Source organism: Hominenteromicrobium sp. (genome assembly GCF_046974225.1).
In the GTDB taxonomy this organism is placed as follows: Bacteria; Bacillota; Clostridia; order Oscillospirales; family Acutalibacteraceae; genus Hominenteromicrobium; species Hominenteromicrobium mulieris.
Window position 1 is genome coordinate 57,672 of sequence record NZ_JBKWAE010000001.1, and the last position, 57,671, is coordinate 115,342.

Below are 57,671 nucleotides of genomic sequence, written 5' to 3' on the forward strand. Positions count from 1 at the left end.
CATTGAAAGCGACGAGCTTGGCGAAAACGTCATTTCGGCGGTGTTCCAGAAGGGCTACATGCTGGGCGATAAGGTCGTAAGACACGCCATGGTACAGGTAGCAAACTAAATCAGCAAATATCCATTTATATAGTAATTCAGAATTCACACACTCATTTGAGTTAAAGGAAGGTAATTGATATGGCAAAGACAATTGGTATTGACCTTGGTACAACAAACTCTTGCGTAGCGGTTATTGAAGGCGGCGAGCCGGTCGTTATCGCAAACGCAGAAGGCGCAAGAACCACCCCGTCTGTCGTGGCATTCTCCAAGACAGGCGAGCGCATGGTCGGTCAGGTCGCAAAGCGTCAGGCGATTACGAACCCGGACCGCACGATCTCCTCTATTAAGAGAGAGATGGGCACAGATCACAAGGTGACGATCGACGGTAAGAGCTACACCCCGCAGGAAATCTCCGCAATGATCCTCCAGAAGCTGAAGGGCGACGCGGAAGCTTACCTCGGCGAGAGCGTTACGAGCGCAGTTATCACCGTTCCGGCGTACTTCACGGACGCACAGCGTCAGGCAACGAAGGACGCAGGCAAGATCGCGGGCCTCGATGTAAAGCGTATCATCAACGAGCCGACGGCAGCAGCACTGTCCTACGGTATCGATAAGGAAGACGACCAGAAGATCATGGTTTATGACCTCGGCGGCGGTACGTTCGATGTTTCCATCATTGAGATGGGCGACGGCGTACAGGAGGTTCTGGCTACGGCCGGCAATAACCGCCTTGGCGGCGACGACTTTGATAAGCGCGTCATGGATTGGATCATCAACAGCTTCAAGGTTTCCGACGGCATCGACCTTTCCGGCGATAAGATGGCTATGCAGCGTATTAAGGAAGCGGCAGAGAAGGCAAAAATCGAGCTTTCCGGCATGACGAGCGCTTCCATCAACCTGCCGTTCATCACGGCGGATGCGACCGGCCCGAAGCACCTTGACCTCACGCTCTCCAGAGCAAAGTTCAACGAGCTCACCGCAGACCTCGTTGAGAAGACCATGGGCCCGGTTCGTCAAGCACTGAGCGACTCCGGCCTCTCCATCGGTGAGATCAACAAGGTTCTCATGGTCGGCGGTTCCTCCAGAATTCCGGCTGTTCAGGAAGCAGTTAAGAAGCTTATCGGCAAAGAGCCGTTCAAGGGCATCAACCCGGACGAATGCGTTGCAATCGGCGCCGCACTTCAGGCAGGCGTTCTCGGCGGCGAAGTTCAGGGCTTGCTGTTGCTTGACGTTACTCCGCTTTCTCTCGGTGTTGAGACCATGGGCGGTGTGATGACGAAGATCATCGACAGAAACACCACTATCCCGACCAAGAAGAGCCAGATTTTCTCCACGGCGGCTGATGGTCAGACGCAGGTTGAGGTCAACGTTCTGCAGGGCGAGCGTGAATTTGCACGCGATAACAAGCAGCTGGGTCTCTTTAAGCTCGACGGCATCGCTCCGGCTCCGCGCGGCATCCCCCAGATTGAAGTTACATTTGACATCGACGCAAACGGCATCGTAAATGTTTCCGCTAAGGATCTCGGTACCGGTAAGGAACAGCACATCACGATTTCTTCTTCCTCCAACATGAGCAAGGAAGACATCGATAAGGCTGTTAAGGCGGCTGAGCAGTTTGCAGAGGAAGACAAGAAGCGCCGTGAAGAGGTTGAGACGAAGAACAACGCAGAGAACCTCTGCTACCAGGCGGAGAAGCTCGTAAACGAGAGCGGCGACAAGCTGGAAGAGGCGGACAAGACCGAAGTGAACAACAAGGTTGCAGCTCTGAAGACCACCATGCAGAACGGCACGGTCGAGGAGATCAAGTCCGGCATGGATGAGCTGCAGAAGGCGATTTACGCGGTTAGTGAGAAGCTGTATAAGGCAAGTGCACCGCAGCAGGGCGAGCAGGCAGCCCCGGGCGCAAACCCGCAGCAGGGCGGCCAGAACCCGAACGGTGACGTTTACGACGCAGACTACAAGGACGTCGATTAAGTTTTATAAATGACACGTTCAAAAGTGCAAGGGGAGCCGAAAGGCGTCCCTTGCCTTTTGGAGTTTGCGAGGAGATGACAGCGGATGGCGGACAACAAAAGAGATTATTATGAAGTGCTTGGGGTCGATAAGAGCGCATCAGACGATGTGATTAAAAAGGCGTACCGCAAGCTTGCAAAGCAATACCACCCGGACTTGAATCCCGGAGATAAAAATGCGGAAGCGAAGTTTAAGGAAGTCAACGAAGCGTATGAGGTACTTTCTGATAAAGACAAGAAGGTGCGCTACGACCAGTTCGGCTTTGCGGGCGTAGACCCGAACTTCGGCGGCGGCGCGGGCGGCGGAAATCCGTATGCCGGCGGCGCAGGCGGTTTTGATTTTACCGATATTTTCGACAGCTTCTTCGGTGGCGGTTTCGGGGGCGGCGGACGCCGTGCGAACCCGAACGCACCGCGCCGCGGCAGTGACGTAGAGGCAAGCGTCACCCTTTCGTTTGAGGAAGCGGCAAAGGGCTGCAAGAAAAATGTGACCTACCACCAGATCGAAAATTGCCCGGATTGCAACGGCTCCGGCGCGGCTAAGGGCACAAGCCCCAAGACCTGCCCGAACTGCGGCGGCTCCGGCCAGGTGCGCATCAACCAGCGCACACCGTTCGGCGTGGTGCAGTCCACAAGCACGTGCGACCGCTGCCACGGCAGAGGCCAGATTGTCGATACCCCGTGCAAAACGTGCGACGGCAAGGGTAAGATCCGCCGCCAGAAGACGATCGAGATTTCCGTTCCGGCGGGTATCGATGACGATCAGATTCTGAATGTCGGCGGCAAGGGCAATGCCGGTTCCAACGGCGGTCCGAACGGCGACCTGCACGTATACATTACAGTTCGTCCGCATGCCATTTTCACGCGCCGCGGCAACGACGTTTGGTGCGATATGCCAATCACGTTCACGCAGGCTGCACTCGGCGCGGAAGTCACGGTGCCGACGCTCGACGGTAAGGTGAGCTACACCGTACACGAGGGCACGCAGCCGGGCGACGTGTTCAAGCTCAAGGGCAAGGGTATTCAGAGCATCAACGGCAGAGGACGCGGCGACCAGTACGTGCGCGTAACCGTTGAAGTGCCGAAAAACCTGAGCAAGCGCCAAAAAGAGCTTTTGCAGGAATTTGAACAGAATGCCGACGAAAAGAACTATCAGAAGCGTAAAAGCTTCTTCGGCAAGATCAAAGACCTGTTTGAAGACTAAACACATGAAAGTTTAAAGTATCCTCCGTTCTGTACAGAGCGGGGGATATTTTGCTATATAAGCTCTTTACATTTTCAACTTTGCGCTCGTTGTACAGCTTGGTATCGACATTTTGGCGCTGCCTGACAATTTTCGTGCATTTTTTGTTGCAATCCGGTGCGCTTTGGACTATAATAAATAGCAGAAATCAACAAATGGAGGTTGATAAAATTGAAAAAGAGAATATTTGCGCTGTGCAGCGCCTTGCTGCTCAGCCTGACTGTGTTCGCGGGCTGCGGATCAAAACCGACGGAGGAGAGCGCCGCAAGCGAGCCGGAAGCGACTGCCACGGCTGCTCCGACGGCAGAGGCGGAATCTTCCGCAGCAGAGAGCACCGCAGCACCCACGGAAGCACCTTCCGCGGAACCGGCGAATGTGAACCTGCTCACCGGCCTGCCGACCTTGACGGACGGCGCCATCGGCAAACGTCCTGTCGCCGTAATGGTGAATAACGTAGACGCTGCCCTGCCGCAATATGGCATCTCCGCCGCAGATCTTGTTTTTGAGTTACCGGTGGAATACGACCTGACCCGTTTGATGGCCGTTTATGGGGATTATACCCAAATTCCCGAGGTTTGTTCCATTCGCAGCTGCCGATACTATTATCCGATTTTGGCAGTTGGTTTTGATGCAATTTATGTAAACTGGGGCATGAATGAGTCTGTTGCGCGCCCTACAGTCAACAGCATGGATATCGATCAGTATGACGGCGATGAATATGGCCTCGGTGATTGCTTCGGCAGAGATAAGGCGCGTTATGAAAGCGGTTATGCGTGGGAACACACCGGTGTATTTCATGGGCCGAATTTCCCGAGTGTTTTGGAAAAAGATAAAGTGCGCACCGATTTAAAAGAGGACAAAACAGGTACAGCTTTTAATTTTGTTGAAATGGATAAAAATGCCGTACCGAACGGCGAAGATGCCCAAAAGGTGCGTGTGGATTTCGGTGCAAATTACAGTGTTTTTACTTATGATGAAGAAAATCATGAATACCTCAAGAACTTTAAAGATAGCCCGCATATGGACGGCATTTCCAAAGAACAGCTCAAGTTTGAAAATGTGATCGTTCTTGAGACGGAGATCAAGCCATATCCCGGTGACGAAGTGATCAAGTATGTGGATTGGGAAGGCGGCGAAAATGCAAAGGGCTACTATATTTCCGAGGGCAAAATGGTGCCGATTACTTGGTCTAAGGCCGGTATGTATGACCCGCTGAAGTTCTTTGATGCGAACGGCAACGAGTTGCAGCTCAATCGCGGTAAGTCCTACATTGCGTTCACCTATGCGGGAAACTGCAAGGTTGAAGGGTAAAAGTTAAGAAAACAGACAAAAAGAGCTATCTGACTTCTCTAACAGAAATCAGATAGCTCTTTATTCTTGGATAATCTAAAATGTTGCCATTTTGTTGTCACGGAGCAATTCCCGGGCACAAAAGTCCAGCTTTTTCAAGGCTTTTTGACCTTTCGGGTATTACTCAAATTCGATCGTTGCCGGGGGTTTGCCGGTGCAGTCGTAGAGGACGCGGTTGACGTGCTGGACCTCGTTGACGATGCGGCTGGTGACGGTTTGGAGCAGGCTCCACGGAATCTCGGCGGCTTCGGCCGTCATGAAATCGGTGGTGGTCACGGCGCGCAAGGCCACGGCATAGTCGTAGGTGCGCTCATCGCCCATAACGCCCACACTGCGCATGTTGGTCAGCGCGGCGTAGTACTGGCTGATGCTCTTATCGAGACCGGCTTTTGCGATCTCCTCGCGCCAGATGGCGTCGGCTTCCTGCACCATCTTGACCTTATCCGGCGTGACTTCGCCGATGATGCGGATGGCAAGGCCGGGGCCGGGGAACGGCTGGCGGCTGACGAGGTATTCCGGCAGACCCAGCTCACGTCCGGCCTGGCGTGTCTCGTCCTTAAAGAGGTCACGCAGCGGCTCGACGATCTCCTTGAAATCGACGTAATCCGGCAGACCGCCTACATTGTGGTGCGACTTGATGACGGTGCTTTCGCCGCCGAGGCCGCTTTCCACGACGTCGGGGTAGATGGTGCCCTGCGCGAGGAAATCGACGGTGCCAATCTTCTTTGCTTCTTCTTCAAAGACGCGGATGAACTCTTCGCCGATGATCTTGCGCTTTTTCTCCGGTTCGGATACGCCGGCGAGCTTATCGTAGAAGCGCTGGCGAGCGTTGACGCAGACGAAATTGAGCTCGAACTGGCCGTTCGGGCCGAAGACCTCGCAGACTTCTTCCATCTCGTTCTTGCGCAGCAGGCCGTGGTCGACGAATACGCAGGTGAGCTGCTTGCCGACGGCTTTAGAGAGCATGGCTGCCGCAACGGAGGAATCAACACCGCCGGAAAGGGCGCACAGCACTTTGCCGTCGCCAATCTTCTCACGCAGCGCCTTGACGCTCGTCTCGACGAAGGAGCCCATTTTCCAGTCGCCCTTGCAGCCGCAGACGTTGTAGACAAAGTTGTGCAGCATCGTCTTGCCTTCCGGCGTGTGGAGCACTTCCGGATGGAACTGGAAGCCGTAGAGGTTCTTTTCCGGCAGCTCGATGGCGGCGACCGGACAGTTATCGGTATACGCGGAGATTGTGAAGCCTGTGGGCGCGGTCTCGGCGTAGTCGTTGTGGCTCATCCAGCAAATGGTCTCCGGGCTGACGTTCTCAAAGACCTTGGACTTGGTATCGACGTGAACCAGCGTTTTGCCGTATTCACGCTCCGGCGCCTTGCAGACATGACCGCCGAGCAGATGCGTCATGAGCTGGAAGCCGTAGCAAAGTCCGAGCACGGGGATACCGAGATCGAAAATCGCGGGATCAATGGTCGGCGCACCGTCGACGTAAACGCTGTTCGGGCCGCCGGTGAAGATGATGCCCTTGGGGTTCTGTGCGCGAATGGCGTCAAGACCCACGCGGTAGGACACGATCTCGCAGTATACATTGCACTCGCGGACGCGGCGTGCGACCAGCTGGTTATACTGTCCGCCGAAGTCCACTACGAGCACTTTTTCGTTTTGTGGCATATTACACCCTGCCTTCCTGAATTTAAAACGTTGGTTCAACGATTGAATACAATTCTATTTTACTCCACTGTGACAGATTTTGCAAGATTGCGCGGCTTATCAATATCGCAGCCCTTCATGGAGGCGACATAGTACGCAAACAGCTGCATTGGGATGACTGAGAGGGAGGGGAGCATAAACGATGCGGTCTTCGGAATGTAGAACACCATATCCGTCTGCCCGGCAATCTCTTTTTTGTCTTCCGTCGCAACACCCAGCACGACAGCGCCGCGCGCCTTAACCTCTTTGATATTCGACATCATTTTATCAAAGAGGCGGGCGTCGGTCGCAAGCGCGATGACAAGCGTGCCGTCTTCGATGAGGGAGATCGGGCCGTGCTTGAGCTCGCCCGCGGCGTAGGCCTCGGAGTGAATGTAGGAAATCTCCTTGAGTTTGAGGGAAGCCTCCAGAGACGCGGCGTAATCGACATTGCGGCCGATGAAGTACATGTCGCTCGCGTTGAAATACTTGGAGGCAAAGAACTGAATATTCTCCTTGTGCTTCAGCATTTCGTCAATCTGCTCCGGCAGCTTTTCGAGCGCCGCGATGTATGCACTGAGCTGCTCCTGCGTGAATTTGCCGAGCTGCTCGCCGATGTACAGCGCCAGAAGATAAATGACCGCAAGCTGCGTGCTGTATGCTTTTGTGGACGCGACGGAGATTTCCGGGCCTGCCCACGTATACAGCACGTCGTCCGATTCGGTTGCAATGGTGCTGCCGACAACGTTCACGACGGAGAGCACACGACAGCCCGCACGCTTCGCTTCGCGCAGCGCCGCCAGCGTATCGGCGGTCTCGCCGGACTGGCTGATGATGATCATGAGCGTGTTTTCGTTGAGGATCGGGTCGCGGTAACGGAACTCAGATGCAACATCCACTTCGACCGGGATGCGCAGCAGTTCTTCAAACGCGTACTTTGCCACGACGCCCACGTGGTACGCCGTGCCGCACGCCACGATGTTGATTTTTGTGAAGCGGCGCAGCTCCTCAGCGGTCAAGGTGATGTCATCAAGCACGATGTGCCCGTTGCGGATACGCGGTGTAATGGTATCACGCACGGCTTTCGGCTGCTCGAAGATCTCCTTCATCATGAAATGCTCAAAGCCGCCCTTTTCGGCCGCTTCAATATCCCACTCGATGTGCTCAATCTCTTTTTCGACCGGCTCACCGTCTGCGTTATAGAACTTCACGCCGTCGCGGGTGAGCTCTGCAATTTCGTTATCTTTTAAGCGGCAGATCTCACGCGTCTTTGATAAGATCGCGGGAATGTCGGACGCGATGAAATTTTCGCCCTGCCCGATGCCGATGATGAGCGGGCTGTCCTTGCGTACCGCGTAGATGCAGTCCGGGTGGTCGGCACTGATGATGCCGAGCGCATAGCTGCCCTCCACCTTGGAGATGACCTTTTCAATCGTCTCCAGAATGTCGCCCTTATCGTAGTATTCGAGCATCTGCGCGACAACCTCCGTATCGGTTTCCGATACGAACTGTATGCCGCGGCGCATGAGGTGCTGCTTGAGGTAGAGATAATTCTCGATGATGCCGTTATGCACAACGGCAAAACGACCGCCCTCGCTCACCTGCGGGTGCGAGTTCACATCGCTCGGTGCGCCGTGCGTCGCCCAGCGCGTGTGGCCGATGCCGAGCGTACCGGTCAGTGCTTTGCCGCCGTCCAACAGGTCGCTCAGCACGCGCAGCCGGCCTTTCGATTTTACAACTTTCAATCCGACTTCCGTGAAGACTGCTACACCTGCGGAGTCATATCCGCGGTATTCCAACTTTTCCAACCCCTGCAAGAGAACGGGTACTGCTTGATCGTTACCGATATAACCGACGATTCCGCACATATCCTAAACCATCCTTTCAGAATTTACAACTCAAAATTGGTTATTCTTTGTACAGTGAAAATATAACTGTATTTAATGATTTGCATGCAAAGTAGGGGAAAGCAGGCGGCTTGGGGCTGCCTGCTTTCTTAGAATGTTTTAAATTAGCGATACATGATGTCTTCGCGGGCAGGGCCGTTCGAAACCATGCAGACCGGAACACCGAGGTGCTTTTCGGCAAACTCGACGTAATGACGTGCGTTCTCCGGGAGATCCTCGAACTTCTTGATGCCGCGGATGTCGCATTTCCAACCCGGGAGCTTCTCGAAAATCGGCTTGCAGCGCTTGAGCTCCGTAGTGGTCGGGAAGTAATCAATCTGCTTGCCGTCGAGCTCGTAGCCGACGCAGACCGGAATCTCATCGAGATAGCCGAGTGCATCAAGTACGGTCATGGCAACGCCGGTTGCGCCCTGCACCTGGCACCCATAGCGGGCTGCAACGAGGTCGAGCCAGCCAACACGACGCGGACGGCCGGTGGTAGCACCGTACTCGCCCTTATCGCCGCCGCGCTTTCTCAGCTCTTCCGCTTCATCGCCGAAAATCTCGGAAACGAATTCGCCTGCGCCGACAGCGCTGGAATACGCCTTAACGACCGTGTAAATCTCTTTGATCTCATACGGCGGGATGCCGCCTGCGCCGACAGCGCCGAAGCCGGCGACCGGGGAGGAGGAGGTGACCATCGGATAAATGCCGAGGTCCGGGTCCTTCAGGGAGCCGAGCTGACCCTCGAGCAGAATGGTTTTGCCTTCCTTAACGGCGTTGTGGAGAATGGTGAATGTATCGGCCACATACGGCGCGATGAGTTCCTTGTACTCCATGAGCTTTGCGTAAATCTCTTCGCGGTCGAGCGGCTCTACCTTATAAAGGTTGGTGTAGAGTACATTCTTGAGATCGAGCACATGGTCAATCTTCTCCATCAGGTCCTCTTTGCTGCCGAACAGCTCACTGACCTGAAAGCCGATCTTTGCGTACTTATCGGAATAGAACGGTGCGATGCCGCTCTTGGTGGAACCAAAGGACTTAGAAGCCAGACGAGCTTCTTCCATGCCATCCAGTGCTTTGTGGTACGGCATAACGATCTGGCAGCGGTTGGAGATGAGGATGTTCGGCATCGGAACGCCCTGTTCCGTTACAGCCTTGAGCTCGTCGATGAAGTTTTCAACGGAGAGCGCAACGCCGTTGCCAATGATATTGAGGATGTTCTTTCTAAAAATACCGGAGGGCAGCTGATGCAGAGCAAAGCGACCGTAATTGGTGATGATCGTGTGGCCGGCGTTGCTGCCGCCCTGGAAACGAACAACGATATCGGAATCTTCTGCCAGAATATCGGTGATTTTGCCTTTTCCTTCGTCGCCCCAGCAGGCGCCGACAATTGCTTTTACCATAATAGTTCAAGCCTTTCTAATATATTATATATATTTATTTCCTCCCAAAGCCGTTTAAAACGGCGGGGTGAATTACAGATTGATCTCTGCGGTTTCTGTTTCGGTGTCTGCATAGCGATCGAGGATCGGCTTTACGACATCGTGAAGGAAAATTTCGGTCTGGCGCGGTGCGCGGCCGACATACTTGTGCGGGTCTACGATGCCCTTGAGCTCGTCGAGTGTGACGCCGAAGATCGGGTCGTTTGCGATGCGCTCCAGAAGGTCGTTTTCACCGCCCTCTTCCTTAATGACCTTAGAGGCTGCCATGGAGTGCACGCGCACGTGCTCGTGCAGCTCCTGACGGTCTGCGCCGCGCTTTGCGGCGTCCATCATGATGTTTTCCGTCGCCATGAACGGCAGCTCGCGGCGGAGGTGCTGCTCGATGACCTTCGGGTAAACCACAAGGCCGTCCGCAACGTTCATTACAAGGTTCAGGATCGCGTCGGTCGCAAGGAAAGCTTCCGGCACGCTGATGCGCTTGTTCGCGGAGTCGTCCAGCGTGCGCTCAAACCACTGCGTAGAAGCGGTAATCGCCGGGTTCAGCGCGTCTACGACAATGTAGCGTGCAAGGGAGGCGATACGCTCGCTGCGCATCGGGTTGCGCTTATACGCCATGGCGGAGGAACCGATCTGGTTCTTCTCAAACGGCTCTTCCACTTCCTTCAGATGCTGCAGAAGACGGATGTCGTTCGAGAATTTTGCGGCGCTCTGCGCGATGCAGCTCAAAACGTTCAGCATCTGGCTGTCAAGCTTACGCGGGTAGGTCTGGCCGGAGACGGCAAAGCAGCTCTCATAGCCCATTTTCTCGGCGATTTTCGCGTCGATCTTTGCGGCCATTTCATCGTTGCCGTCGAAAAGCTCAAGGAAGCTTGCCTGTGTGCCCGTGGTGCCCTTGGAGCCGAGCAGCTTCGCTTTGCTGAGCTGATACTCTACGTCTTCAAGGTCCATCAGAAACTCCTGCATCCACAGCGTGGCGCGCTTGCCCACGGTGGTCGGCTGTGCCGGCTGGAAGTGGGTGAAGGCGAGCGTGGGCAGGTCTTTATATTCTTCCGCAAAATGGGAAAGAATGCGGATGACATTGACGAGCTTCTTCCTAACAATCTTCATGGCTTCCGTCATGATGATGATGTCGGTGTTGTCGCCGACATAGCAGCTTGTTGCGCCGAGGTGGATGATGCCGGCAGCCTTCGGGCACTGCTGTCCGTAGGCATACACATGGCTCATCACGTCGTGGCGCACAAGGCGCTCGCGCTCTTCGGCGACTTCATAGTTGATGTCCTCGGCGTGTGCCTTCAGCTCATCGACCTGTTCCTGCGTGACCGGCAGACCGAGCTCCATTTCGCTCTCTGCAAGCGCGATCCAAAGGCGGCGCCAGGTCTTGAACTTCATGTCCGGCGAAAACAGGTACTTCATCTCTTTGTCGGCATAGCGGGAGGACAAGGGGGATTCATACGTATCTTTCATGTTTATCTTTTCCTTTAATCAAATAAATAACAAACGGAGAATGCGGCAATAAACCGCGTAAACGGAGCCTCCGCGTTTTCGGGGACTCCGTTTCGTTATATGCTCTACAGTCAGTTCAGGCCGATGCGCTTCATCATTTCGGCATAAGCCTCTTCCACACCGCCCATGTCGCGGCGGAAACGGTCCTTATCGAGCTTTTCATGGGTGTTGATGTCCCAGAAGCGGCAGGTATCCGGGGAAATCTCGTCTGCGAGGATAATCTCGCCGTCGGAGGTCTTGCCGAATTCGATCTTGAAGTCGATGAGGTCAACGCCGATGCTCTTGAAGAACTCCAGCATGAGCTCGTTGACCTTCAGAGCCATCGAGCTGATCTTATCAATCTCCTCCTGCGTTGCAAAGCCGGCAGCGAGGATATGGTAATTGTTGACCATCGGGTCGCCGAGATCGTCGTTCTTGTAGCAGAACTCCAGGACCGGTACGCGCATGGGGGTGCCTTCCTCAAGGCCGAGGCGCTTAGAGAGACTGCCGGCTGCCTTGTTGCGGACGATGACTTCGAGCGGAACGATGCTGACCTTGCGCACGACGGTGTCGCGGTCGGAAAGCTCTTCTACAAAGTGGGTCTTGATGCCGTGCTTTTCAAGCAGCTGGAACATGAAGTTGGACATACGGTTGTTGACAACGCCTTTGCCGACGATGGTGCCCTTCTTGAGGCCGTTGAACGCGGTCGCGTCATCTTTATAGGAAACGATGCAATAATCCGGGTTCTCCGTTGCGTAAACTTTCTTTGCTTTGCCCTCGTAGAGTAATTCGGTCTTCTGCATAATACATTACCATACCTTTCTTCATTGAGCGTTTGGCGCGGGCGAAAAGCCGAAAACGGCAAAATTTTCTCCCGTGCATTATCATACACTTTAATTCTATAGAAAAGTGCACCGAATGTCAATCTTTTTCCGAAAACCGCCGTGCAAGAATTCGTACAATTTCAGGGTGTGAGACGAAAGAATACTGGTGCTTTTACAACAAAAGAAAGTGAACTTGCAGAATTGAAACGGGTTTCCTTCAAAATTCATCGCTTTGCGGTGCTGAAACTTTTTTGAAATTTTTCGCAAAAACATATTGAAAACACGAAAAACCTGTGGTAAAATGTAAATGTTTTCAGGAAACGGGCAAAAAGGCCCAAAAGACCGAAGGGAGATCTTTTTGCAGGATTTAAAGGTAAAAACTGCGTTTCCTGTGCTTTTCTTATTTTTCAATCTATTTTCTAAGGAGCGATCGTTATGTCTTATGTAAGCGAACAGCTGGAACACCTTAAAAAGCTTAATTCCAATGAGCCGGAATTCATTCAGGCTGCAACGGAAGTTCTCACCACTTTGGAGCCGGTCATTGAAGCAAACCCGCAGTATGAGGCTGCCGGTATCTTGGAGCGTCTCACCGAGCCGGAGCGCCAGATCATGTTCCGTGTGCCGTGGGTCGACGATAACGGCAAGGTTCATGTGAACCGCGGCTACCGCGTACAGTTCAACTCTGCGATCGGTCCGTATAAGGGCGGTCTGCGTCTGCACCCGTCCGTTAACCTTGGCATCATCAAGTTCCTCGGCTTCGAGCAGATTCTCAAGAACTCCCTGACCGGTCTGCCCATCGGCGGCGGTAAGGGCGGCTCCGATTTCGACCCGAAGGGCAAGAGTGACCGCGAGATTATGGTGTTCTGCCAGAGCTTCATGACTGAGCTTTACAGACACATCGGCGCTGATACGGATGTACCGGCGGGCGATATCGGCGTAGGCGGCAGAGAAATCGGCTACCTCTACGGCCAGTATAAGAGAATCCGTAACTGCTATGAGGGCGTTCTCACCGGCAAGGGTCTCACCTACGGCGGCTCCCTCGCCCGTACGGAAGCGACGGGCTATGGCCTGCTGTACTTCACCGATGCGATGATGAAGAAGAACGGCATGGATATTAAGGGCAAGACGGTTGTTATCTCCGGCGCCGGCAACGTTGCAATTTATGCAACCGAAAAGGCACAGCAGCTTGGCGCTAAGGTTGTTACCATGTCTGATTCCACCGGCTGGATCTACGACGCGGAGGGCATCGACCTCGCAGCTGTCAAGGAGATCAAGGAGGTTAAGCGCGCACGTCTCACCGAGTACAAGAAGTACAGACCGAACAGCGAGTACCACGAGGGTAAGGGCGTTTGGACGGTTCCGTGCGATGTGGCTCTGCCGTGCGCAACGCAGAACGAACTGAACGAAGAAGACGCGAAGACGCTCGTCAAGAACGGCGTACAGGTCGTTGCCGAGGGCGCGAACATGCCGTCCACCATTGAGGCTACGAATGTCTTCCAGCAGGCCGGCATTCTGTTTGCACCGGGCAAGGCTGCAAACGCAGGCGGCGTTGCGACTTCTGCTCTTGAGATGAGCCAGAACAGCGAGCGTCTCTCCTGGAGCTTTGAAGAAGTTGACGCAAAGCTGAAGGGCATCATGGAGAACATCTTTGCGAACGTAGACGCGGCTGCCGAGAAGTACGGCCACCCGAAGAACTACGTCATGGGCGCAAACATCGCGGGCTTCGTGAAGGTCGCAGATGCTATGCTCGCACAGGGCATTGTCTGATCCTGATTTGATTTAGAACTGAATAAAGCTTAAAAGGCGCTGTGTGGTTTAAAACCTGCACGGCGCCTTTTGCTTATTAAGAAAGTCATTCTAAACGATGGAGGATGGAATAACACAAACAAAATTTTTCACAGCGGGATGAAAAAGTAAATACGGAAAATAAAAAAATGGACACCGAAACGATGTCCATAATTTTATTGACCAGCTCTTTTATACTGCTCTTGTAACCTTGCCGGAACGCAAGCAGCGGGTGCAGGCGTATACACGCTTCGGTGTACCGTTAACAAGTGCCTTTACTCGTCTGATATTCGGTTTCCAAGTTCTGTTGGAACGTCTGTGGGAGTGGGAAACCTTGATGCCGAAGGATACGTCCTTTCCGCAAATTTCACATTTAGCCATCTATCTGCACCTCCTTAAAGTGCCTAATTCTTCATTGCAACGTTAGTATTGTAGCAGAAACGAATGCAAAATGCAAGATTTATTTTTAAAAATGGGAACTAAATTTTGAAAAAACTCGCTTTTCGCATCTTTTGCTAAAACGAAAAGTTGTTCACAGAATGTTTTTACGGAAAAGAATTGTTTTTTCGTCCTCTATGCTTTATAATTCTATAAGGTATATCCGAAACCGTTTTCGGGTGCACCCCACAGAAAGAGGTGTTATATTTGCTTTTTAATTCGATCATGACCTTGCTGCGCGGCGGCGCTGTTGATCCGCTCAGTGTTATCATTCAGATTTTAGCCACGCTCGTCATCGTTTTCCTTGCGCTGCCGCTGCACGAGCTTGCGCACGGTTGGGTGGCGTACAAACTCGGTGACCCTACCGCAAAGTATGAGGGCCGCTTGACGCTGAACCCGCTTGCAAGCATTGACCCGATGGGTGCGATGTTCCTTTTGCTTTTCGGCATCGGTTGGGCAAAGCCCGTGCCGATCGACAGCCGGTATTTTAAAAATCCGCGCTCCGGCGTGGCACTCACGTCTCTTGCGGGCCCGGCGGCGAACCTGCTTGCATCTTATGTCGGCTGCGTTATTTATTATGCTATTGCGGCTTTTGCGCCGTACAACGCGTTTGTGCATTACATTTTACTGTTCTTCAGCTATTTTTCGTTTATCAACGCGGTGCTGGCGGTCTTCAACCTTGTGCCGCTGCCGCCGCTTGACGGCTCCAAAATTCTGGCGGCGCTGCTCAGCGACCGCGCACGCTACAAGTTCTACCAGTACCAGAACATGCTCTCCATGATCGGCATGCTGCTCATTGTTTCCGGTGCGCTCACGGGTCCGCTAAATGTGCTTGAAAACGCCGTATACGGCGGTGTGAGCTGGCTTGCGGCGTTGCCGTTCCGTCTGGCCGGCGTATTGTGATCGTGTATGAACATGGAAAAAACGGAAACACTTTCCTATAAGCTCGATGTGTTTGAGGGTCCGCTCGACCTGCTGCTCAACCTCATCGCAAAAAACAAACTCAATATCTACGATATTCCCATCGCAGAGCTTTTAGAGCAGTACATGGCGCAGATTCACGAGATGCAGGCGGCAGATATGGACGTTGCGAGCGAATTTCTTGAGATGGCGGCGCGTCTTGTGCACATCAAAAGTGTTTCGCTGCTGCCGAAAAAGGAAGAGGAAGCGGCATTGAAGCAAGAGCTGACCGGTCAGCTGCTTGAATACCAGCAGTGCAAGGAAGCGGCCATGCGTCTGCGCGAGCGGTTTTCGCTCGACAGCATCGTGCGTGCGCAGGCGGATATTCCCGCAGATCTCACCTATAAGCGCCATCATAAGCCGCAGGAGCTGCTTTCGGCGTATTTGTCGATGCTCGGAAAAAAGAAGCCGCCGGAGCCGCAGAAGCCGGAGGACACCATCTCAAAGCTCATCACGCGCCGTGTGGTCTCCGTGGCTTCGCAAATTGTTTTCGTGCTGCGCAGCCTGTGGAAAAAGCGGCATGTGTCGTTAAAAGAGTTGTTCCGCGGCAAAAACGACCCCTCGGAGCGCGTGGCGGCGTTCCTCGCCGTTTTGGAGCTTGTCAAGGACAAGCGATTGCGCGTGGACGGTGACGGCGAAGACTGCGAGATCAAACTGACGAACGGAGGCGAGTAAGCTGAATAAAAAGAAAATGCTCGGCATGATGGAGGCAATCTTATTCGCGTGCGGCGACCCGATCGACATCGATAAGCTGGCGCAGGCGCTTAATACCGAGGAAGAGAACGTTCTGGAGCTCAGCCGAACGCTTCAGGCGAAATATAACAAGGAAGAAAGCGGCATCTATTTGCTGCAATTAGACCACACATTGCAGTTTGCCGTGAATCCCGCGTTTTTGGCACCGGTGCGCACAGCGTTAGACCTCAGAAGCAGCGCGCCGCTCTCGCAGGCGGCCATGGAGGTGCTGGCGGTCATCGCATATAATCAGCCTGTCACGAAAGCGTTTGTGGAGCAGGTGCGCGGCGTGGATTGCTCGGGCGTCATCGGCAGCCTGGTGCAGAAAGCGCTCATTGAAGAGCGCGGGCGACTCGACCTTCCCGGTAAGCCGCTATTATACGGCACGACGGAAAATTTCCTGCGCTGCATGGGCATCCGCTCGCTTTTGGAGCTGCCGCCTTTGCCGCAGGAGGAAGAAACCGAAAACGCACCTCAAAACGACGGGGCAGACAAAGCATGATCGTTTTATGGATTCTGCTCGGGCTCATCGCGCTGATCTTTCTTCTGCTGTGCATCCCTGTGCGGTTCGATCTGAACTATAACGGAGAGGCGACCGTTTTTATACGGTATCTCTTTTTAAAATACCGCGTGCTTCCCGCACCGGAGAAAAAACCGGAGCCGAAAAAAGAGAAGAAACCGAGCGAAAAAAAGTCTGAAGAACAAGCCAAGGAGAAAAAACCGAACCCGCTTTTGCGGCAGGTGAAAAAATATAAGGAAGCCGAGGGACTTACGGGGCTTTTAACGCTCGCGAAAGATTTGTTAAAGGCCACCGGCACGCGCTTTGGAAAGCTTTTAAAGCACATAAAGCTGAAAGATTTCGACCTATACGTGCTCGTCGGCGGCGGGGAAGATGCCGCCGAAATGGCTGTCCTGTACGGAGAGGTGTGTGCGGGCGTGTATCCGGCTGTGTCGGTCTTGCTCGGCTTAACAAACTGCAAGTCGCCGCATGGACGTGTTTCCGTCGATCTCGATTACAGCGTAAAGGAACCGAAGGTTTTATGTACGGCAAGCGGTGCGGTACGTCCGCTGTTCGTCGTGCACCACGGGGTGCAGTTTATACTGCGCACGATATTGCCGTTTTACAATAAATTTCAAAGTGCCGGAAAGCCTGCCGTAAAATCCGCAGCACCGGCAGCAAATAAAAAGGAGAGAACAACATGAGTGAAAATAAGGTCAACAACCTGCTCGGCGTTTCCATGGATAAAATCAAGGAAATGGTGGACGTGAACACCGTTATCGGCGATCCCATCACCACGCCGGACGGCACCACGGTCATCCCGGTTTCGCGTGTGAGCTACGGCTTTGCAGGCGGCGGCTCCGACCTGCCTTCTAAAGCGCAGCCGGAAAAGGGCCTCTTTGCCGGCGGCAGCGGCGCGGGCATTACCATTCAGCCTATTGCGTTTTTGGTAATCTCGAACGGCAATGTGCGCATTTTGCAGATTGAGCCGTATGTTTCGTCTGTCGATCGCGTTGTGGCGAGTGTGCCGGACGTAGTGGACAAGATCGCCGGACTTTTCAACAAGGATAAGAAAGACAAAGAGGACGAGGATATTTCCCTGCCCCCGCAGTATTGATTGTATAATCCAGCCGCCTGCCGCGTATACATGCCGTGGCAGGTGGTGATTTTTGCGAAAGATACTTTGTGTTTTGCTGGCGGTCGTTTTTGTGTGGGGCAGTCTGCCGGTTTCGGCAGAGACGGCGGAGTCCGTAAGCGTTTCGGCGTATGCCGCCGTACTGTATGAGCCCGTGAGCGGCACGGTCTTATTTGAAAAGAACAGCCGCGAGGTACTGCCCGTTGCGAGCACGACGAAGATCATGACGGCGCTGTTGGCGTTTGAAAGTGAGCATAGGGGTGATCCCGTGACGATCACGCCGGAAATGATAAGCGTGGAGGGTTCCTCTATGGGGCTGCGCGCCGGGGAGGTGCTTGCACTCGGCGACATCGCCCGCGGCATGATGATGGCCTCCGGCAACGATGGTGCGAATGCGATAGCGCTGTATCTGTCCGATTCGACGGAAGCATTTTCCGAGAAGATGAACGCGCGCGCCGCAGAGCTTCATATGATGCAGACGCGTTTCGTCACGCCCTCGGGGCTCGATGCCGAGGGGCACGGCTCCACGGCGTATGACATGGCGCTGCTTGCCGCAGAAGCGATGCAAAATGAAGAGTTTGCCGCGGCGGTGGGGCGGACGACGCTTTCCGTGCCGTTTATTTCGCCCGAAAAAACCGTGCGGTATGAAAATCACAATCGTTTACTAAAGCTGTACCCGGACTGCACGGGCATCAAAACGGGCTTTACGAAAAAGGCCGGGCGCTGCCTTGTGTCTTCCGCAGAGCGGGACGGCGCACGGCTCATTTGTGTGACATTAAATGCCCCGGACGACTGGAACGACCACATGAATTTGTACGATTACGGCTTTGTACAGCTTGCAGAGCGAACATATACGGCGGGTTTTCAGCCGATTTCGCTTCCCGTTGTCGGTGGTGAAAAAGAGTGCATAAGTCTTACGCTCCAAACGCAGGAAAGCGCCGTTTTGCCGAAAAATGTGACGGTCATGGCGGAGTACATTCTGCCGCAATTTGTGTATGCGCCGGTAGAAAAAGGCGACGTAATCGGCTGCGTGCGATACAGCGTGAACGGCAAGGTTCTAAAGGAAACACCGCTTGTTTCAAGCGAAGATTGTGCTTTGCAAAAGGACGAACGCACGTGGCTTCATAAGTGGTTCGCCCGCTTTTTGAGAAGCACAAGATTTATAAATTGAGAGATACAGAGAAAGGTTTTGAACTATGGCTAAAGATACAAGACTGCAAAAGATGCTTGCGGAGTGCGGCATCGCTTCGCGCCGCAAGGCAGAGGAGATGATCGCGGCGGGGCGCGTTGCGGTCAACGGCGTCCGCGCGCAGATCGGCGACAAGGTGGACGTGAAGAAAGACAAGGTTACCGTAGACGGTCAGCGCGTGCAGACCGTGGACGAAAAGGTGTACATAATGGTGCATAAGCCGCGCGGCTATTTGACCTCCATGTCCGACGACCGCGGCAGAAAGTGCGTCAGCGAGCTTGTGGAGGAGCTGCCTGTGAGATTATTCCCCATCGGCCGTCTCGATAAGGACTCCGAGGGCTTGCTGCTCATGACGAACGACGGCGATTTTGCAAATCTCATCGCGCACCCGTCTACACATGTGCCGAAGGTGTACCGTGTTACGGTGCGCCCCGGCGTAACGGAAGAACAGCTGACGCGTCTTGCGGTCGGTGTGGAAATCGACGGCAGAATGACCGCCCCGGCTTCCGTGCGTGTTTTGGAGCAGCAGCCCGGCCGCGTGGTGCTGGAATTCGTGCTGCATGAGGGCCGCAACCGCCAGATCCGCAACATGTGTGAAGCAGTGGGCCTTGAAGTGGCCAGACTGAAGCGCACGGCCATCGGCGCGGTGAAGCTCGGCATGCTGCCGCAGGGGCGCTTCCGTGATCTGACCCCGGACGAAGTGCGCAGATTACGCGCCGCCGCACAGAAAAAAGGAAACGCGCAGAACACACAGCGCGAGGAGGAAAAACAAAATGCTGCAAATCGTACCAATGGCGGAAAAAACAGAAGAAGCCGCCCTGCTGGCAAAAACAGAGGGCGCACCCGATAACGGCCGTGTGCTTGTGATGACGGATGGCGAAGAAACGCTCGGCTATGTCGTCGTCGCGCTTGAAGACGACACGCTTGTGTTCTACGGCTTTTCCGTCTCCGGGCAGACCGATTTCACAAAAGCAAAGCCCGACCCCATGACGACTTTTGTGCTCGATACACTTATGCGCTCTGCCGCGTCGTTCGGCGAGACGAACGGCATGAATCACATTCGCACCGCGTTCCCGGATTTTTTGATTTCTTCAAGCAGCGCGGGTTTACGGTTGCGGAAGATCACCCCGAAGCGCCGATGAGCCTCATCGTGCATTACGAATAAACCCCAAAAATGCCGCAAAGCGAAACCTCTTTATGCGGTATTGTCTCAAAATTGCCGCGGGCTGCTGCCTGCGGTGTTTTGTTTTTCCGAAAATTCCGATTTTCGCCCGCGATAGGTTGCATTTTCCGGCTTAAAATGGTAAAATATCTTGATAGAATTAAAGTCGGGTACTATGTCCTCTGTGAGGAACACAAAATATCCCGAAAAACATAGACAGAATTTTAGAAAAGAGATGATCCTATGCTGAAAAGCATGACCGGGTACGGCCGCTGCGAAGAAACCGTCAACGGCAGACACATTACGGCGGAGCTGAAATCGGTCAACCACAAGTATTTTGAGTTTTCTCCCCGTGTGACGCGCGGCTACGGATTCCTTGAGGATAAGCTGAAAACCTACGTGCAGAGCCGTGTGGCACGCGGCAAGATCGATTTTTATTTGAGCATTGAGACACTGGAGGACACGGATGTCGTCGTCAGTGTGAACCACTCGCTTGCCGCGGGTTATATTGCGGCGTTCCGCGAGCTTTCCGAGCGCTACCATCTGCCGGACACCGTTACCGTCAATTCTCTTTCGCGCTACCCCGATATTTTTTCCGTGCACAAGGCGCCGGAGGATGAGGAAGCCATTTGGGCAGACGTGAAGCAGGTTGCTGAAAAAGCGGTGGACGCGTTTATTCAAATGCGCGAGACGGAGGGACAGCGTCTTTACGAGGACGTCATGTCTCGTGCTGAGACGATTTTAAACATCGTCGGGCAGATTGAAGAGCGCTCCCCGGAGACCGTCACGGAATACCGCGAGCGTCTGGAAGCAAAGCTGCGCGAGGTACTGAATGACACCACGATTGACGAGCAGCGCATTTTGACCGAAGCCGCCATTTTTGCGGATAAGGTCGCCGTGGCGGAAGAAACCGTGCGTCTGCGCAGCCATTTCGATCAGCTTAAGGCGTTCTTGAGCGCCGAAGAGCCCTCCGGTCGAAAAATGGATTTTCTTGTACAGGAAATGAACCGCGAAGCGAATACGATCGGCTCGAAGGCCAGCGATTCCAAGATCGCCTACATGGTGGTGGATATCAAGGCCGAGATTGAAAAGATCCGCGAGCAGATTCAGAACATCGAGTAAGGAGCGTTTATTATGCAGCTTGTGAACATCGGCTTTGGCAACATGATTTCCGCAGAGCGCATGATCGCCATTGTCAGCCCGGAATCCGCGCCGATTAAGCGCATCGTGCAGGATTCAAGGGAACGCGGCGCCTTGATCGATGCCACGTGCGGCAGAAAAACGCGCACCGTCATCATCATGGACAGTGACCATGTGGTGCTTTCCGCTTTGCAGCTGGAGACCGTTGCAAACCGCTTTAACACCGGCGAAAAAGCAGAAGACCCCGTTGAAGCGGAAGCCCCGAATGTATAAATAACGGAAAAGAAAGGAATGTTTCCGATGAAAAGAAGAGGACTGCTTGTTGTCGTTTCATCGCCCTCCGGCGGCGGCAAGGGGACCATTTTAAAAGAATTGTTCCGCCGTAATGAGAATCTTAAAATGTCCGTTTCCGCTACCACGCGCGCCCCGCGCCCGGGGGAGGAACACGGCGTGCACTATTACTTCATCACAAAAGACGAGTTCAAAACGAACATCGAAAACCATGCGATGCTCGAATACGCAGAATATTGCGACAACTTCTACGGCACGCCGAAAGCGCCGGTTGAAAAGTGGCTTGAGGAAGGGCACGATGTCGTGCTTGAGATTGAGGTGCAGGGCGGCAGACAGATTAAAAAAGTCGCGCCGGACTGCGTGAGCCTTTTCATCCTGCCGCCGTCCTTAAAGGTGCTTGAAAAGCGTCTGCGCGGCAGAGGCACCGAAACAGAAGAAGTTATAGAGAAGCGCCTCGCTGCCGCGGCAGACGAGATTCGCTGCGTAAAAGATTACGATTACGCCGTCATCAACGACACGGTCGAACAGGCCGTGCTTGATATAGAAGCCATTTTAGCCGCGGAGAAGCTGCGTGTTTCCCGCGAAAAAGATATAGCAGAAAGGATCCTGAACCATGCTTAAACCGTCCTGTAACATCATTAAAACCCCGCACAAGAGCTATTATTCCGTTGTCATCGCCGTTGCAAAGCGCGCAAGAGAAATTACACAGGAAGCGGAAGACAACAATGAAATCATCGTTGAAAAGCCGGTTGATCTGGCCGTGCAGGACTTCGTCGATGAGAAGTATAAGATCATCGAGCCGGACGAGATTGACGGCTAATTTACCGTAAAGGGAGTTTTTGCTTTGCTGGCGCAGTTGGCCTTGGAGAATACCACATATCGGTTTGATAAGCCGTTTACGTATAGTGTGCCGCAGGCATTGGAAACGGCGGTACGTCCGGGTGTACGCGTTACTGTGCCGTTCGGCGCAGGCAACCGCACGCGCGTTGCCATGGTGCTCTCTACGTCGTATGAAAGCGGCGCAGGGCAAAAGCTGAAAGCCATTGCGTCTGTTTTGGACAAAGAGCCACTCTTGGATGACGAAATGCTGGCGCTCATCCCATGGATGAAAAGCCGCTGCTTCTGCACACTGTACGATGCCGTAAAGGTCATGATTCCCGCCGGCATCGGCTATAAGCTCGTAAACCGCTATCGCATGAATGCCGCGTTCAAAAACTATGACCGCGAAGCGTTCACGGATACCGCGTGGCAGATTATCGTGGCGCTGACGGCGGCAAAAAACGGACTTACCGGCGCAGAACTCACCGAAAGGCTCGGCATAGAAGAAAAAAGCAGCGATCTGCTTTCGCTGCTCGAAAACGGCACGGTCATACGCGAAAACGCGGCGTCCCGCAATGCGGCGGATGCCACTACGCGCATGGTCTGTGCCGTGCCGGATTTTTCCGGCAAGCTGACTCCGAAGCAGCAAAGCGCGTTCGATACGCTGTGCGCCATCGGCACTGTAACCGTGCGCGAGCTGAGCTACTATACCGGCGTGAGTGTGGGTATCATCCGCACGCTTGCCGATAAGGGCGCAGCGGAGATTTTTGAAGTCGAGCGCTTCCGACGCCCAAAGCAGGAAATGGCAGACATCAGACTGCCGCAGACGCTTTCGGCAGAGCAGATGAATGTGGCAAAGGACATTCTGCGCGAATGCGATGCGGCAGAACCGATGGTCGGTCTGCTCTACGGTGTGACGGGCTCCGGTAAAACCGCCGTGTTCCTGCATGTCATTCGCCATGTGCTTACGGTTGGCAAGGGCGTCATCGTCACGGTGCCGGAGATTTCTCTTACCCCGCAGACGCTTGCCGTGTTTACGGCGGCGTTCGGCGATACCGTTGCGGTTTTCCACAGCGGGCTTTCCGTTGGCGAGCGCATGGATGAGTGGAAGCGCGTGCGCACCGGCAGGGCGAAAATTGTCGTCGGCACGCGTTCTGCCGTGTTCGCGCCTGTGCAGAATCTCGGGCTCATCGTCATGGACGAGGAGCAGGAGAGTACGTATAAATCGGAGAGCACGCCGCGCTACCACGCACGGGATATCGCGAAGTTTCGCGTAAATTATAACCGCGCTTACTGCCTTTTGTGCTCCGCTACACCGTCTGTTGAGTCTTACTACATGGCGCAAAGCGGCAAGTACCGCTACCACGCGCTGCACCACCGCTACGGCGATGCTGTTGTGCCCACGGTGCAGCTTGTCGATATGAACAACGAAGATCTCTACCGCGGCAAGCCGATGATCAGTATGGCGCTGGCGCGTGCGGTCTCCGAAAATATCCGCGCGGGCAGGCAGTCCATTTTGCTGCTCAACCGCCGCGGCTACCATACGTATGCCGTGTGCAAGGACTGCAAAACGGTCGCCGCGTGCCCGAACTGCTCCATTTCCATGACATACCACGCGGCGAATAACCGCCTGATGTGCCACTACTGCGGCCATTCCGAACCTGCTTACGTGCGCTGTAAGGCGTGCGGCGGTGAGCTGACCTTTTCCGGCGGCGGCACGCAGAAGGCGGAGGATCAGCTGCGGGAGGCGTTCCCGGAGGCGCGCATTCTGCGCGTGGATACCGATACCACTGCGAACAAATACGCACTTGAAAAGAAGCTCAACGCATTTGCAAACGGCGAGTATGACATCATGATCGGCACGCAGATGGTTGCAAAGGGGCTTGATTTCGAGAACGTCACGCTTGTCGGCGTACTTTCGGCAGATCAGTCCTTATACAGCGATGATTACCGCAGCAACGAGCGCACATTCGACTTGCTTACACAGGTCGTGGGGCGTGCGGGGCGCGGGCGCTACCGCGGCATGGCGCTCATTCAAACGCATGTGCCGGAAAACCCGTACCTGCACCTTGCCGCCGCGCAGGATTACGAAAGCTTTTTTGAAACGGAAATTCGTTTCAGAAGGGCCATGCTGTACCCGCCGTTTGCGGATCTTTTGCAAATCGGCTTTGTGGGCGAAAAGGAAGACACCGTGCGTGCGGCAGCGGAGCATTTCTCCGCGCTGCTTGCAGAGACGTTCCGCCGGGACTATCCCAACTTGCCGCTGCGTTTATTACGCGCCTCTGCGGCATCCGTGTCGCGTATGGGCGGCAAATACCGATATAAGATTATCATGAAATACAAGAATTCCAAGGCATTTCGGGATGCCATCGCGTCTCTTTTAGGCGTTTTTTCAAGCGATAAGCGCTTTTTGAGCGTCACCGCGTATGCAGACCCGAACCCCGACGCGATTTTGTAACAGAAATTTGAATTCACAGGAAAGGAGTGCCGCAAATGGCGCTTAGAAATATTGTGAAAAAGGGCGACGACGTGCTGACCAAAATGTGCCGCCCGGTCGAAAAATTCGACGAGAAGCTTTGTACGCTGCTTGACGATATGTACGAGACGATGGAGGACGCAAACGGCGTCGGCCTTGCTGCACCGCAGGTCGGTTTGCTGCGCCGTATCGTCGTTATCGATGTCGGCGAGGGCCGCATTGAGCTTATCAACCCGGAAATCATCAAAACCTCCGGCGAGCAGGACGGCGCAGAGGGCTGCCTCTCGTTCCCGGGTGAGTTTGGCATGGTCAAGCGCCCTATGAACGTCACCGTCCGCGCACAGGACAGAAACGGTAAAACGTTTGAAATCAGCGGCACAGAGCTGCTGGCCCGCGCGTTCTGCCATGAAATTGACCACCTGAACGGCGTATGCTTTGTCACGCGCGCCAGCCGCATGCTGGAGCCGGACGAGTTGGAAAGCTAAGACAGAATTTAGAGAAAAAGGAGGAATTTCCATGCGCATCGTATTCATGGGCACACCGGATTTTGCCGTACCGAGCCTCAACGCGCTTCTGGAGCGCGGCCATGAGATTTTGGCGGTCTATACCCAGCCGGATAAGCCGAAGGGCAGGGGGCACAAGCTGCTGCCGCCGCCCGTAAAAGAAACGGCAATGGCACACAACATTGAAGTGCGTCAGCCGACGACATTTAAAAATAATGAAGACGAAATAGCGTATTTGAAGGCGCTTGCGCCGGAGCTCATCGTTGTTGCGGCGTATGGAAAGATTCTGCCGCCGCGTGTGCTGAACATCCCGCCGCGCGGGTGCATCAACGTGCACGGCTCTTTGCTGCCGAAGTACCGCGGCGCCGCGCCGATCCAGTGGGCGGTGCTGAACGGCGATAAAATCACCGGTGTGACCATCATGCAGATGGCAGATGGCATAGACACCGGCGACATGCTGGCGAAAGCGGAAACGCCTATTGGTGAAGACGAGACTGCAGGCGAGCTTTTCGACCGCCTGATGGTGCTCGGTGCTGAGCTACTCGTCGATACCATTGATAAGCTCGACACCATCACCCCGCAGCCGCAGAACGATGCGGAAGCAATCCACGCGCCGATGATCCGTAAGGAGATGGGCGCAATCGATTGGACACAGCCCGCCGAGCGCGTTCACGACCTTGTGCGCGGTTTGAACCCGTGGCCGTCCGCGTTTTTCACGATAGAGGGCAAGCGCATGAAGCTGCACAGGACGAAAGTCGTTGTCGGCAAAGGCGAACCGGGAGAAATTGCGGTGATCGGCGGCGAAATGGCTGTTTGCTGCGGCGAAAATGCCGTGCAGCTCATGGAAATTCAGCCGGAAAACGGTAAGCGTATGCGCGGCAGCGATTATCTGCGCGGTCACGCGATAGAAGCAAAGGCGAAGGTTCAATAATATGGCGACTTCTTCCCGAAAAACGGCGCTTACGGCGCTTTCCGAGGTGACGGAAAACGAGGGCTACTCGAACATCGTCATCGATAAAGCCATTCGCGCGGCGGAGCTTTCTCCGCGCGACGCGGCGCTGACCTCCACCATTTTCTATGGCGTTTTGGAAAAGCGTCTGACGCTCGATTTTTATATTCGCAAGTTCCTCGCAAAACCGAAGCAGAAGCTGGACGGCACGGTGCTCAACATCTTGCGTATCGCCGTGTACCAAATGATGTACCTTGACCGTGTGCCGGATTCCGCCGCCGTGAACGAAGCCGTTTTGTGCGCGGCAGAATATCGGCGCGGGCAGTATAAAAACTTCGTGAACGGTGTGCTGCGCAGCTTTGCGCGCGGTTGGCATGAGGTAATAATTCCCGAAGATGACCTCAGCGTTCGCTATAACATTCCGCAGCCGATCATCGAGAGCTTTAAAAAGGATTACGGCGAGACCGTTTGCATAGATTTGTTAAAGGCTATGTCCGAACGGGCGGAAACGTATATCCGCATAAATCCGCTAAAGACCACGGCGGACGATTTGATACAATCGCTGCCGGAAAACACCGCGGAGAAAGCGGTGCTCCAAAACGCCCTTTGCGTGCACGGCACGGGCGATGTTACCGGTTTGCCGGGCTTTGCGGAAGGCAAATTCCATGTGCAGGATCTTTCTTCGCAGCTTTTGTGTGCGTTTGTTTCACCGCAACCCGGAGAGCGGCTTGCGGATGTCTGTGCAGCGCCGGGCGGCAAGAGCTTCACGCTTGCGGAATACATGGAAAACACAGGCGTGCTCGATGCGTTCGATTTATACAAAGGTCGCGTGAACCTCATCAAAAAAGGCGCGGAGAGATTAGGCTTGAGCATCATTCACGCCGCCGTGCGCGATGCCGCGACCGGTGTGTGTGAAAAGCAGTACGACCGCGTGCTGTGCGATGTGCCATGCTCCGGACTCGGGGTTATTCGACGCAAGCCGGAAATCCGCTACAAAAAGCAGGAGAGCTTTAAAGAGTTGCCTGCGTTGCAGCTCAAAATTTTGGAGCATTCCGCACAGCTTGTACGTCCGGGCGGTATACTGTTTTATTCCACGTGCACGTTGCGCAATGCGGAAAACGGCGCGGTGGTGACCGAATTTTTAAAGTGCCATCCGGAGTTTGAACCGTATGATCTGCCCGAAACGGAGGGCATATCCCACACGGTGAACGAACCGAAATTCATGCGTACCATGATGCCCATGGACCACGGCGGAGACGGCTTTTTCGCCGCTGCCATGCGCAGAAAAACAGAAACAGGGAAGGAGACGAAGCGTTGACCGATATAAAATCCATGCTGCTTTCGGAGCTGCAGGAGGACTTTGCCTTGCGCGGCTTGCAAAAATTCCGCGCAGCGCAGGTATACCGCTGGCTGCATCAGCGCGGCGCGACCTCGTTTGACGAGATGACGGACCTTTCCAAAGACCTGCGCGTTGCTTTAAAAGAAAGCTTTGAAATACGAAATACGGAGATCGCCATTCGGCGCGTTTCCAAAATAGACGGCACCAAAAAGTATCTTTTCCGCTTGAACGACGGTGAGATGATTGAATCCGTCCTCATGAAATATAAACACGGCTACTCCATTTGCATTTCCACACAGGTGGGCTGCAAGATGGGCTGCACGTTCTGTGCCACGGGCAAAAGCGGCTTTTCGCGCGATCTTTTGCCGAGCGAGATGATTTCGGAAATCCAAACGGCGCAGAAGGACATCGGCGAGCGCATCTCGAATGTCGTTTTGATGGGTATGGGCGAGCCGCTCGACAATTATAAGAATGTTTTAAGATTTTTGGAGCTTGTTTCGTCAGAAAACGGGCTTAATATAGGTATGCGGCATATTTCGCTTTCAACTTGCGGGCTTGTCGAAAAAATTTACGACCTTGCCGACCGCAAGTTGCAGCTGACGCTTTCCGTTTCGCTGCATGCGCCGAACGACGAGATCAGAAGCCACACCATGCCGGTCAACCGCAAGTGGAACGTGGAGCAGCTCTTAAAAGCCTGCCGCTATTATTCCGACGTAACGGGCCGTCGCATCTCCTTTGAATACGCTATGATCAGCGGTGTGAACGACAGCGATGCCTGCGCAAACGAGCTTGCATCCCGCCTGCGTGGCATCATCGCCCACGTGAACCTTATTCCGGTAAATGACGTCACCGGTACGGGCTACCGCAAAAGCGGGGAGGAGAGACTCAGAAAATTCACGGCGATCCTCGAAAAACGGGGCATCACCGCTACCGTCCGGCGCACGCTCGGATCGGATATAGAAGCGTCCTGCGGACAGCTCCGTCGACGCAATGAACAGGGAGGTACAGTCTAATGTACGCGGTATGCAAAACGGATATCGGACAGGTGCGCAGCTCTAACCAGGACATCTGCCGCTGTGGCACTTTTTCGGACGGCAGCGCGTGGACCGTGGTTTGCGACGGCATGGGCGGCGTAAACGGCGGCAACATTGCAAGCAGTGTTGCCTGCGACGCCATCTGCAAAGCGATCACGGAAAACTACACGCCGGATATGGAAGAAGACGCAGTGCGCGACATAATGCTGCATGCAATCAATGACGCGAACGCGGCGGTGCTGCACCGCGCGCAGGAAGATCCGGCCTTAAACGGTATGGGCACTACGGTTGTCGTCAGCATTGCGGCGGGCGGCGTGCTGCACATTGCCCACGCAGGCGACAGCCGCTGCTACTTAAAGACGGCGCTTGGCGTAAAACAGGTCACGACCGACCATTCCTTTGTGCAGCAGCTTGTGGAAAGCGGCGCCATCACGGAGGACGAGGCGCGCGTGCACCCGCAGCGCAACCTCATCACGCGCGTTGTGGGCGTGCACCCCGAGGTGGAGTGCGATTACGGCTGCTATAAATTCGAGCCCGGCGATCTGGCGCTTTCCTGCACAGACGGCCTGAGCAATTACTTAGAGCGCGACACGCTGCTGCTTTTCATCAGCAACTATCAGGGAGAAGAACTCGCCGATGAGCTGATCCGCTATGCAAACAGCAAGGGCGGCAGCGATAATGTGACCGTCGCGGTGATCGAGAACCGCTGAGAAAGGATGAAAAAGAATGGATAAATATATTGGTAAACGTTTAGACGGCCGCTATGAGATCCACGAGCTTCTCGGCGTAGGCGGTATGGCGTATGTGTACAAGGCGTATGACAACATTGAAAAGCGTTGGGTTGCCATTAAAATTTTAAAGGAAGAGCTTGCGGGTAACAGCGATTTTCTGCGCCGTTTCCGCAATGAATCGAAAGCCATTGCGGTGCTTTCGCACCCGAATATCGTCAAGGTCTATGATGTCAGCTTTGGTGACCGCATTCAGTACATCGTCATGGAGTATATCGATGGCATCACCTTGAAGCAGTATATTGAGCAGCAGGGCGAGATCAAATGGAGAGAGGCGCTGTACTTTACGGTGCAGATCCTCCGCGCTTTGCAGCACGCCCACGAAAAAGGCATCATTCACAGAGACATCAAGCCGCAGAACATCATGCTGCTCGAGGACGGCACCATTAAGGTGACGGATTTCGGCATCGCACGCTTCTCGCAGGCAGAAACGCAGACCATGACCGACAAGGCCATCGGCTCTGTGCACTATATCGCGCCGGAGCAGGCGCGCGGCGGTTATATCAACGATAAGGCCGATATTTATTCCGTGGGCGTCATGCTGTATGAAATGCTCACAGGTCAGCTGCCGTTCGTTGCGGATAACGCGGTCTCCGTCGCCATCATGCAGATGCAGGCAGAGCCCACACCGCCCTCGCGCATCAACCCGTCCATTCCGAAGGGCCTCGAAGAGATTACGATGCACGCCATGGAGAAAAACCCGGCGCAGCGCTTCCCCTCGGCAGCGGATATGCTGGAGGACGTGGAGCGCTTCCGCCGCAACCCGGAAATTGTGTTCCACTACGGCGAGCAGGTAGACCGCGCGTATGCGGGCACCTCTGCGGATATTTACGGCAACGTGCAGCAGAACGCAGCGCCGCAGAAGTATAACGACAACTACGAGTACGAAGAAGAATATGTGCGTTCACAAAACAGTAATCGTGCATCTAAAATTATTTTGGGAATTGTGGCTGCGGTTGTATTCGTGGCTGTTATTGTTGGCGTTATTTATCTTGTAAAAGGAAAAGGAGCAAATTCCGGTTCTGGATTTTTGAGCTTCTTACCGGGATTTTCAACGTCCAGCACGACTTCCGATGAAATCGTCCTGCCGAAATTTGTCGGGATGATTTATGCTTCCGATATAGAGGGAAACAGTGAATATGCGGACCTCACGTTTGAAATTACCTACGGCAACGTGCCCAGCAAGCAGCCGGGCGAGGTGCTGCGCCAGACCCCGGCGGCCGGCATGACCGTGAAAAAGGGCAAGACCGTTTCGCTCACCGTCAACGGCGAGGCCGAGCAGGTCGTTGTGGAGGACGTGAAGGGCTACAAGCAGCAGGATGCGTATGACGCGCTGAAGGCACTGAACCTTTCGCCGAAGATTCAGGCAGTCGCTGATGACGACACCGCAGTCGGTTACGTCGTCAAGACCGACCCGGCGGCAGGCTCTACCGTTTCTACCGGCACCACGGTTACAATCTACGTCAGCTCCGGCCCGTCTACGGAAAGCGCCGTGATTCCGAACATCGTCGGCTACCAGTACAGCGCCGCGAAAGAGGAGCTGGAGGCCGCAGGCTTTGTGGTCACGGCAGAATACGACGACGAGAGCGACAAGGACGAAAATACCGTGCTTTCCGTTTCTCCGAACGAGGGCGAAAAGGCGAAGAAGGGTTCGGTTGTCACCGTAACGGTCAGCTCCGGCAAGGGCGCACAGAAAGATGTCTATTACGATATTCCGCTGCCCGGCGGTGTATCGGATGATCTTACGATGAAGATCTACGTGGACGGTACACTCATTGAGACGCGCACGGTGAATCCCTCAACTTCTCCGTACTCCAACATGACGTTCACGGGCAAAGGCCGCGCGAACCTCGTCATCACGCTGAACGACCAGCAGTATATCACGGCGGAGATTGATTACACCACGCAGAGCATTAACGTGACCTCGCAGCAGTCGTATGCAACGCCGGAGCCGGAACCGACCCCGACGCCGGACAACGGCGGCGACATGAGTGAATCCGACGGCTCGGTCACGGCGCACGAAGATTAATATGGGCGAAATGAAAGAAGGGCTGGTCATCAAGGGCATCGGCGGGTTCTACTACGTGCAGTGCGGCGATGTGCTGCACGCCTGCCGCGCAAGAGGAAAATTCCGCAAGGATAAAATTTCGCCGTATGCCGGCGACCGCGTCCGCATTGAAGTGGACGCGAACGATGAGGGCTACGTGCAGGAGATTTTACCGCGCAAAAACTTTCTTGTGCGCCCGCCGCTTGCAAACCTCGATAAGCTGTTTGTCGTGTCTTCCGTCTGCGACCCACAGCCCAGCACCCTCATCATCGATAAAACCATCGCCGCGGCGGAGCTAAAGGGCATCGAGCCTGTGCTCGTGTTCACAAAGACCGACCTAAGCGATACGACGGAGCTGAAAGATATTTACGGCAGCATCGGCATTCGGTGCTACTTCGTCTCGGCGGCGGACGGCGTGGGCGTGGACGACCTGCGCCCGGAGCTTACGGGCTGCATCTCCGCATTTACGGGTAACTCCGGCGTGGGCAAATCCACGCTTTTGAACCTGCTTGTGCCGGAGCTGGAGCTTGCAACGGGTGAGACCAGCAAAAAGCTCGGCCGCGGCCGCCACACCACGCGTCACGTGGAGCTGTACCCCGTGGAGGGCGGCTATGTGGCCGATACGCCCGGCTTTTCCACCATGGATATCGAGCGTTACGAGTTGTTCCGCAAGGAAGAGCTGCCGGAGGGATTCAGGGAGTTTGCGCCGTACCTCGGCGAATGCAAATTTACCTCCTGCTCGCATACCTGCGAAAAAGGCTGCGCGGTATTGAAGGCTGTGGAAGAGGGGAAAATTTCCCGCTCCCGCATAGACAGTTACATTGTAATGTATAATGAAGTGAAGGACATAAAGGAATGGCAGTTATCAAAGACAAAAAATGTATGATCATCGGCGCGGCTCCGCTGGCGTCCGGCGCCGTTTTTGAAGAATTCGATCCGAAAGAGCACTACGTCATCTGTGCGGATGCGGGCTACGACACCGCTGTGCAGTACGGCGTTCGCCCCGACCTTGTCATCGGCGATTTTGACTCCGCCGCAAAGCGCCCGCCGGAGACGATCCGCACCATTAAGCTCCCCGTTGAAAAGGACGTTACCGATATGATGGGCGCCGTCATGGTGGGGCAGAAGCTCGGCTACAAGACATTTGTGCTTATCGGCGGCCTCGGCGGCGATCGCTTCGATCACTCCATGGCGAACCTCGATGTGCTTTTGTATATCTCCAAGCACGGCGGCAGCGCGGTGCTGTGTACGGAAGACACCAAGGTGTTCGTTGTGCGCTGCGGGCGTATTGTGCTGACGGAGCTGAAAGGCGCCACGGTCTCCGTGTTCCCGTTTGACGGCTCTTCCTGCAACCTGACATATGAGGGTCTTCAGTATCCGCTGGAGAAAAAAGACCTCACTGCGGGTTCGTCTTTAATGGGCGTGAGCAACTGCATCATCTCCGACCGTGCGGAAATTCGCGTGAACATCGGTTGTGCGCTCGTCATTGTCTACACGCCGAAGGATATGCCGGCAGAACCGCCGCAAAGCGAGATTCAAAGCCGCCTGCCCGAAACGGAAGACAAAAAAGATACCGAAAAATAATCCGTAACCAAATGATGCACCTCCGTATATACTGGAATGACCCCGTAAGGGAGCTTCGGTAAACGGAGGTGCTTTTCTATGCGAATGCCGAAATGCTGCAATAACCCATGCTTTCGGGACCGAAAACTGCGCGCACTGTGCGCCGTTTCATTTGGGCTCGGCATGGTGCTTGCGCAGATCTCCCCGGAGGGGCTCGTGCTGTTCATCGCCGCCGTGATTCTTGTCGCACTCGGCGTAGCGGTGCTGCGCACATTATGATCTCGGAAAGGAACGGTATTTTATGAAGGTCGTCATCGTCAACGGCAAAGGGTTCATCGGCTTCATGCTGCGGCATATGTTCGGCATCAGAAAGCTGCCGCAAGACATAACACAAAACTGCACATACCAAAAAGGCTCACTGCGGGGAACAGTGAGCCTTTTGCGTATTACGTTATGATTGAATTTAGGAAAGCTTAGATCACGTTATATTCCTTGAGCAGCTTTTCAATGTCCGTATGCTCAATTTTCTTCAGCGCTTCTTTCAGAACAAGGCGCTCGATGAGGCCGAGGTCCATATCGGTCACTTTCTTGCCGTCGCGGAGTTTAACGGTGGCATCAAGTAGTGCGCGTAAATCGTATACGCTGCCCCAGACCTCCGGCACGCCACGGTCTACGTTCAGCAGCGTGTATACAGCCTCCATGCCGGTACGCATGGAGTATTCCGTCGTGAAAATGGTGTCGCGCTTCGTTTCGGCGAACTGACCGAGGAACGCGAAGTTCACAGCGCCCGCAGGCACAACGTCCGGGCGGTCACCGTATGCGCGAGGCATGAAGAATGCGGTGATATACGGCATCATGCACGGCACGGTGTTGGCGCTCGTCTCCGCAAGATCTTCAATCTGATCCTCCGGTACACCGATGTGATACAGCCATTCCATGCAGATCTCCTTGCCGGTGCACTCGCGCATCGGCTTTTTGACGTAATCGCCGGGCTTGTCGGAGAACAGGCCATAGACCCACACAAGGCAGTGACCCTTCGGCTGTGCTTTGAACTGCGGCTGGCGGTTGATGGTCCAGCTTAAAAGCCAGGAGGAGTCCTTTACGGAAACAATGCCGCCGGTGACGACCTTGCCGGTGAACGGGTCGCGCTTGCAGATGTTCTTGATATACGGAATGATGCGGTCGTCGAGCGTCTCAACGGTGGCGCTCATCCAGTTCGTCTGCTCAGGATCGCTGCAGAACTTATCCGGGTGACCGAAAGAGGGGTCCTGCGCGGCAATTTTGCGCCACATATCCCAGCCGCCGCTCTCGCGGATTTCGGTATTGAACTTAGCCGGCGTGTTCTGGTCACCGATAGAGGAATTCTCCACGCAGCCGCCGTTCGTGATGAACACAAGGTCGTTTTCGGTGAGGTCGATGTGCTCTTCCTTGCCGTCGCGCAGCGTGTCGATGCGCGTTGCAAGCTTGCGCTGTTCGTTACAGTCAAACTCGACGTTTGTGACCTTCACGCCGAAGTGAAACTGCACGCCGTAGCTTTCAAGGTACTTCACCATCGGCAGAATCATGGATTCATACTGGTTGTACTTTGTAAAGCGCAGTGCCTTGAAATCCGGCAGACCGCCGATGTGGTGGATAAAGCGCTGGATGTACAGCTTCATCTCGAGTGCGGAGTGCCAGTTTTCAAAGGCGAACATCGTGCGCCAGTAGAGCCAGAAGTTGGAGTTCAGCACCTCGTCGTCGAATACGTCCGTAATGCGCTTGTTCTGTAAATCTTCGTTCGGCGTGAAGAACAGCTTCATGATCTCCATAGCGCCCTTATCGGAAATATCAAACTTACCGTCCGTGTAGGCGTCCTCGCCGCGGTTCACGGTCGCGCGGCACAGGGAGTAGTTCGGGTCTTCTTTGTTAAGCCAGTAATATTCGTCCAAAACGGAAACGCCCTCGGTCTCAATGGACGGAATGGAACGGAACAGGTCCCACATGACTTCAAAGTGGTTGTCCATTTCACGGCCGCCGCGCATCACATAGCCGACGTTTTCAAATTTCCAGCCGTCGCATGCGCCGCCCGCGAGCTGCTCTTTTTCGAGGATGTGCACATGCTCGCCTTTCATCTGGCCGTCGCGCACCAGGTAGCACGCTGCTGTAAGGGCTGCCAGACCGCTGCCGACGATATACGCCGATTTTTGGTCTACGCCCTCCGGCTTCTTCGGTCTTGCAAATGCTTCATAGTTGCCGCTTGCATAATACATATAAAAAACCTCCTAAAGTGTTTCTTTTGTTTTTGTGCCTACATCTTATCATGTCTTTTTGTATAGAACAATATACAGAAAAGCCGCCGTGTTCAGTTTTTAAACACGGCGGCAAATGCGTATAAATTTTTATCACGAACGGCGTTTTGATAAAAAAGGGCAGCGCCATATTCTCAAACAGCACTGCCCGTATGATTCCAAATTTAAGCGTTTCTGTACCGTTCCAGCGCGGCAGAAACACTGCCGTGTATTGCAACGGAAAGGTCGGCGACGATTATATTTGGGTCATCCTTCATGTCGTGCTTGATCCAGTCCAACACAAGCCCCACAAAGGCATATTTATAGAAATTTGCAAGGAATTTCTTGTCTTCGTCGCGCACGTTCATGCCTTTGGCTTTTTCGTTTATCACGTGTATAAGAAGATCATAGGTGATGCGGTACAGGTAGTTTTCCACCTTTTCACGGCTGATGGAACGGTAAACATTCATGATAAACGGCTTGTTTGCGTTCAAATCTTCAAAAATGCGCAGGTAGCCTTGCTGCCAAGTATCGTAGTCCTTTTTGCCCTCCAAAATGCGACTGGCTTCTTCCTCAAATGCCCATTCAATGAGGTCGTAAATATCCTTAAAGTGATAGTAAAACGTCATGCGGCTGATGCCGCAGTCATCTGTAATATCGCTGATGGTGACTTTATCGAGCGGCTTTTTAAGCAACTGATTTTTAAGCGAAGCGACAAGCGCACGCTTTGTGACCTGAGACATAGTAAACCTCCGGCAGTTTTTTCTTTCTTCTACACGAATATACCACGAAAGGTCCTTAATTTCAAGGAACAGACTGTGAACTTTCCGTTTAAAGGGGCGGTCATATTGTCCGCTTTCCGCTCATACAATGTAGCGAAACAAAGGGCAGCGAAAGGAAGGTTACAGAGCTTATGCGGATGGAAACAAACACAGAGCGCTATGAGGGCTTTGAACAGATTTTTGACGGCGTGCAGGAGTGCCCCGTAGATACGGAATACACCCTGCCGGATTACTGTGCGGATATCCAGAAGATTTTAAAATGTATCGTCACGCCGGAGGTCACGTCCGTTTCGGCGGCAGGGGACAGCCTTACGATCGACGGCTGCGCTTCCATGCATGTTTTATATCTTGATGCAAAAGGCGGCTGCGTGCGCGGGTTCGATACGAAAAAGGAGTTCACCTGTTCGGTGCGGCTGCGTGCACAGGCGGAAAACGTAACGGCGGAAGCGGAGCCGTTCGTGCAGCACATGACCTGCCGCGCCATGAACGCCCGCAGGGTCGATCTGCACATCACTTTGGGACTTTCCGTGCGTGCTTACGCCGTGCGGCAGCTTGAAATTGCAGACTGCATTTCGGATGACCGTGTGGAAACAAAGTGCGAAGAATACGATGTTACCCGCGCCGTGGGCTGCGTGATGCACGCGTTTATTTTGGAGCAGAATGCAGAGCTGCCAAACGGCAAGTCGCCTATTGAGACCGTTTTGCGCTGCAGTGTGCGGTATCAGATCGATACGGTGCAGCCACAGGCGGGCGGCGCGGTCGTCACGGGAAAGGCGTGTGTGGAAATCTTATACCGCACGTTTTCCGATACCGCCATGCCGGAGCGCTTTTCGTGCATATTGCCGTTTACGCAGACAGTGGAGTGCGCCGGCGCGGGGGAGGACTGTACCATACAAATCTCCGTGCTTGGCGGCGAATGCACCGTGCAGCCGCGTGAGGACAGCGTGGGCGAATATACCGTGCTGAATCTTTACCTAAAGCCCACATTCTGCGTGCAGTTTACAAAGTCGTGTACCGTGCGCACCGTGTGCGACGCGTATTCCATAAAGGGCGCGTGGGCGGCGAAATACAAGAATCTCTCACTGGAGCGCTGTGAGGTGCTGCCGCCGCGCAGCGTGCGCGTGAAGGAGAACGTACTCGTTCCCGAAAACGACCTCGAGCAGGTGCTCGACATTTGGTGTGAGGGCCTCACGCTGACGGCGTTTACCGAAAAAGAAAACGCCGCTGTGCGCGGCAAATTCACCGTGTGCCTTTTATACCGCACGAAAGAGAAGCAGATTGCCTACACGGAGCGTATGCTCGATTTCACCGATGTCCATACCGCAGAAATCGTCGGACGCCGCAGTGTGCGCGGCGAGATTACATCTGTGCAGTATGTCATTACGGACAGCAGCACGGTGGAGTGCACCGCAGAGCTGCGCATGGAAGAACAGGTGCGCGTGGTATACGCCGCGCGGTCACTCGAAAGCGCGGAGCTCGATGAGACCACCGAGCCGGAGCCCTGCTGCGCGGCGGTGTATTACGCTTCAAGCGGCGAAAAGGTCTGGGACATCGCAAAACGCTACCACGCCCGCGTCAGCGCCATCCGCACGCATAACGACTGTATGGAAGACGTTTTGAGCGAAGACCGCCCCGTGATCATCTGCCGAAAATAAGACAGCGGAAAGGATATGGCTATGGAAGCATTCAGCGTATATAAAGATATGCAGTCGCGCACGAACGGCGAAATTTACATCGGCGTCGTCGGCCCAGTGCGCACGGGCAAATCGACCTTCATCAAGAAATTTATGGACACGACGGTCATCCCGAACATCGAAGATGAGGCCGCGCGCGACCGTGCCGTCGACGAGCTGCCGCAGTCCGCCTCGGGCCGAACCATCATGACGACCGAGCCGAAGTTTATCCCCGAACAGGCCGTCACCGTAAAAATGGACGATACGGCGGAGTTTAAGGTGCGGCTCATCGACTGCGTGGGCTTCATTGTGCCGAGCGCCCTCGGATACATAGAAGAGGAGCAGCCGCGCATGGTGCGCACACCGTGGTTTGAGGACCCCATCCCGTTCAATATGGCGGCGGAGATCGGTACGCAGAAGGTGATCACGGAGCATTCGACCATCGGGCTCGTCATCACGACGGACGGAAGCATCAGCGACATACCGCGCGAGGAATACGAGGAAGCGGAAGCGCGTGTCATTGCAGAATTAAAGTCTACGAACCGTCCGTACATTGTGCTTTTAAACTGCGTTTACCCGAATACGAACGAAGCCCGTGCGCTTGCAAACGAGCTTTCCGAGCGTTATAACGTGCCGGTTCTGCCCGTGAACTGCATGGACATCACGGAGCAGGACATTCAGGGCATTTTGGGGAAGCTTTTATATCAGTTCCCCGTGCGGGAAATTCGACTCGACATTCCCGGCTGGATCATCGACCTTGACGATGACCACTGGCTCAAAAAAGAGATTTTCGATACCCTGAAAGGCGCATGCGATATCCATAGGGTCTGCGAGGTGCAGCAGGTCTCGGGTAGTCTCGCCGCATGCGAGGACCTCAAAACCGTCCGCTGCGCGCGCATGGATCTCGGCAGCGGCGCGTGCGTGCTGGAGCTTACCCCCATGCCGTCGCTGTTTTTCAAAATTCTCGGCGAAAAGACCGGCATGGAGGTCGCAGACGAAACCGCCCTGCTCACAAAGCTCATCGAGATGAACGAGATTAAAAAGAAATTCGCAAAGCTGCAAAGCGCCTACGACGACGTGATGCAGACGGGTTACGGCATCGTCATGCCCGATATGGAGGAGCTGACGCTCGAGGAGCCGGAAATCATCAAGCAGAACGGCAAGTTCGGCATTCGCCTGAAAGCGGCCGCACCGTCCATCCATATGATGCGCACATGCATCCGCACGGAGGTTACGCCCATCGTCGGCTCGGAGCAGCAGTCCGAAGATCTTGTGCTGTACTTGCTGAAAGAATTTGAGGAAAATCCGTCGCAGATCTGGGGCTCCAACATTTTCGGCAAATCGCTGCATGAGCTTGTGAACGAGGGCATGCACAATAAGCTCGCCCGAATGCCGGAGGATGCGCGCGGCAAGGTGCGGGAGACCATTGAGCGCATCATCAACGATGGCTGCAACGGGCTTATCTGCATCATTTTATAGCGGAGGAAACCATGCAGTTTTACGAAACGCCCACACCAAACGACGAGGAAAAGCCGTCCGAGCCGATACCTGCCGAAACAGAAGCGCAAGTGCCGAAGGACAGAGCCGCCGCAAAGAAAGCCATAAGTGGCGGCTTTCGCCTTACCGTGTTCCAAACGCTTGTATGCGTGCTCATTTTGCTTGCGGCGTTTTTCCTGCGCGGCTTTCTGCCGGAGCTATACGGCGAGCTGCGTGCCATATACGACGCGGAGCTGAACCGCTCTGTTCTGATTTTGCAGGATGACGTTCCGTATTCATAATACGGTACTCACGCTGCGCTTCGGCTTTTTTGCGGTGCTGGCCGTGCTGCTCACATTAGACGGCGGTGTGCATGTGCTGCCCGCGCTTTTGGCGGTGGCGGTGCATGAGACAGGGCACATTCTGGCAGCAAAGCTGTGCGGTATGCAGATCAAATCGGTCACGTTCGGCGCACTCGGCATTCACATGGCAGGGGAGACGGCAAGCGTCGGCGATTTTCGTCGCGCCGTCGTGTCGCTTGCGGGGCCGTTTGCAAATCTACTTAGCTTCCTGCTGCTTTTGCCGCTGCCGCGCGCCTATCCTGCCGTGCAGCTCACGCTGTTCGCGTTCCACGTGCTGCCCGCCGTACCGTTGGACGGCGGCACCGCGCTTTACTGTCTGCTGCGCGGCACATTTAGTGAAAAAACGGCCGAGCGCACAATAACCGTGTCGTCCGTCCTTCTGGCGCTTACCCTCGGCACGCTCGGGTTTTCGGTTTTGATTTCTACGGGCTACAACTTTACGCTTTTGTTTTTGGCGGTTTACATCTTATTTTACTTAATTCTGAAACAGCGGGGGAACATGTGTTGAAATTCCCCCGCTGTTCGGTTATAATAAAATAGATAAGTTATGCAAAGGTCAAAACGAAAGGTAATTTTATGCTGAATAAAAAACTGGACAAGATCCTGCCGAAGGTGCAGAAGCCGGGACGTTACGTCGGCGGCGAGCTGAATTCGGTCATTAAAAATAAAGGGGACGTGGACGTACGCTTTGCGTTCTGCTTTCCTGATACGTATGAGATCGGCATGTCACACCTCGGCATCAAGATTCTGTATTCGATCTTCAATAACGTCGATTACATTTGGTGCGAGCGCGTGTTTGCGCCGTGGATCGACATGGAGCAGGCGATGATCGAAAACGACATTCCGCTCTACGGCTTAGAGAGCGGCGACCCCGTCAGCGCGTTCGATTTCATCGGCTTTACGCTGCAATATGAGCTGAGCTTCACAAACATCCTCAATATGTTAAAGCTTTCCGGCGTGCCGCTTTTGAGCCGCGACCGCACGGAACTCAAAAACATCGTGGTCGGCGGCGGCCCGTGCGCCTGCAACCCGGAGCCCATCGCAGATTTCTTTGACATTCTGTTCCTCGGTGATGGCGAAGAGGTGGATTTGGAGGTCATCGAGCTGTTCCGTAAGTGCCGCAAAGAGGGCAAAACGAAGCAGGAATTCTTAATGGAAGCGGCGCAGATTGAAGGCGTGTACGTGCCGTCGCTTTACGATGTGGAATACAACGAAGACGGCACCGTGAAAGCCTATATCCCGCACGCCGGCGTGCCGAAGACCATCCGCAAGCGCGTTTGCAACGATGTGGACAACATGTATTTCCCGGAAAATTTCGTTGTGCCGTTTCTCGACATCGTGCACGACCGCGCCGTCGTTGAAGTGCTGCGCGGGTGCATTCGCGGCTGCCGCTTCTGTCAGGCAGGCTTCCTCTATCGCCCGTTCCGCGAAAAGAGTGTGGAGACCATCAACCGGCAGGCAAAGCGGTTGTGTGAAACGACCGGCTACGATGAAATCTCCCTTTCCTCGCTCAGCACCAGCGATTACAGCCGACTTTTCGAGCTGCTCGACACGCTGCACACGTGGTCGGAGGACGAGCGCGTCAGCGTTTCTCTGCCGTCCCTGCGCGTCGATAACTTCTCCACGGAGCTCATCGATAAAATTGCGTCCGTGCGCAAAAGCGGTCTGACGTTCGCGCCGGAAGCCGGCACGCAGCGCATGCGTGACGTCATCAACAAAAACGTCACGGAAGAAGAACTCAAGCGCACCGTGCAGATCGCGTTCAACAACGGTTGGTCGAAGGTGAAGCTCTATTTCATGATCGGCCTGCCGACCGAGACCGATGAAGACGTCGTGGGCATTCCGGGCCTCGGTCAGAAGGTTGTCGATTGGTACTACGAGACGGAAAACCGTCAGAAGGGAAGAAAGGTCGCCGTTACGGTCAGCGCCGCGGCATTCGTGCCGAAGCCGTTCACACCGTTCCAGTGGTTCGGGCAGGATACCATCGAAATGCTCGAGAGAAAGCAGAAGCTCCTGCGTGAGTCCACATTCTCCCGTAAGCTTACAGTCAACTACCACGGCGCGGAGACAAGTTTTCTCGAAGCCGTGTTCGCGCGCGGTGACCGCAAACTGAACGCCGTTATTCTGGAGGCCCATAAGCGCGGCATGCGCTTTGACGGCTGGGCGGACTGCTTCGATTTTGACGCGTGGATGCAGGTCTTTAAAGATCTCGGCATAGACCCTGCGTTTTACGCAAACCGCCAGCGCAGCTTTGATGAGGTCTTCCCGTGGGATCACCTCGATTACGGCATTAAAAAGGAATTTCTTATCGAGGAATGTAAGCGCGCCTATGCGTCTGAGACGACGCCGAACTGCCGCGAAAAATGCTCTGCCTGCGGTGCAGCCTGCTTTAAAGGAGGTCTTTGCGTTGAGAAAAGATGTTAGAGTCTGGTTTTCCAAAACCGGCACGGCACGGTACATTTCGCACCTTGATTTAAACCGCTGCATGTCCCGCGCGTTCCACAAAGCAAAGCTGCCGCTGTGGTACACGGAGGGCTTTAACCCGCACGTGTTCTTGACGTTCGCGGCCCCGCTCTCGCTCGGCTTTGAAGGCCGTCACGAATCGATGGACATTCGCCTCATCGAGGACATGCCGTATCCGGAGCTCATCGAAAAATTGAACGCCGGCCTGCCGCATGATATCCGCGTGTGGGCGGTGACGGAACCCGAAATGAAGGGCAACGATGTCGCAAACGCCGAGTACATCCTGCGTCTGGAGTGCGAAGACCCGGCGTTTGAAAAAAGCGAGATGCAGCGCGTGCTTGCCGAGCCGGAGCTTACAGTAAAGAAGCACTCCAAAAAGGGCGAAAAGATCGTCGATATCAAGCCGTACTTTGAAAACATGGCGTTTGAAGAAAAACCAAACTGCCTTGAAATGACGGTGCGCCTGCCCGCGGGCAACCAGGGCGGTATTAACCCGACGCTCTTTGTGGACGCCGCAGAGCGCGTACTGAACCGCGAGTTGCTTGTCCGCGTGGAGCGCACACGGCTTTTCGACAGCGCGTTCCGCGAATTTAAGTAAAACGGCGGAAAATCACGTCTGTTTTTCGCGTAATGCGCAGTTTATCTGCATTTTTTCGCGATCTTTGTGCGGGTTTCCGTTAAAAAACACTTGCTTTTTTCCGCATGTTGTGATAAACTATTTAAGCATTTGAAATCCGTTGGCCCTCAAACGCTGCCAATGGGGATCAATGCACGGTGCAAACCGCGTCATTGAAGCGGACAGTCCTCTGCGGCGCGTACCGCATGAATGTCTGAAAAATTATCAGGAGGAAGATCAAATGGACGCATTAAAGCTTATTGCTGCCGATTCCGTTAAGGAGCAGGCACCTGAGTTCAACGTTGGCGATACCATCCGTATCGACGTAAACATCCGCGAGGGTGAGCGTGAAAGAATTCAGCAGTTCGAAGGCACAGTTATTGCCCGCAAGGGTTCCGGTGTAGGCGAGACCTTCACGGTTCGCCGTGTTTCCTACGGCGTAGGCGTGGAGCGTGTATTCCCGCTGCATTCCCCGAACGTAAAGAACATTGTCGTTGTCCGTAAGGGCCGTGTTCGCCGTGCAAAGCTCTACTATCTGCGTGACCGCGTCGGTAAGGCTGCTAAGGTCAAGAGCCAGGTTCGCTAAATCGAATAGCAAACGGAGTAAAAGGGGCAATGCTTTGTCCCTTTTTTACTTTATATAGAAATAATACACTGTAAAAACAGAAATTGGTGAAAGCTGCATGGAAAAAAACATCAAAACCGCGTCTAAAGGCGTCCGCTCCATGTATGAGTGGCTGGAGGAGATTGTCTTTGCGCTTGTGGCCGTCATCCTTGTGTTCACGTTCCTGTTCCGTGTTGTTACCGTCACGGGCAAGTCGATGCTGCCGAATTTTGTAGAGGGCGAAAAGGTCGTTGTCACGAACCTCGGGCACGACATCGAGCAGGGCACCGTGGTCGTTGTCACGAACGTTTTGGAGGAACCCATCATCAAGCGCGTCATCGCAACGGAGGGGCAGACGGTCAATATCGATTACGACACCGGCACCGTGTATATCGATGGCGAAGCGCTGAACGAAACGCAGTTCGGCATTGAAAACGGCATCACGTTCCATCCGTATGACGGGTATGAAGCGCTCGTGTTCCCGCAGACCGTGCCGAAGGGCTGCGTGTTCGTTTTGGGCGATAACCGCACCGTATCAAGGGACAGCCGTTATGCGGAGATCGGCATGATCGACACGCGCCATATCATGGGAGAAGCCGTGTTCACGCTTTACCCGTTCGATCGCTTCGGTTTTGTGAAAACGAATGAGAACAACTAAGAAAACAAGATACCCAGAGAGGATACAGTATGAGTGAAGTACAATCGGTACAGTGGTTTCCGGGTCACATGGCGAAAACGCGCCGCGCCATCCAAAGCAGTCTAAAGCTTGTGGATATTGTCGCGGAGCTTATCGATGCCCGCATCCCCGTCAGCAGCCGCAACCCGGTGCTGAAAAGCATCATCGGCAATAAGCCCAAAATCGTGCTGCTGAATAAATTCGATATGGCAGATCCCGCCCGCACGGCGGAGTGGATGGATTATTTTAAACAGCATAAAACTGTCGCCATCCCGATCGACTGCAAGACCGGCAAGGGCCTAAACCGCTTGCTGCCGGAGATCAAAAACATCCTGCGTGAGCAAATTGCTGCGTGGGAACGCAAGGGCATGGTGGGCAGACCCATCCGCATCATGGTCGTCGGTGTGCCGAATGTCGGCAAATCGTCGCTCATCAACCGCCTTTGTAAGGGCGGCAACGCAGGCAAAGCTGCCGTGCAGGATAAACCGGGCGTGACGCGCCGCAACCAGTGGTTCGCGATTGGCAAGGGTCTCGAGCTGCTCGATACCCCGGGCGTGCTGTGGCCGAAGTTTGAAGATCCGGTCGTCGGCGAACATTTAGCGTTCACCGGTGCCGTGCGCGACGAAATTCTCGACATTGAGGGACTTTCTTACCGCCTGTTGGAGCTTTTGCAGGACTTATATCCCGAAGCCGTCAACACGCGTTATAAAACGGATATTCGTCCCGAAGAAGAACTTAAGGGCCACGAAATTCTGGAGCGCATCGGCAGAAAGCGCGGTATGCTCATTTCCGGCGGCGAAATCGATACCGAGCGCGCAGCCGTGAACGTGTTGGACGAATACCGCGGCGGCAAGCTCGGGCGCATTACATTAGAGCCCGTCGGCCGCCCGTTAAAGTAATATCGGAAAGGAAAATTCCATGGATTATTCCTTCGAACAGGAAGCCTATTTAAAAGGCTATACCGCCGTCTGCGGTATCGATGAAGCCGGCCGCGGTCCGCTTGCCGGCCCCGTTTACGCAGCTGCCGTGTGGCTGCCGGAGGGGCTTGTCATCGACGGCCTCAATGATTCCAAAAAGCTGAGCGAAAAAAAGCGTGAGGCGCTCTTTGACGTCATTAAAGAAAATGCCGTTGCTTACGGTATCGGCTTTGCGGACGAAAAAGAGATCGATGAGATTAACATTTTACAGGCGACATATCTCGCCATGCGCCGTGCGTATGACAATATGCAGAAAGCGTGCGATTATGTGCTCATCGACGGCAACCGTATGCCGCCCATGCCCGTGCCGGGCGAGACCATCGTCAAGGGTGATGCAAAAAGTCCCAGCATCGCGGCAGCATCAATCTTGGCGAAAGTCAGCCGAGACCGCGTGATGCTGGAATACGCAAAGCAATACCCCGGATATCATTTCGAGAAGCACAAGGGCTACGGCACCAAAGTGCATGTGGAAGCACTGCATGAATTCGGCCCGTGCCCCATCCACCGCAAGACGTTTTTAAAGAAAATTCTGGGCTGAGGAGGTGCGCGCATGCCAAACACCGGTTCCGGCCGCCTCGGCGAGCAGCTGACGGCGGAATATCTGGAAGAAAAAGGCTACGAGATCGTGGAGCGCAACTTCAAGTGCCGCTTCGGCGAGATCGATGTCATCGCGCAGAATGACCGTTACCTTGCGTTTGTGGAGGTGAAGACCCGCAGCGCAGACGGCCTCAGCCACCCGTTTGAAGCCATTACGCCCTCTAAGCGCGCGAAGGTTATCAAAACGGCACAGTATTATCTCATCAACCACGAAACGAATTTGCAGCCGCGCTTTGACGCCGCTGCCGTGTTTACCGAAAACGGAGCGTTAGTCAAGATTGAATATCTCGAAAACGCTTTTTATTAAAATCAAATTCGCTTTCAAAAGCGAAAAATGACGAAAGGGTGCTTTTCATGCGCTATTTTGACCTGCACTGTGACACGCTTGTAGCGTGCCTTGACCAAAACAAATCTTTGATCGATAATGACCTGCACGTCAGCGTAAAGAAGGGTGACCGCTTTGCGCCGTATGTGCAGTGCGCCGCCGTGTGGCTGCCCGATTCGGTGCGCGGCGCTGCGGCTTTGCAGTATTTTGATCGCCACGCGGCCTATTTCCGCAAAATGGCCGAGACGGGCGCGTTCACCGTGCTCGAAACCGGGGAAGACCTCGAAAAGCTCGGCGACAAGCAGGGTACGGCGTTTATTTTGACCGTAGAGGGCGGCTCTGCCGTTGCCGGCGATCTCAAGAACATTCACCACCTGCGCGAAAACGGCGTGCGTGTTATGACGCTCACATGGAACGGCAGCAATGAGATCGGCAGTGGCGTCATGTCCGGCGATAAATTCGGCCTTACACCGTTCGGCAAACTCGCCGTGAAGGAAATGGAAAAAGAGGGCATCGTTATTGACGTTTCTCACGCTTCCGAAGCACTCTTTTACGACGTGGCCGAAAACACCGAGCGCCCGTTCATCGCGACGCACTCGAACTCCAAGGTGCTCTGCAAGCACCCGAGAAACCTCACAGACGACCAGTTCCGCATCATCTGCAACCGCGGCGGCCTTGTGGGTCTCAACTATTTCAAAGCATTCTTGAACGATGACCCGGCAAAGGCGGACATTGAGGACCTGTTCGCGCACGCAGAGCACTTCCTGTCTCTCGGCGGCGCGGACGTCGTCGCCATGGGCAGTGACTTCGACGGATCCGACATGCCGCATGGCATTACGGGTCTCGAATCCGTAGAGGACATTGCAAACGTTTTCCTGCGTCATAATCTGCCGGAAGCGCTTGTGGATAAAATTTTCTTTGAAAATGCGGCGTCTTTCTTCAAACGCTTTGACAGGAACGCCTGAATACAGTATAATACGACTGACTTGATTTAGGAGGCGGATGCCATGAATTACAACAGCACACGAAACGCCGCGCTTCAGGTGACGGCGGCGCAGGCCATCGCACAGGGTATCTCCGAGGAGGGCGGCCTTTTTGTTCCGCAGAGCTTCCCGAAAGCGGACTTAAACGACATGCTCGGGCTCGACTATATCGGCCGTGCCGAGTACGTGCTCTCGCGCTTTCTGACGGATTTCACCCCGGAGGAGATTAAAGCGTGCGCCGGAAGCGCTTACGGCGACGGTAAGTTTGACGATAATACCCCCGCACCGGTCGTGTCTCTCGATAAACACGGCGAAAATAAACATATTTTAGAGCTGTGGCACGGCCCAACCTGCGCGTTTAAAGACATGGCGCTGCAAATTCTGCCGCACCTTTTGACCCGCTCGCTTAAAAAGACGGCGGATGGAAAAACGGCGGTCATACTGGTCGCAACATCCGGCGATACCGGCAAGGCGGCGCTCGAGGGCTTTAAGGACGTCGCGGGCACGGAGATGATCGTGTTCTACCCCGAAAACGGCGTCAGCCCCATGCAGAAGCGCCAGATGAACACGCAGGAGGGCGAAAACGTCTGCGTGTGCGCCATCCACGGCAACTTTGACGACGCACAGACCGGCGTGAAGAAAATTTTCACCGATCCCGCGCTCAAGGCCGAGTTTGCGCAGCACAACAAGATGTTCTCCAGTGCGAACTCTATCAATTGGGGCCGCTTGCTGCCGCAGATCGTCTACTATTTCTCCGCGTACCTCGACCTTGTGAATGCGAAGAAAATTAAGATGGGCGATGCAATCAACGTCGTCGTGCCCACGGGCAACTTCGGCAACATCCTCGCTTCCTACTATGCAAAGCGCATGGGTCTGCCGGTACACAAGTTTATCTGCGCGTCGAACAGCAACAACGTGCTGACGGATTTTATCCGCACCGGTACGTACGACAAAAAGCGCGCGTTTTATACCACCATTTCGCCGTCCATGGATATTCTGGTCTCCAGCAATCTGGAAAGACTGCTCTACCACTTGTGCGGCGAAGACACCGAAAAGCTTACGGGCTGGATGAACGCCCTGCAAAGCGGCGGCGCATACACCGTAGACGCCGCAACGGCCGATGCCGTACGCGCGCTGTTCTACGGCGGCTGCTGTGACGATAAGGAAACCGTTGAAGTCATCCGCAATACGTTTGAAAAAGACGGCTACCTGTGCGATACGCACACGGCGGTCGCGGTCGGCGTTTACGAGCAGTATTTGAAAGAGACCGGCGACAACACGCCCGCCGTCATCGCTTCCACTGCAAGCCCGTATAAATTCCCGGACAGCGTGCTCGACGCGTTCGATTGCGAAAAGCCCGCAGATCCGTTTGCGGAGGCCGAGCTGCTCGCGAAGCTTTCAAACACAAAGATCCCTGCGCCAATCACAGCGTTAAGGACGAAGCCCGTCCGCTTTGAAAACACCTGCGCCGCTGCCGATATGGCAGATTTTGTGCGCGAAACGGTCAGAGTGTAAAATGGCGCTGTACGCGATCGCCGATCTGCACCTTTCCCTTGGTACAGATAAGCCGATGGATGTGTTCCGTGGCTGGGAAAACTATGTGGAGCGGCTGGAGAAAAACTGGCGCGCCCTCGTTACCGAAGAGGATACCGTCGTCATCGCCGGGGATATTTCCTGGGGCATGCGGCTGGAAGAGACCGGAAAGGATTTCGCGTTCATCGAAAGTCTGCCGGGCAAAAAGCTGTTGTTAAAAGGCAACCACGATTACTGGTGGTCCACGCGCAACAAGATCGAGACATTCTTTGCGCAAAAGGGCTTCAAAACGATGCGGCTCGTGTTCAATTCCGCCGAGCGTGTGGGGGACATTACGGTCTGCGGCACGCGCGGCTGGCTCTATAACGCCGAAACGGCAGAGGATAAAAAAATCGTCGCGCGCGAAAACGGGCGTCTCATCGCGTCCTTAAACGCCGCAAAAGCCCTCGGCGGCACACCCGTCGTGTTCCTGCATTACCCGCCGGCGTACGATACCGCACAGTGCCGGGAATTGCTGGATACGATGCAGACATACGGCGTAAAGGAGTGCTACTACGGGCACATTCACGGCGATCACGCCGCAAAAAAAGCGCCGCTTGGTGAATATGGGGGCATAAAAATGCACCTTGTCTCGTGTGATTATATCCGTTTCACCCCGAAATTGGTGCGAAAAGACGCAGAAATCGGCTGAATTTTTAACAAATTATAAAATATCAAAAAATTCAAAGGTTTGTCTGGAATATTCGGCACAGGTGTGCTATAATGTCAAAAGGTATCGCGCATTACGGGTATATCCGCCCGCGTGTTCCAAATAAAATTGTAATTTATTTTTGAGAGGATAGAAGGAAATGAACTTAAAGGCAACCAACAAAACCGAAACCAACAAGTATGAGCTGGAGGTCGAAATCTCCGCTGAAGATTTCAACAAAGCACTCTCCGAGGTCGCAAAGACCGAGGGCAAGAAGATGTCTGTTCCGGGCTTCCGCAAGGGTCATGCTCCGAGATCCGTCATCGAGAAGATGTACGGCGAAAACGTGTTCTTTGAAGCTGCTGTGGACAAGCTCTATCGCCCGGCTATGCAGGACGCTATCGAAGCTTCCGGTTTGGAAGTCATCGCGGTTTCCAATGCGGACGTTACCTCCGTTTCCCGCGAAAACGGCATCGAGCTGAAGCTCACCGTTGTTGTGAAGCCGGTGATTACCATTGAAGGCTACAAGGGCATCGAGGCTACGAAGAAGAATGTCGAAGTTACGGATGAGGACGTCAGCGCAGAGCTCGTAAAGGTTCAGGACAGAAACTCCAGAATGGTCGACGTCGATAACAGAGGTGCGCTTACGGGCGACACCGCAGTCATCGATTTCGAGGGCTTCTGCGACGGCAAGGCTTTCGAGGGCGGCAAAGCGGAAGGCTTCGAGCTTTCCCTCGGCTCCGGTCAGTTTATCCCGGGCTTTGAAGATCAGGTCGTCGGCCATGAAGTCGGCGACGAGTTCGAGATCAGCGTGAAGTTCCCGGAGGACTATCAGGCAGAAGAGCTCAAGGGCAAGGACGCGACCTTCAAGATCAAGCTGCACCAGATCAAGCGCAAGGAGCTTCCGACCCTCGACGATGAGTTCGCAAAGGACGTAAGCGAGTTCGATACGCTCGACGAGTACAAGAACAGCCTCCGCGAGAAGCTGCAGAGCGACCGCGAGAAGCAGGAAGAGATGAACGTTGAGAACCAGATCTTTGATGCACTCATCGAGAAGGTACAGGGCGAGATTCCGGAAGAGATGTACGAGCAGGAAGTTGAGGAGAGCATCAACAACTTCGCATACCGCCTCCAGTCTCAGGGACTGAACCTCGAGACCTATCTCAAGTACACCGGCATGGACGTCAATGCCATCAAGGAGCAGTTCAGACCGCAGTCCGAGAAGCAGCTTAAGCTGAGACTCGCACTTGAGAAGATTGCTGAGCTTGAGAACCTCGAAGTTTCCGATGAGGCTGTTGAGGAAGAGTACGAGAAACTCGCAAAGCAGTACAATATGGAAGTCGCGCAGATCAAGAACCTCGTTGCAGAGACGCAGATCAGAGCAGACCTTAAAAACCAGAAGGCGATCGACTTTGTTAAGGAAAACGCTTCTGTAAAGGCAGAAAAGCCGGCAAAGAAGACCACCAGAAGAAAGAGCACCAAGAAGGCAGCGGAAGAAAAAACCGAGGAAACAGCTGAAGCTAAGACCGAGGAATAATTTACCGCCTTTACGGTTAGTATTATAGTAACAGCATATCATATATCGCTTCTTTCGCCCGCTGTCCCTGCATCGGACAGCGGGCGAAGCAAAAGAAGCGCGAAAGGAGTTTGTACGATGAGTTTGGTACCTTATGTTGTGGAGCAGACGAGCAGAGGAGAGCGTTCCTACGATATTTTCTCCCGCCTTCTCAACGATAGAATCATCATGCTGAACGACGAGGTGAACAACACCACGGCAAGCCTTGTCGTAGCACAGCTTCTGTATCTCGAGGGTCAGGACCCCGATAAGGACATCAGCCTGTATATCAACAGTCCCGGCGGTGTCATCACGGCCGGCATGGCGATTTATGATACCATGCAGTACATTAAGTGCGATGTTTCCACCATCTGCATGGGCATGGCAGCTTCCATGGGTGCGTTCCTGCTGGCTGCCGGCGCAAAGGGCAAGCGCTATGCGCTGCCGAACGCCGAGATTATGATCCATCAGCCGTCCGGCGGTGCGCAGGGTCAGGCTACGGATATCCAGATTCAGGCAGAGCGTATTCTTCAGACGAAGAAGAGCCTCAACACCATCCTCGCAGAGCGTACGGGTCAGCCGTACGAAGTCATCTGCAAGGATACGGAGCGCGATAACTTCATGACCGCACAGCAGGCCATGGAGTACGGCCTTATTGATAAGGTCATCGCAACGAAATCGAAATAACGAAAGGGCGTGTTTTCATGCCGAATAATTTCGGAAATGATAACGAAGTGCGCTGCTCCTTCTGCGGGAAGCCGCAGTCGCAGGCAAAGCGCCTGATCTCCGGCAACGGCGTGTATATCTGTGACGAATGCGTAGAGCTCTGCATGGACATCATCGCGGATGAAGATTCTCTCCACCGCGGCCGCCCGCAGCCGAAAAACGAGCCGCGCGCCGAAATGGTGCTGCCGAAGCCGCAGGAGATCAAAAAGCAGCTCGATGAATACGTCATCGGGCAGGACGAAGCCAAAATGACGCTCGCGGTGGCGGTCTATAACCACTATAAGCGCATTTTCTTCAGCGGTGAAGACGGCGGCGTGGAGATTGCAAAGAGCAACGTGCTGCTGCTTGGTCCCACCGGCGTCGGCAAGACTTATCTTGCGCAGACGCTTGCAAAGCTTTTGGACGTTCCGTTCGCCATTGCGGACGCAACGACTCTGACGGAAGCCGGCTATGTCGGCGAAGACGTCGAAAACATCCTGCTGCGTCTCATTCAGGCAGCAGATTACGACATTGAGCGTGCCGAGCACGGCATCATCTATGTCGATGAGATCGATAAGATCTCCAGAAAGTCCGAAAACCCGTCCATCACGCGTGACGTCAGCGGCGAGGGCGTGCAGCAGGCACTGCTCAAAATTCTGGAGGGCACCATTGCCGGCGTCCCGCCAAAGGGCGGCAGAAAGCACCCGCAGCAGGAGGTCATCAACATCGATACCTCGAACATCCTCTTCATCTGCGGCGGTGCGTTCGACGGCCTTAAAAGCGTCATTCAGCGCCGCACCGAAGCGCAGACGCTGGGCTTTAACTCGGTCATCAAGAGCAAAGACGAGCTTGATAACACGGAGTGGATGAAAGAAGTTACCCCGCACGACCTCGTCAAGTTCGGCCTCATCCCGGAGCTTGTCGGTCGTCTGCCGGTCATCACCGCGCTGAGCGACCTCGACAAAGCCGCACTTGTGCGCATCCTCACAGAGCCGAAAAACTGCCTTGTCAGCCAGTATAAGAAGCTCTTTGACCTTGATAAGGTCGATTTGGAGTTCACACCCGAAGCGCTTGACGCCATTGCGGAAAAGACCATTGCCCGCAAGACCGGCGCCCGTGGCCTGCGTTCCATTATGGAAGATACGCTGAAGAACCTGATGTTTGAGGTCCCGAGCGATTATACGATCGAAAAGATCACCGTTACCAAGGATTCGGTAGAGAACGGCGCTGCGCCTGAAATCGTGCACAATCCCGACCGCGTCCCGGTAAAGATCAAAATGACACAACCCAAACGGCGCGCTCGCAAGGATTCGGCATCATAGTGATCATCATACAGGCTGTGCAGCGATCCCTGCTGCGCAGCCTTGTCTGATTTATAAGGATTTGATAATTTTATGAAAGAAACCATACTTGAGGAAGAGAGAGTTCTGCCGGTACTCGCCGTACGCGGACTCGTCGTGTTCCCCGGCATGATCGTGCAGTTTGATATCGGCAGAAAAAAGTCCGTTCTGGCCGCCAAAGCGGCGCTGGATACGGATAGCCGCGAGCTGTTCATCGTTACGCAGACTGACCTTTCGGAAAGCGAGCCCATGGCGGAAGACCTCTATAAAATCGGTGTCATCGCCCGCATCAAGCAGGTGGTACACACCGCAGATAACGGCATCAAGCTGCATGTGGAAGGCATTGAGCGCGCGGAGATTATGTCCGTTGTGCAAAATGAGCCGTACCTCACGGGCAGCGTGTGCGTGTGCAAGCCGATTGCCGCACGCCACACCGCAAGAACGGAAGCGCTCAGCCGCATTGCACAGGAGAGATTTGAAGAGTACATCCGCTGGTTCCGTCAGGTGCCGCCGGATATTCTGCTCGGCGTTATGCAGCAGAAGGACTGCGGTGATTTGGCCGACTTTATCGCAGCGAACATTTCGCTCGATTTCGAGCAGAAGCAGTGCATTCTCGACGAGCTCCACCCGGAAAAGCGTATTGCAAAACTCAATGATATTTTGAGTGATGAAATCAAAGTCTTATCGCTCGAACGTGAGATTTCGCAAAAGGCGCAGGAGCAAATGGATGAAAATCAGCGCGTTTACATGCTGCGCGAGCAGATGCGCGCCATTGCAAACGAGCTTGGCGAAGAGGATAACCCGCAGGAGGAATCCGACGAATTCCGCCAGAGAATAGAAAAATTAAACCTGCCGCAGGTCGCGCGCGAAAAGCTCTTAAAAGAGTGCGATCGCCTCGCCAAAATGCCATACGGCTCGCATGAGGGCTCCGTCATGCGCGTGTACCTCGAAACGTGCCTTGAGCTGCCGTGGAACACGAGCTCCAAAGAGCGCTTGGACCTAGACCGCGCGGAGAAAATTCTCAACCGCGACCATTACGGCATGGAAAAGGTTAAAGCAAGATTTTTGGAGACGCTCGCCGTGCGTAAGCTCTCTGACCAGGCGACGGGGCAGATCATTTGCCTTGTTGGCCCGCCGGGCGTTGGCAAAACGTCCATTGCGCGCTCTATCGCCGAGGCGACCGGCCGCAAGTACGTGCGTGTTTCCCTCGGCGGCGTGCGCGACGAAGCGGACATCATGGGCCATCGCCGTACCTACGTCGGCTCCATGCCGGGCCGCATCATGGCGGCTGTGAAGCAGGCGGGCACGAATAACCCCCTCATCCTGCTCGATGAGATCGATAAGCTCGGTCAGAGCTTCAAGGGCGATCCGTCCGCGTCGCTGCTTGAGGTGCTCGATCCCGAACAGAACAGCGCGTTTCAGGACCATTACATCGACCTGCCGTTCGACCTCAGCCACGTGCTGTTTGTCACCACGGCAAACGACGCTTCCGCCATTCCGGGCCCGCTGTACGACCGCATGGACGTCATTACGCTCGGCAGCTACACGGCGGAGGAAAAGTTCCACATCGCCTCGAAATATTTGGTGCCCAAGCAGCTGAAAAAGCACGGCATCAAGGCGGCGCAGCTGCACTTCACACCGAAGGCACTGCACGCAATCATCGAAGACTACACCCGCGAAGCCGGCGTGCGCACATTGGAGCGCACCATCGGCACCATTTGCCGCAAAGTCGCGCGCCGCATCGTCACGGAGGAAGATTTCAAGTCTTATTCCGTGAAGCCCGCCGACCTTGAAGACCTGCTCGGCCCGGCAAAGTTTGCGAAAGATAAAGAAGAGCGCCGCGATGAGATCGGCCTTGTGAACGGTCTTGCGTGGACAAGCGTCGGCGGCGAGCTGCTGCCCATCGAAGTTGCCGTGATGAACGGCACGGGCAAAATTCAGCTCACCGGCTCGCTCGGCGATGTGATGAAGGAATCCGCCACAACGGCGATCACCTGCATTCGCACCCGCGCGGAAACGCTCGGCATCAGCCCGGATTTCTATGCGAAAAAGGATATCCACATCCACGCGCCGGAGGGCGCCGTACCGAAGGACGGTCCGTCTGCCGGTATCGCCATGGCAACCGCCGTCACGTCCGCGCTGTGCGAAGAGCCCATCGCGCACGACATCGCCATGACGGGTGAGATCACGCTGCAGGGGCGCGTGCTGCCCATCGGCGGCCTGCGCGAAAAATCCATGGCGGCGTATAAAAACGGCATGAAGACCGTCATCATCCCGCACGGGAACATCGCGGATCTCGCCGAAGTCGATCAGGTCGTCAAGGATAACGTGCGGTTTGTGCCGGTGCGCCGTATCGATGAGGTGCTGCCCATCGCCATGCCCGGGCTTTTAAACAGAGAAACCAAGCCAAATACGCCTTGCCCGGAGCCCGCGCACGGCGTACAGACACTCAGACAGTAAGGGGAACACCGTGAATTTTCAGTCAGTAGAATTTGAAGCTGCCGCCGGCCGTGCGGATCAGCTCAAAAAGTCGGACTTGCCGGAGATCGTTTTTTCCGGTAAATCCAATGTGGGCAAATCCTCGCTCATCAATAAGCTCGTCAACCGCAAGGCGCTTGCACGCGTCAGCGCCACGCCCGGCAAAACGGCGACCATCAACTTTTTCCGTCTGCCGGAGTGCCGCTTTGTAGACTTGCCGGGCTACGGCTACGCCAAGGTTTCACAAAACGAAAAGCAGCGCTGGGCAAAGCTGATGCAGGGATATTTTGATGCAGAGCGCAACGTGGCGCTCGTCATCCAAATTCTCGATATGCGCCATGAGCCGACTGCGGACGATTTCGATATGATTAACTTCCTTATCGAGCGTGACCTGCCGTTCCTCGTCGTCTGTACGAAAAGCGATAAGCTGAACAAAACGCAGTTCAACACGCAGAACGCGTATTTTGAGGACCTGTTCCGTGAGCATGAAATCCCGTTCATCCCGTATTCCTCCCAGACCGGCTTCGGTTTGGAGACGCTGAAACAGCACATCGAAGCTGCCGTTTTGGGTAACTGAGCAGCTGCGAAGTATAGATCCACCACTTTTTGAAGGGAATGAAAAATATGTTTGTATCCGATTGTTACAATGTCAATGAAAAAGGCCACCTGACGATCAGCGGCTGCGACACCGTGGAGCTTGCCGAAAAGTATGGCACCGCGCTGTATGTGATGAGCGAAGATGAGATCCGCAGCGTTTGCCGCCGCTATAAGTCTTCGTTTGAGCGCCACTATAATGGAAACGGCACCGCGCTGTATGCCAGTAAGGCGTTCTGCTGCAAAGAGATTTGCCGTATCGTGACCGAAGAAGGCTTAGACCTCGACGTCGTCTCCGGCGGCGAGCTGTATACCGCCCTTGCAGCGGGTGTGGATGCAAAACACATTCATTTCCATGGCAACAATAAAACAATGCAGGAACTCTGCTATGCGCTTGAAAGCGGCGTAGGCGACATTGTCGTTGATAACTTAAACGAGCTGCACCGCATTGAAAAGCTCTCTGCGGAAAAAGGCGTCGTTACGTCCATTTCCATGCGCATCAAGCCCGGCATTGACGCCCACACGCATGAGTTTATCCGCACGGGTCAGATCGATTCCAAGTTCGGCTTTGCGCTTGAAAACGGCGAGGCGTTTGAAGCCGTAAAGGAAGCCGTCGCGTGCGAAAATGTAGAACTCATCGGTCTGCACTGCCACATCGGCTCGCAGATTTTCGACAAAGCCCCGTTCGTGCTGGCGGCGCAGGTCATGCTGAAGTTCTATAACAAGATCCATACAGAGCTCGGCAAAACGCTGACACACCTCAACCTCGGCGGCGGCTTCGGCGTAAAGTACAAGGAAGCCGATGCAGCCGTGCCGTATGAAGATTACATGAGCGACGTTTCCGAAGCCGTGCATGCTGCCTGCAAGGAGTACGGTATTCAGGTACCGTATATTTACATTGAGCCGGGACGCTCCATCGTGTGCGAGGCCGGCCTCACGCTGTACACCGTCGGCGATATCAAGACCATCCCGAATGTGCGTACATATGTGGCTATTGACGGCGGCATGTATGAAAACCCGCGTTACGCGCTCTATCAGTCGGATTACACTTGCCTCATCGCAAATAAGGTGAACGAGCCCGCAGACTTTACGGCGACCATTGCCGGCAAGTGCTGCGAAAGCGGCGACCTCATTCAGGAGAACACGCTCATTCAAAAGCCCGAGGTCGGCGATATTCTGGCGGTGCTCTCCACCGGCGCGTACAACTACTCTATGGCATCGAATTACAACCGCAACACGCGTCCCCCGGTCGTCATGGTGCGCGGCGGAGAATCCCGTGTCATCATCAAAGGGGAGACCTATGAAGACCTCGTGCGCAACGACATGTGATTTCGCACACTGCTGTGCAAAAATTTCTTGATTTTCGGTGTTTACTTTTGTGCTTTTGTATGTTAAAATAAAAAAGTAAAGAACCTCGTTGACGAAAAGACGGCGCATTTGGTGCTTTATGGCATAAATGCGCCGTTTTCGGATACAAATTCATAAAGAAAGGAACACAGAAACAATGAACACCAAACTGCATGACGAAAATGTTGATTTCCTTTTTGATGCTATCCTCACGCTGAAAAACCGCGAGGAATGCTATAAATTTTTTGAAGATCTCTGCACCGTGCCGGAGCTGAAAGCCATGTCGCAGCGCATTTCGGTTGCCAAAATGCTCAGCGAGCGCCACGTGTACAGCGACATCGTCGATAAGACCGGCGCTTCCACTGCGACCATCAGCCGTGTCAATCGCTCTTTGAATTACGGCAGCGACGGCTACACGCTGATTTTTGAGCGCCTGTTGACCGGCGGCGGAAAAGAGGACTAATGGCCGGCTACGACGTTTTTGCGCGCTATTACGATGCGTTGACCGCAAACGTGGATTATAAGGGCCGCGCGGCATATTTAAAGAAGCTGCTCGAGCATCTTCACCATGAATCCGGCATCGTTTTGGATCTCGCCTGCGGTACCGGCAGCCTTACGCTGGAGCTTTATAAGCTTGGCATGGATGTGTACGGCGTGGACGGCTCCATTTCCATGCTGTCCGAAGCGAAGGACAAGGCTTACGACATGGAAGCCGACGTGATGTTCCTCTGCCAGAAAATGCAGACGCTCGACCTGTTCGGCACGGTCAACACGGTGTTCTGTTCGCTGGACAGCATCAACCACCTCTCCG

At 54.4% G+C, this 57,671-nt stretch carries 58 protein-coding genes (2 of these 58 cut by a window edge); 50 read left to right on the plus strand and 8 right to left on the minus strand.

What is annotated here, in order from left to right:
- The 4 genes from grpE to ACLTX1_RS00270 all read left to right on the plus strand — a co-directional run.
- A protein-coding gene (grpE, locus tag ACLTX1_RS00255) for a nucleotide exchange factor GrpE (RefSeq protein ID WP_176820116.1) crosses the window boundary here: on the plus strand, positions 1-109 show its final stretch. It extends 455 nt beyond the left edge of the window; the window shows 109 of its 564 coding nt (coding positions 456-564); its start codon lies off the left edge, out of view; the stop codon is at positions 107-109.
- A 71-nt stretch (positions 110-180) separates the two neighbouring features.
- Positions 181-2,016, plus strand: a complete 1,836-nt coding sequence (gene dnaK, locus ACLTX1_RS00260) for a molecular chaperone DnaK (RefSeq protein WP_176820117.1) — start codon at positions 181-183, stop codon at positions 2,014-2,016.
- A gap of 84 nt (positions 2,017-2,100) precedes the next feature.
- The gene (gene dnaJ / locus ACLTX1_RS00265) at positions 2,101-3,258 is read left to right on the plus strand and encodes a molecular chaperone DnaJ (protein ID WP_308448742.1); all 1,158 of its coding nucleotides are present in this window, start codon (positions 2,101-2,103) and stop codon (positions 3,256-3,258) included.
- A gap of 210 nt (positions 3,259-3,468) precedes the next feature.
- Positions 3,469-4,608: a DUF3048 domain-containing protein gene (locus ACLTX1_RS00270; RefSeq protein ID WP_308448741.1), complete on the plus strand. Its 1,140-nt coding sequence runs from the start codon at positions 3,469-3,471 to the stop codon at positions 4,606-4,608.
- Positions 4,609-4,767: 159 nt separating this feature from the next.
- On the opposite strand, the gene guaA is transcribed toward ACLTX1_RS00270, so the two are convergent.
- The 5 genes from guaA to purC form a co-directional block, all read right to left on the minus strand.
- Positions 4,768-6,315, minus strand: coding sequence for a glutamine-hydrolyzing GMP synthase (gene guaA, locus ACLTX1_RS00275; RefSeq protein WP_412330313.1), 1,548 nt, complete (start codon positions 6,313-6,315; stop codon positions 4,768-4,770).
- A 59-nt stretch (positions 6,316-6,374) separates the two neighbouring features.
- Complete coding sequence (glmS, locus tag ACLTX1_RS00280) at positions 6,375-8,201, minus strand: glutamine--fructose-6-phosphate transaminase (isomerizing) (protein ID WP_412330314.1); 1,827 nt, start codon at positions 8,199-8,201, stop codon at positions 6,375-6,377.
- Between the two features lie 143 nt (positions 8,202-8,344).
- Entirely contained in the window at positions 8,345-9,625 is a 1,281-nt protein-coding gene (locus ACLTX1_RS00285) for an adenylosuccinate synthase (protein ID WP_176821347.1), read from the minus strand.
- A gap of 72 nt (positions 9,626-9,697) precedes the next feature.
- Positions 9,698-11,128 carry an adenylosuccinate lyase gene (gene purB, locus ACLTX1_RS00290; protein ID WP_412330315.1) on the minus strand — a complete coding sequence of 477 codons (1,431 nt, stop codon included), beginning with the start codon at positions 11,126-11,128 and terminating at the stop codon, positions 9,698-9,700.
- A 110-nt stretch (positions 11,129-11,238) separates the two neighbouring features.
- The gene (gene purC / locus ACLTX1_RS00295; RefSeq protein WP_176821349.1) at positions 11,239-11,949 is read right to left on the minus strand and encodes a phosphoribosylaminoimidazolesuccinocarboxamide synthase; all 711 of its coding nucleotides are present in this window, start codon (positions 11,947-11,949) and stop codon (positions 11,239-11,241) included.
- 456 nt (positions 11,950-12,405) lie between these two features.
- On the opposite strand from purC, the gene gdhA reads away from it, so the two are divergent.
- The gene (gene gdhA, locus ACLTX1_RS00300; protein WP_176821350.1) at positions 12,406-13,737 is read left to right on the plus strand and encodes an NADP-specific glutamate dehydrogenase; all 1,332 of its coding nucleotides are present in this window, start codon (positions 12,406-12,408) and stop codon (positions 13,735-13,737) included.
- 210 nt (positions 13,738-13,947) lie between these two features.
- Here the strand turns inward: gdhA and rpmB are convergent, their stop codons facing one another.
- Positions 13,948-14,136 carry a 50S ribosomal protein L28 gene (rpmB, locus tag ACLTX1_RS00305; protein WP_176821351.1) on the minus strand — a complete coding sequence of 63 codons (189 nt, stop codon included), beginning with the start codon at positions 14,134-14,136 and terminating at the stop codon, positions 13,948-13,950.
- 255 nt (positions 14,137-14,391) lie between these two features.
- On the opposite strand from rpmB, the gene ACLTX1_RS00310 reads away from it, so the two are divergent.
- The 23 genes from ACLTX1_RS00310 (at position 14,392) to ACLTX1_RS00420 (ending at position 33,276) form a co-directional block, all read left to right on the plus strand.
- Positions 14,392-15,096: a site-2 protease family protein gene (locus ACLTX1_RS00310; protein ID WP_308448734.1), complete on the plus strand. Its 705-nt coding sequence runs from the start codon at positions 14,392-14,394 to the stop codon at positions 15,094-15,096.
- Between the two features lie 6 nt (positions 15,097-15,102).
- On the plus strand, positions 15,103-15,828 hold the full coding sequence (locus tag ACLTX1_RS00315; protein ID WP_308448733.1) for a segregation and condensation protein A: 726 nt from the start codon (positions 15,103-15,105) through the stop codon (positions 15,826-15,828).
- A gap of 25 nt (positions 15,829-15,853) precedes the next feature.
- Positions 15,854-16,387, plus strand: coding sequence for an SMC-Scp complex subunit ScpB (gene scpB, locus ACLTX1_RS00320; protein WP_412330316.1), 534 nt, complete (start codon positions 15,854-15,856; stop codon positions 16,385-16,387).
- On the plus strand, positions 16,384-17,088 hold the full coding sequence (locus ACLTX1_RS00325) for a hypothetical protein (RefSeq protein ID WP_412330317.1): 705 nt from the start codon (positions 16,384-16,386) through the stop codon (positions 17,086-17,088). Before scpB ends, ACLTX1_RS00325 begins: the two co-directional genes overlap by 4 nt.
- Entirely contained in the window at positions 17,085-17,501 is a 417-nt protein-coding gene (ytfJ, locus tag ACLTX1_RS00330; protein WP_412330318.1) for a GerW family sporulation protein, read from the plus strand. Before ACLTX1_RS00325 ends, ytfJ begins: the two co-directional genes overlap by 4 nt.
- Before the next feature lie 52 nt (positions 17,502-17,553).
- Positions 17,554-18,690 carry a D-alanyl-D-alanine carboxypeptidase family protein gene (locus ACLTX1_RS00335; RefSeq protein ID WP_412330319.1) on the plus strand — a complete coding sequence of 379 codons (1,137 nt, stop codon included), beginning with the start codon at positions 17,554-17,556 and terminating at the stop codon, positions 18,688-18,690.
- Between the two features lie 25 nt (positions 18,691-18,715).
- Positions 18,716-19,558 (plus strand): pseudouridine synthase, encoded by an 843-nt coding sequence (locus ACLTX1_RS00340; protein ID WP_176821355.1) that lies wholly within the window; start codon positions 18,716-18,718, stop codon positions 19,556-19,558.
- Positions 19,482-19,850, plus strand: a complete 369-nt coding sequence (locus tag ACLTX1_RS00345) for a hypothetical protein (RefSeq protein ID WP_412330320.1) — start codon at positions 19,482-19,484, stop codon at positions 19,848-19,850. The genes ACLTX1_RS00340 and ACLTX1_RS00345 overlap by 77 nt, the downstream gene beginning before the upstream one ends.
- Before the next feature lie 263 nt (positions 19,851-20,113).
- Positions 20,114-20,992: a YicC/YloC family endoribonuclease gene (locus tag ACLTX1_RS00350; protein WP_308448726.1), complete on the plus strand. Its 879-nt coding sequence runs from the start codon at positions 20,114-20,116 to the stop codon at positions 20,990-20,992.
- Positions 20,993-21,004: 12 nt separating this feature from the next.
- The gene (gene remA, locus ACLTX1_RS00355) at positions 21,005-21,283 is read left to right on the plus strand and encodes an extracellular matrix/biofilm regulator RemA (RefSeq protein WP_176821358.1); all 279 of its coding nucleotides are present in this window, start codon (positions 21,005-21,007) and stop codon (positions 21,281-21,283) included.
- Positions 21,284-21,310: 27 nt separating this feature from the next.
- Entirely contained in the window at positions 21,311-21,922 is a 612-nt protein-coding gene (gmk, locus tag ACLTX1_RS00360) for a guanylate kinase (protein WP_343284707.1), read from the plus strand.
- Entirely contained in the window at positions 21,915-22,121 is a 207-nt protein-coding gene (locus ACLTX1_RS00365) for a DNA-directed RNA polymerase subunit omega (RefSeq protein WP_176821360.1), read from the plus strand. Before gmk ends, ACLTX1_RS00365 begins: the two co-directional genes overlap by 8 nt.
- A gap of 24 nt (positions 22,122-22,145) precedes the next feature.
- A complete protein-coding gene (gene priA / locus ACLTX1_RS00370; RefSeq protein ID WP_308448724.1) occupies positions 22,146-24,578 on the plus strand; it encodes a primosomal protein N' in 2,433 nt (810 codons plus the stop codon).
- A gap of 35 nt (positions 24,579-24,613) precedes the next feature.
- On the plus strand, positions 24,614-25,081 hold the full coding sequence (gene def, locus ACLTX1_RS00375; protein ID WP_176821362.1) for a peptide deformylase: 468 nt from the start codon (positions 24,614-24,616) through the stop codon (positions 25,079-25,081).
- A 31-nt stretch (positions 25,082-25,112) separates the two neighbouring features.
- On the plus strand, positions 25,113-26,030 hold the full coding sequence (gene fmt / locus ACLTX1_RS00380; protein ID WP_308448723.1) for a methionyl-tRNA formyltransferase: 918 nt from the start codon (positions 25,113-25,115) through the stop codon (positions 26,028-26,030).
- 1 nt (position 26,031) lies between these two features.
- Positions 26,032-27,366, plus strand: coding sequence for a 16S rRNA (cytosine(967)-C(5))-methyltransferase RsmB (gene rsmB / locus ACLTX1_RS00385; protein ID WP_308448722.1), 1,335 nt, complete (start codon positions 26,032-26,034; stop codon positions 27,364-27,366).
- Positions 27,367-27,380: 14 nt separating this feature from the next.
- Complete coding sequence (gene rlmN, locus ACLTX1_RS00390; protein ID WP_412330373.1) at positions 27,381-28,400, plus strand: 23S rRNA (adenine(2503)-C(2))-methyltransferase RlmN; 1,020 nt, start codon at positions 27,381-27,383, stop codon at positions 28,398-28,400.
- Entirely contained in the window at positions 28,400-29,131 is a 732-nt protein-coding gene (locus ACLTX1_RS00395) for a Stp1/IreP family PP2C-type Ser/Thr phosphatase (protein ID WP_176821365.1), read from the plus strand. Before rlmN ends, ACLTX1_RS00395 begins: the two co-directional genes overlap by 1 nt.
- Positions 29,132-29,147: 16 nt before the next feature.
- Entirely contained in the window at positions 29,148-31,238 is a 2,091-nt protein-coding gene (gene pknB / locus ACLTX1_RS00400) for a Stk1 family PASTA domain-containing Ser/Thr kinase (protein ID WP_412330321.1), read from the plus strand.
- Position 31,239: 1 nt separating this feature from the next.
- Positions 31,240-32,142: a ribosome small subunit-dependent GTPase A gene (gene rsgA / locus ACLTX1_RS00405; RefSeq protein WP_412330322.1), complete on the plus strand. Its 903-nt coding sequence runs from the start codon at positions 31,240-31,242 to the stop codon at positions 32,140-32,142.
- A complete protein-coding gene (locus ACLTX1_RS00410; RefSeq protein WP_308448719.1) occupies positions 32,112-32,840 on the plus strand; it encodes a thiamine diphosphokinase in 729 nt (242 codons plus the stop codon). The genes rsgA and ACLTX1_RS00410 overlap by 31 nt, the downstream gene beginning before the upstream one ends.
- A gap of 78 nt (positions 32,841-32,918) precedes the next feature.
- Entirely contained in the window at positions 32,919-33,098 is a 180-nt protein-coding gene (locus tag ACLTX1_RS00415) for a hypothetical protein (RefSeq protein ID WP_316523286.1), read from the plus strand.
- Positions 33,099-33,120: 22 nt separating this feature from the next.
- Positions 33,121-33,276 (plus strand): hypothetical protein, encoded by a 156-nt coding sequence (locus ACLTX1_RS00420; RefSeq protein WP_412330323.1) that lies wholly within the window; start codon positions 33,121-33,123, stop codon positions 33,274-33,276.
- 16 nt (positions 33,277-33,292) lie between these two features.
- Here the strand turns inward: ACLTX1_RS00420 and ACLTX1_RS00425 are convergent, their stop codons facing one another.
- Entirely contained in the window at positions 33,293-35,068 is a 1,776-nt protein-coding gene (locus ACLTX1_RS00425) for an oleate hydratase (protein WP_308448717.1), read from the minus strand.
- A 203-nt stretch (positions 35,069-35,271) separates the two neighbouring features.
- Complete coding sequence (locus ACLTX1_RS00430) at positions 35,272-35,829, minus strand: TetR/AcrR family transcriptional regulator (RefSeq protein ID WP_308448716.1); 558 nt, start codon at positions 35,827-35,829, stop codon at positions 35,272-35,274.
- Positions 35,830-35,999: 170 nt separating this feature from the next.
- Here ACLTX1_RS00430 and ACLTX1_RS00435 point away from each other — a divergent pair, with 170 nt between their 5' ends.
- The 22 genes from ACLTX1_RS00435 to ACLTX1_RS00540 all read left to right on the plus strand — a co-directional run.
- A complete protein-coding gene (locus ACLTX1_RS00435) occupies positions 36,000-37,523 on the plus strand; it encodes a DUF3794 domain-containing protein (RefSeq protein ID WP_308448715.1) in 1,524 nt (507 codons plus the stop codon).
- 21 nt (positions 37,524-37,544) lie between these two features.
- Positions 37,545-39,020 carry a stage IV sporulation protein A gene (gene spoIVA / locus ACLTX1_RS00440; protein WP_316687070.1) on the plus strand — a complete coding sequence of 492 codons (1,476 nt, stop codon included), beginning with the start codon at positions 37,545-37,547 and terminating at the stop codon, positions 39,018-39,020.
- Positions 39,021-39,031: 11 nt separating this feature from the next.
- The gene (locus ACLTX1_RS00445) at positions 39,032-39,319 is read left to right on the plus strand and encodes a hypothetical protein (RefSeq protein ID WP_308448714.1); all 288 of its coding nucleotides are present in this window, start codon (positions 39,032-39,034) and stop codon (positions 39,317-39,319) included.
- A complete protein-coding gene (locus tag ACLTX1_RS00450) occupies positions 39,300-39,887 on the plus strand; it encodes a M50 family metallopeptidase (RefSeq protein WP_308448713.1) in 588 nt (195 codons plus the stop codon). The genes ACLTX1_RS00445 and ACLTX1_RS00450 overlap by 20 nt, the downstream gene beginning before the upstream one ends.
- Positions 39,888-39,955: 68 nt before the next feature.
- Positions 39,956-41,803: a TIGR03960 family B12-binding radical SAM protein gene (locus ACLTX1_RS00455; RefSeq protein WP_308448712.1), complete on the plus strand. Its 1,848-nt coding sequence runs from the start codon at positions 39,956-39,958 to the stop codon at positions 41,801-41,803.
- Complete coding sequence (locus tag ACLTX1_RS00460) at positions 41,787-42,440, plus strand: TIGR03936 family radical SAM-associated protein (RefSeq protein ID WP_308448711.1); 654 nt, start codon at positions 41,787-41,789, stop codon at positions 42,438-42,440. Before ACLTX1_RS00455 ends, ACLTX1_RS00460 begins: the two co-directional genes overlap by 17 nt.
- Positions 42,441-42,699: 259 nt before the next feature.
- Positions 42,700-43,044 (plus strand): 50S ribosomal protein L19, encoded by a 345-nt coding sequence (gene rplS, locus ACLTX1_RS00465; protein ID WP_176821397.1) that lies wholly within the window; start codon positions 42,700-42,702, stop codon positions 43,042-43,044.
- A 97-nt stretch (positions 43,045-43,141) separates the two neighbouring features.
- A complete protein-coding gene (gene lepB / locus ACLTX1_RS00470; protein ID WP_176821377.1) occupies positions 43,142-43,720 on the plus strand; it encodes a signal peptidase I in 579 nt (192 codons plus the stop codon).
- Between the two features lie 29 nt (positions 43,721-43,749).
- The gene (gene ylqF, locus ACLTX1_RS00475; RefSeq protein WP_308448710.1) at positions 43,750-44,637 is read left to right on the plus strand and encodes a ribosome biogenesis GTPase YlqF; all 888 of its coding nucleotides are present in this window, start codon (positions 43,750-43,752) and stop codon (positions 44,635-44,637) included.
- 19 nt (positions 44,638-44,656) lie between these two features.
- Entirely contained in the window at positions 44,657-45,253 is a 597-nt protein-coding gene (locus ACLTX1_RS00480) for a ribonuclease HII (protein WP_412330324.1), read from the plus strand.
- Between the two features lie 12 nt (positions 45,254-45,265).
- Positions 45,266-45,619 carry a YraN family protein gene (locus tag ACLTX1_RS00485; RefSeq protein ID WP_176821380.1) on the plus strand — a complete coding sequence of 118 codons (354 nt, stop codon included), beginning with the start codon at positions 45,266-45,268 and terminating at the stop codon, positions 45,617-45,619.
- Positions 45,620-45,666: 47 nt separating this feature from the next.
- Positions 45,667-46,602, plus strand: a complete 936-nt coding sequence (locus ACLTX1_RS00490) for a dipeptidase (protein ID WP_412330325.1) — start codon at positions 45,667-45,669, stop codon at positions 46,600-46,602.
- A 42-nt stretch (positions 46,603-46,644) separates the two neighbouring features.
- On the plus strand, positions 46,645-48,135 hold the full coding sequence (gene thrC / locus ACLTX1_RS00495) for a threonine synthase (protein ID WP_308448707.1): 1,491 nt from the start codon (positions 46,645-46,647) through the stop codon (positions 48,133-48,135).
- Between the two features lies 1 nt (position 48,136).
- On the plus strand, positions 48,137-48,844 hold the full coding sequence (locus ACLTX1_RS00500) for a metallophosphoesterase (RefSeq protein WP_308448706.1): 708 nt from the start codon (positions 48,137-48,139) through the stop codon (positions 48,842-48,844).
- A 157-nt stretch (positions 48,845-49,001) separates the two neighbouring features.
- Positions 49,002-50,378, plus strand: coding sequence for a trigger factor (gene tig, locus ACLTX1_RS00505; RefSeq protein ID WP_308448705.1), 1,377 nt, complete (start codon positions 49,002-49,004; stop codon positions 50,376-50,378).
- A gap of 117 nt (positions 50,379-50,495) precedes the next feature.
- Entirely contained in the window at positions 50,496-51,083 is a 588-nt protein-coding gene (gene clpP, locus ACLTX1_RS00510; RefSeq protein WP_176821385.1) for an ATP-dependent Clp endopeptidase proteolytic subunit ClpP, read from the plus strand.
- 17 nt (positions 51,084-51,100) lie between these two features.
- Complete coding sequence (gene clpX / locus ACLTX1_RS00515; RefSeq protein ID WP_176821386.1) at positions 51,101-52,423, plus strand: ATP-dependent Clp protease ATP-binding subunit ClpX; 1,323 nt, start codon at positions 51,101-51,103, stop codon at positions 52,421-52,423.
- Positions 52,424-52,495: 72 nt separating this feature from the next.
- Entirely contained in the window at positions 52,496-54,901 is a 2,406-nt protein-coding gene (lon, locus tag ACLTX1_RS00520) for an endopeptidase La (RefSeq protein WP_412330326.1), read from the plus strand.
- A 10-nt stretch (positions 54,902-54,911) separates the two neighbouring features.
- Complete coding sequence (gene yihA, locus ACLTX1_RS00525) at positions 54,912-55,496, plus strand: ribosome biogenesis GTP-binding protein YihA/YsxC (protein ID WP_308448702.1); 585 nt, start codon at positions 54,912-54,914, stop codon at positions 55,494-55,496.
- A 47-nt stretch (positions 55,497-55,543) separates the two neighbouring features.
- Positions 55,544-56,842, plus strand: a complete 1,299-nt coding sequence (gene lysA / locus ACLTX1_RS00530) for a diaminopimelate decarboxylase (RefSeq protein ID WP_412330327.1) — start codon at positions 55,544-55,546, stop codon at positions 56,840-56,842.
- 175 nt (positions 56,843-57,017) lie between these two features.
- Positions 57,018-57,323 carry a YerC/YecD family TrpR-related protein gene (locus ACLTX1_RS00535; protein WP_412330328.1) on the plus strand — a complete coding sequence of 102 codons (306 nt, stop codon included), beginning with the start codon at positions 57,018-57,020 and terminating at the stop codon, positions 57,321-57,323.
- Positions 57,323-57,671: the 5' portion of a methyltransferase domain-containing protein gene (locus ACLTX1_RS00540; RefSeq protein ID WP_412330329.1), read on the plus strand. Its footprint extends 434 nt past the window's final position; only the first 349 of its 783 coding nucleotides appear in the window; its start codon is at positions 57,323-57,325; its stop codon lies off the right edge, out of view. Before ACLTX1_RS00535 ends, ACLTX1_RS00540 begins: the two co-directional genes overlap by 1 nt.

Bases quoted from the DNA above. Each gene is read 5' to 3' on its own strand.
- glmS (WP_412330314.1), bottom strand. From the start codon at position 8,201: ATGTGCGGAATCGTCGGTTATATCGGTAACGATCAAGCAGTACCCGTT.
- ACLTX1_RS00485 (WP_176821380.1), top strand. From the start codon at position 45,266: ATGCCAAACACCGGTTCCGGCCGCCTCGGCGAGCAGCTGACGGCGGAA.
- gdhA (WP_176821350.1), top strand. From the start codon at position 12,406: ATGTCTTATGTAAGCGAACAGCTGGAACACCTTAAAAAGCTTAATTCC.
- rlmN (WP_412330373.1), top strand. From the start codon at position 27,381: ATGCTGCTTTCGGAGCTGCAGGAGGACTTTGCCTTGCGCGGCTTGCAA.
- ylqF (WP_308448710.1), top strand. From the start codon at position 43,750: ATGAGTGAAGTACAATCGGTACAGTGGTTTCCGGGTCACATGGCGAAA.
- dnaK (WP_176820117.1), top strand. From the start codon at position 181: ATGGCAAAGACAATTGGTATTGACCTTGGTACAACAAACTCTTGCGTA.
- gmk (WP_343284707.1), top strand. From the start codon at position 21,311: ATGAAAAGAAGAGGACTGCTTGTTGTCGTTTCATCGCCCTCCGGCGGC.
- ACLTX1_RS00410 (WP_308448719.1), top strand. From the start codon at position 32,112: ATGGCAGTTATCAAAGACAAAAAATGTATGATCATCGGCGCGGCTCCG.
- ACLTX1_RS00490 (WP_412330325.1), top strand. From the start codon at position 45,667: ATGCGCTATTTTGACCTGCACTGTGACACGCTTGTAGCGTGCCTTGAC.
- ACLTX1_RS00395 (WP_176821365.1), top strand. From the start codon at position 28,400: ATGTACGCGGTATGCAAAACGGATATCGGACAGGTGCGCAGCTCTAAC.
- pknB (WP_412330321.1), top strand. From the start codon at position 29,148: ATGGATAAATATATTGGTAAACGTTTAGACGGCCGCTATGAGATCCAC.
- purC (WP_176821349.1), bottom strand. From the start codon at position 11,949: ATGCAGAAGACCGAATTACTCTACGAGGGCAAAGCAAAGAAAGTTTAC.
- ACLTX1_RS00345 (WP_412330320.1), top strand. From the start codon at position 19,482: ATGCTGCAAATCGTACCAATGGCGGAAAAAACAGAAGAAGCCGCCCTG.
- scpB (WP_412330316.1), top strand. From the start codon at position 15,854: ATGATGGAGGCAATCTTATTCGCGTGCGGCGACCCGATCGACATCGAT.
- ACLTX1_RS00420 (WP_412330323.1), top strand. From the start codon at position 33,121: ATGAAGGTCGTCATCGTCAACGGCAAAGGGTTCATCGGCTTCATGCTG.
- thrC (WP_308448707.1), top strand. From the start codon at position 46,645: ATGAATTACAACAGCACACGAAACGCCGCGCTTCAGGTGACGGCGGCG.
- ACLTX1_RS00415 (WP_316523286.1), top strand. From the start codon at position 32,919: ATGCGAATGCCGAAATGCTGCAATAACCCATGCTTTCGGGACCGAAAA.
- tig (WP_308448705.1), top strand. From the start codon at position 49,002: ATGAACTTAAAGGCAACCAACAAAACCGAAACCAACAAGTATGAGCTG.
- rpmB (WP_176821351.1), bottom strand. From the start codon at position 14,136: ATGGCTAAATGTGAAATTTGCGGAAAGGACGTATCCTTCGGCATCAAG.
- def (WP_176821362.1), top strand. From the start codon at position 24,614: ATGGCGCTTAGAAATATTGTGAAAAAGGGCGACGACGTGCTGACCAAA.
- ACLTX1_RS00435 (WP_308448715.1), top strand. From the start codon at position 36,000: ATGCGGATGGAAACAAACACAGAGCGCTATGAGGGCTTTGAACAGATT.
- rsgA (WP_412330322.1), top strand. From the start codon at position 31,240: ATGGGCGAAATGAAAGAAGGGCTGGTCATCAAGGGCATCGGCGGGTTC.
- ACLTX1_RS00285 (WP_176821347.1), bottom strand. From the start codon at position 9,625: ATGGTAAAAGCAATTGTCGGCGCCTGCTGGGGCGACGAAGGAAAAGGC.
- fmt (WP_308448723.1), top strand. From the start codon at position 25,113: ATGCGCATCGTATTCATGGGCACACCGGATTTTGCCGTACCGAGCCTC.
- ACLTX1_RS00315 (WP_308448733.1), top strand. From the start codon at position 15,103: ATGAACATGGAAAAAACGGAAACACTTTCCTATAAGCTCGATGTGTTT.
- ACLTX1_RS00535 (WP_412330328.1), top strand. From the start codon at position 57,018: ATGAACACCAAACTGCATGACGAAAATGTTGATTTCCTTTTTGATGCT.
- clpX (WP_176821386.1), top strand. From the start codon at position 51,101: ATGCCGAATAATTTCGGAAATGATAACGAAGTGCGCTGCTCCTTCTGC.
- guaA (WP_412330313.1), bottom strand. From the start codon at position 6,315: ATGCCACAAAACGAAAAAGTGCTCGTAGTGGACTTCGGCGGACAGTAT.
- ACLTX1_RS00480 (WP_412330324.1), top strand. From the start codon at position 44,657: ATGGATTATTCCTTCGAACAGGAAGCCTATTTAAAAGGCTATACCGCC.
- ACLTX1_RS00455 (WP_308448712.1), top strand. From the start codon at position 39,956: ATGCTGAATAAAAAACTGGACAAGATCCTGCCGAAGGTGCAGAAGCCG.
- ACLTX1_RS00350 (WP_308448726.1), top strand. From the start codon at position 20,114: ATGCTGAAAAGCATGACCGGGTACGGCCGCTGCGAAGAAACCGTCAAC.
- ytfJ (WP_412330318.1), top strand. From the start codon at position 17,085: ATGAGTGAAAATAAGGTCAACAACCTGCTCGGCGTTTCCATGGATAAA.
- remA (WP_176821358.1), top strand. From the start codon at position 21,005: ATGCAGCTTGTGAACATCGGCTTTGGCAACATGATTTCCGCAGAGCGC.
- ACLTX1_RS00365 (WP_176821360.1), top strand. From the start codon at position 21,915: ATGCTTAAACCGTCCTGTAACATCATTAAAACCCCGCACAAGAGCTAT.
- rsmB (WP_308448722.1), top strand. From the start codon at position 26,032: ATGGCGACTTCTTCCCGAAAAACGGCGCTTACGGCGCTTTCCGAGGTG.
- lysA (WP_412330327.1), top strand. From the start codon at position 55,544: ATGTTTGTATCCGATTGTTACAATGTCAATGAAAAAGGCCACCTGACG.
- ACLTX1_RS00340 (WP_176821355.1), top strand. From the start codon at position 18,716: ATGGCTAAAGATACAAGACTGCAAAAGATGCTTGCGGAGTGCGGCATC.
- dnaJ (WP_308448742.1), top strand. From the start codon at position 2,101: ATGGCGGACAACAAAAGAGATTATTATGAAGTGCTTGGGGTCGATAAG.
- ACLTX1_RS00450 (WP_308448713.1), top strand. From the start codon at position 39,300: ATGACGTTCCGTATTCATAATACGGTACTCACGCTGCGCTTCGGCTTT.
- ACLTX1_RS00425 (WP_308448717.1), bottom strand. From the start codon at position 35,068: ATGTATTATGCAAGCGGCAACTATGAAGCATTTGCAAGACCGAAGAAG.
- lon (WP_412330326.1), top strand. From the start codon at position 52,496: ATGAAAGAAACCATACTTGAGGAAGAGAGAGTTCTGCCGGTACTCGCC.
- clpP (WP_176821385.1), top strand. From the start codon at position 50,496: ATGAGTTTGGTACCTTATGTTGTGGAGCAGACGAGCAGAGGAGAGCGT.
- lepB (WP_176821377.1), top strand. From the start codon at position 43,142: ATGGAAAAAAACATCAAAACCGCGTCTAAAGGCGTCCGCTCCATGTAT.
- ACLTX1_RS00500 (WP_308448706.1), top strand. From the start codon at position 48,137: ATGGCGCTGTACGCGATCGCCGATCTGCACCTTTCCCTTGGTACAGAT.
- ACLTX1_RS00430 (WP_308448716.1), bottom strand. From the start codon at position 35,829: ATGTCTCAGGTCACAAAGCGTGCGCTTGTCGCTTCGCTTAAAAATCAG.
- ACLTX1_RS00445 (WP_308448714.1), top strand. From the start codon at position 39,032: ATGCAGTTTTACGAAACGCCCACACCAAACGACGAGGAAAAGCCGTCC.
- spoIVA (WP_316687070.1), top strand. From the start codon at position 37,545: ATGGAAGCATTCAGCGTATATAAAGATATGCAGTCGCGCACGAACGGC.
- rplS (WP_176821397.1), top strand. From the start codon at position 42,700: ATGGACGCATTAAAGCTTATTGCTGCCGATTCCGTTAAGGAGCAGGCA.
- ACLTX1_RS00325 (WP_412330317.1), top strand. From the start codon at position 16,384: ATGATCGTTTTATGGATTCTGCTCGGGCTCATCGCGCTGATCTTTCTT.
- purB (WP_412330315.1), bottom strand. From the start codon at position 11,128: ATGAAAGATACGTATGAATCCCCCTTGTCCTCCCGCTATGCCGACAAA.